53 protein-coding genes (2 of these 53 cut by a window edge) are annotated in these 55,404 nt (G+C 71.3%); 28 read left to right on the forward strand and 25 right to left on the reverse strand.

Features of this window, described 5'->3' with window-relative positions:
• The 4 genes from LXM90_RS06680 to LXM90_RS06695 form a co-directional block, all read left to right on the forward strand.
• Positions 1-1,635: the final stretch of an ATP-binding protein gene (locus LXM90_RS06680; protein ID WP_234082143.1), read on the forward strand. 1,746 nt of this gene lie to the left of the window's left edge; 1,635 of the gene's 3,381 nt are visible here — the last part of the coding sequence; its start codon lies beyond the left edge, outside the window; its stop codon occupies positions 1,633-1,635.
• Positions 1,628-2,545: a DNA-binding response regulator gene (locus LXM90_RS06685; RefSeq protein ID WP_020092962.1), complete on the forward strand. Its 918-nt coding sequence runs from the start codon at positions 1,628-1,630 to the stop codon at positions 2,543-2,545. The genes LXM90_RS06680 and LXM90_RS06685 overlap by 8 nt, the downstream gene beginning before the upstream one ends.
• A gap of 143 nt (positions 2,546-2,688) precedes the next feature.
• Positions 2,689-2,925: a hypothetical protein gene (locus tag LXM90_RS06690; RefSeq protein WP_020092961.1), complete on the forward strand. Its 237-nt coding sequence runs from the start codon at positions 2,689-2,691 to the stop codon at positions 2,923-2,925.
• 47 nt (positions 2,926-2,972) lie between these two features.
• Entirely contained in the window at positions 2,973-3,359 is a 387-nt protein-coding gene (locus LXM90_RS06695; RefSeq protein WP_020092960.1) for a hypothetical protein, read from the forward strand.
• A 6-nt stretch (positions 3,360-3,365) separates the two neighbouring features.
• Here the strand turns inward: LXM90_RS06695 and LXM90_RS06700 are convergent, their stop codons facing one another.
• Entirely contained in the window at positions 3,366-3,809 is a 444-nt protein-coding gene (locus LXM90_RS06700; protein ID WP_020092959.1) for a DUF488 family protein, read from the reverse strand.
• A 202-nt stretch (positions 3,810-4,011) separates the two neighbouring features.
• On the opposite strand from LXM90_RS06700, the gene LXM90_RS06705 reads away from it, so the two are divergent.
• Positions 4,012-4,896, forward strand: a complete 885-nt coding sequence (locus LXM90_RS06705; protein ID WP_020092958.1) for a GH25 family lysozyme — start codon at positions 4,012-4,014, stop codon at positions 4,894-4,896.
• A gap of 134 nt (positions 4,897-5,030) precedes the next feature.
• The gene (locus LXM90_RS06710; RefSeq protein WP_020092957.1) at positions 5,031-5,804 is read left to right on the forward strand and encodes a Crp/Fnr family transcriptional regulator; all 774 of its coding nucleotides are present in this window, start codon (positions 5,031-5,033) and stop codon (positions 5,802-5,804) included.
• Between the two features lie 28 nt (positions 5,805-5,832).
• Here the strand turns inward: LXM90_RS06710 and LXM90_RS06715 are convergent, their stop codons facing one another.
• From LXM90_RS06715 to LXM90_RS06730, 4 genes are read right to left on the reverse strand one after another with little or no spacing between them, the layout of a single operon-like run.
• Positions 5,833-6,606, reverse strand: coding sequence for an ABC transporter ATP-binding protein (locus LXM90_RS06715; protein WP_020092956.1), 774 nt, complete (start codon positions 6,604-6,606; stop codon positions 5,833-5,835).
• Positions 6,606-7,658: a FecCD family ABC transporter permease gene (locus LXM90_RS06720; protein WP_020092955.1), complete on the reverse strand. Its 1,053-nt coding sequence runs from the start codon at positions 7,656-7,658 to the stop codon at positions 6,606-6,608. The genes LXM90_RS06715 and LXM90_RS06720 overlap by 1 nt, the downstream gene beginning before the upstream one ends.
• Positions 7,655-8,719, reverse strand: a complete 1,065-nt coding sequence (locus LXM90_RS06725; protein WP_020092954.1) for an iron ABC transporter substrate-binding protein — start codon at positions 8,717-8,719, stop codon at positions 7,655-7,657. Before LXM90_RS06725 ends, LXM90_RS06720 begins: the two co-directional genes overlap by 4 nt.
• On the reverse strand, positions 8,719-9,102 hold the full coding sequence (locus LXM90_RS06730) for a VOC family protein (RefSeq protein WP_020092953.1): 384 nt from the start codon (positions 9,100-9,102) through the stop codon (positions 8,719-8,721). The genes LXM90_RS06725 and LXM90_RS06730 overlap by 1 nt, the downstream gene beginning before the upstream one ends.
• Before the next feature lie 231 nt (positions 9,103-9,333).
• Between LXM90_RS06730 and LXM90_RS06735 the strand changes: the two genes are divergently transcribed.
• Together LXM90_RS06735 and fabI are read left to right on the forward strand one after the other, a co-directional pair.
• On the forward strand, positions 9,334-10,254 hold the full coding sequence (locus LXM90_RS06735; RefSeq protein ID WP_205833813.1) for a DnaJ C-terminal domain-containing protein: 921 nt from the start codon (positions 9,334-9,336) through the stop codon (positions 10,252-10,254).
• A gap of 127 nt (positions 10,255-10,381) precedes the next feature.
• Positions 10,382-11,206: an enoyl-ACP reductase FabI gene (fabI, locus tag LXM90_RS06740; RefSeq protein ID WP_020092951.1), complete on the forward strand. Its 825-nt coding sequence runs from the start codon at positions 10,382-10,384 to the stop codon at positions 11,204-11,206.
• A gap of 55 nt (positions 11,207-11,261) precedes the next feature.
• Here the strand turns inward: fabI and LXM90_RS06745 are convergent, their stop codons facing one another.
• Complete coding sequence (locus tag LXM90_RS06745; protein ID WP_234082146.1) at positions 11,262-12,416, reverse strand: AAA family ATPase; 1,155 nt, start codon at positions 12,414-12,416, stop codon at positions 11,262-11,264.
• 16 nt (positions 12,417-12,432) lie between these two features.
• Entirely contained in the window at positions 12,433-13,425 is a 993-nt protein-coding gene (locus LXM90_RS06750) for a polyphosphate kinase 2 family protein (RefSeq protein WP_020092949.1), read from the reverse strand.
• Between the two features lie 96 nt (positions 13,426-13,521).
• On the opposite strand from LXM90_RS06750, the gene LXM90_RS06755 reads away from it, so the two are divergent.
• The 3 genes from LXM90_RS06755 (at position 13,522) to LXM90_RS06765 (ending at position 19,741) form a co-directional block, all read left to right on the forward strand.
• A complete protein-coding gene (locus LXM90_RS06755) occupies positions 13,522-14,109 on the forward strand; it encodes a histidine phosphatase family protein (RefSeq protein ID WP_020092948.1) in 588 nt (195 codons plus the stop codon).
• 111 nt (positions 14,110-14,220) lie between these two features.
• A complete protein-coding gene (locus LXM90_RS06760; RefSeq protein ID WP_020092947.1) occupies positions 14,221-18,291 on the forward strand; it encodes a Pls/PosA family non-ribosomal peptide synthetase in 4,071 nt (1,356 codons plus the stop codon).
• A gap of 295 nt (positions 18,292-18,586) precedes the next feature.
• A complete protein-coding gene (locus tag LXM90_RS06765) occupies positions 18,587-19,741 on the forward strand; it encodes a sensor domain-containing diguanylate cyclase (protein ID WP_234082149.1) in 1,155 nt (384 codons plus the stop codon).
• 17 nt (positions 19,742-19,758) lie between these two features.
• Here the strand turns inward: LXM90_RS06765 and LXM90_RS06770 are convergent, their stop codons facing one another.
• Positions 19,759-21,234: a methyl-accepting chemotaxis protein gene (locus tag LXM90_RS06770; protein ID WP_020092945.1), complete on the reverse strand. Its 1,476-nt coding sequence runs from the start codon at positions 21,232-21,234 to the stop codon at positions 19,759-19,761.
• A gap of 372 nt (positions 21,235-21,606) precedes the next feature.
• Between LXM90_RS06770 and LXM90_RS06775 the strand changes: the two genes are divergently transcribed.
• Positions 21,607-21,813 (forward strand): SlyX family protein, encoded by a 207-nt coding sequence (locus LXM90_RS06775; protein ID WP_020092944.1) that lies wholly within the window; start codon positions 21,607-21,609, stop codon positions 21,811-21,813.
• 39 nt (positions 21,814-21,852) lie between these two features.
• On the opposite strand, the gene LXM90_RS06780 is transcribed toward LXM90_RS06775, so the two are convergent.
• Entirely contained in the window at positions 21,853-23,286 is a 1,434-nt protein-coding gene (locus LXM90_RS06780; RefSeq protein WP_020092943.1) for an NAD-dependent succinate-semialdehyde dehydrogenase, read from the reverse strand.
• A 101-nt stretch (positions 23,287-23,387) separates the two neighbouring features.
• Complete coding sequence (locus LXM90_RS06785; protein WP_020092942.1) at positions 23,388-24,173, reverse strand: class II glutamine amidotransferase; 786 nt, start codon at positions 24,171-24,173, stop codon at positions 23,388-23,390.
• Between the two features lie 320 nt (positions 24,174-24,493).
• Here LXM90_RS06785 and LXM90_RS06790 point away from each other — a divergent pair, with 320 nt between their 5' ends.
• The gene (locus tag LXM90_RS06790) at positions 24,494-24,886 is read left to right on the forward strand and encodes a response regulator (RefSeq protein ID WP_026604893.1); all 393 of its coding nucleotides are present in this window, start codon (positions 24,494-24,496) and stop codon (positions 24,884-24,886) included.
• A 285-nt stretch (positions 24,887-25,171) separates the two neighbouring features.
• Here LXM90_RS06790 and rpsU read toward each other — a convergent pair whose 3' ends face one another.
• Complete coding sequence (gene rpsU / locus LXM90_RS06795) at positions 25,172-25,507, reverse strand: 30S ribosomal protein S21 (protein ID WP_012322424.1); 336 nt, start codon at positions 25,505-25,507, stop codon at positions 25,172-25,174.
• A 222-nt stretch (positions 25,508-25,729) separates the two neighbouring features.
• Here rpsU and LXM90_RS06800 point away from each other — a divergent pair, with 222 nt between their 5' ends.
• A complete protein-coding gene (locus tag LXM90_RS06800) occupies positions 25,730-26,776 on the forward strand; it encodes a threonine aldolase family protein (protein WP_020092940.1) in 1,047 nt (348 codons plus the stop codon).
• A 259-nt stretch (positions 26,777-27,035) separates the two neighbouring features.
• Here LXM90_RS06800 and LXM90_RS06805 read toward each other — a convergent pair whose 3' ends face one another.
• Positions 27,036-28,223, reverse strand: coding sequence for a DUF1501 domain-containing protein (locus tag LXM90_RS06805; RefSeq protein WP_020092939.1), 1,188 nt, complete (start codon positions 28,221-28,223; stop codon positions 27,036-27,038).
• A complete protein-coding gene (locus LXM90_RS06810) occupies positions 28,220-29,749 on the reverse strand; it encodes a DUF1800 domain-containing protein (RefSeq protein ID WP_020092938.1) in 1,530 nt (509 codons plus the stop codon). The genes LXM90_RS06805 and LXM90_RS06810 overlap by 4 nt, the downstream gene beginning before the upstream one ends.
• 185 nt (positions 29,750-29,934) lie before the next feature.
• On the opposite strand from LXM90_RS06810, the gene LXM90_RS06815 reads away from it, so the two are divergent.
• Positions 29,935-31,548 (forward strand): peptide chain release factor 3, encoded by a 1,614-nt coding sequence (locus LXM90_RS06815; protein WP_020092937.1) that lies wholly within the window; start codon positions 29,935-29,937, stop codon positions 31,546-31,548.
• Positions 31,549-31,599: 51 nt separating this feature from the next.
• Here the strand turns inward: LXM90_RS06815 and LXM90_RS06820 are convergent, their stop codons facing one another.
• Positions 31,600-32,058 carry a response regulator gene (locus tag LXM90_RS06820; RefSeq protein ID WP_020092936.1) on the reverse strand — a complete coding sequence of 153 codons (459 nt, stop codon included), beginning with the start codon at positions 32,056-32,058 and terminating at the stop codon, positions 31,600-31,602.
• 7 nt (positions 32,059-32,065) lie between these two features.
• Positions 32,066-32,533 carry a BLUF domain-containing protein gene (locus LXM90_RS06825; RefSeq protein ID WP_020092935.1) on the reverse strand — a complete coding sequence of 156 codons (468 nt, stop codon included), beginning with the start codon at positions 32,531-32,533 and terminating at the stop codon, positions 32,066-32,068.
• A 310-nt stretch (positions 32,534-32,843) separates the two neighbouring features.
• On the opposite strand from LXM90_RS06825, the gene LXM90_RS06830 reads away from it, so the two are divergent.
• The 5 genes from LXM90_RS06830 (at position 32,844) to LXM90_RS06850 (ending at position 38,502) form a co-directional block, all read left to right on the forward strand.
• Positions 32,844-34,229, forward strand: a complete 1,386-nt coding sequence (locus tag LXM90_RS06830; protein WP_020092934.1) for a flagellar hook protein FlgE — start codon at positions 32,844-32,846, stop codon at positions 34,227-34,229.
• Between the two features lie 34 nt (positions 34,230-34,263).
• A complete protein-coding gene (flgK, locus tag LXM90_RS06835) occupies positions 34,264-36,147 on the forward strand; it encodes a flagellar hook-associated protein FlgK (RefSeq protein WP_042672917.1) in 1,884 nt (627 codons plus the stop codon).
• A 2-nt stretch (positions 36,148-36,149) separates the two neighbouring features.
• Positions 36,150-37,757 carry a hypothetical protein gene (locus LXM90_RS06840; protein WP_020092932.1) on the forward strand — a complete coding sequence of 536 codons (1,608 nt, stop codon included), beginning with the start codon at positions 36,150-36,152 and terminating at the stop codon, positions 37,755-37,757.
• A 147-nt stretch (positions 37,758-37,904) separates the two neighbouring features.
• Positions 37,905-38,165, forward strand: coding sequence for a hypothetical protein (locus LXM90_RS06845; protein ID WP_020092931.1), 261 nt, complete (start codon positions 37,905-37,907; stop codon positions 38,163-38,165).
• 1 nt (position 38,166) lies between these two features.
• The gene (locus LXM90_RS06850) at positions 38,167-38,502 is read left to right on the forward strand and encodes a hypothetical protein (protein WP_020092930.1); all 336 of its coding nucleotides are present in this window, start codon (positions 38,167-38,169) and stop codon (positions 38,500-38,502) included.
• On the opposite strand, the gene LXM90_RS06855 is transcribed toward LXM90_RS06850, so the two are convergent.
• From LXM90_RS06855 to LXM90_RS06865, 3 genes are read right to left on the reverse strand one after another with little or no spacing between them, the layout of a single operon-like run.
• Positions 38,499-38,972, reverse strand: coding sequence for a hypothetical protein (locus LXM90_RS06855; RefSeq protein ID WP_020092929.1), 474 nt, complete (start codon positions 38,970-38,972; stop codon positions 38,499-38,501). The genes LXM90_RS06850 and LXM90_RS06855 overlap by 4 nt on opposite strands.
• Positions 38,959-39,318, reverse strand: coding sequence for a rod-binding protein (locus LXM90_RS06860; RefSeq protein WP_020092928.1), 360 nt, complete (start codon positions 39,316-39,318; stop codon positions 38,959-38,961). The genes LXM90_RS06855 and LXM90_RS06860 overlap by 14 nt, the downstream gene beginning before the upstream one ends.
• Positions 39,319-39,343: 25 nt before the next feature.
• The gene (locus tag LXM90_RS06865; protein WP_042672916.1) at positions 39,344-40,480 is read right to left on the reverse strand and encodes a flagellar basal body P-ring protein FlgI; all 1,137 of its coding nucleotides are present in this window, start codon (positions 40,478-40,480) and stop codon (positions 39,344-39,346) included.
• Positions 40,481-40,720: 240 nt separating this feature from the next.
• Between LXM90_RS06865 and LXM90_RS06870 the strand changes: the two genes are divergently transcribed.
• A complete protein-coding gene (locus LXM90_RS06870) occupies positions 40,721-41,149 on the forward strand; it encodes a flagellar assembly protein FliX (RefSeq protein WP_020092926.1) in 429 nt (142 codons plus the stop codon).
• 63 nt (positions 41,150-41,212) lie between these two features.
• Here LXM90_RS06870 and LXM90_RS06875 read toward each other — a convergent pair whose 3' ends face one another.
• Positions 41,213-42,709, reverse strand: coding sequence for an ATP-binding protein (locus LXM90_RS06875; RefSeq protein ID WP_103984877.1), 1,497 nt, complete (start codon positions 42,707-42,709; stop codon positions 41,213-41,215).
• 244 nt (positions 42,710-42,953) lie between these two features.
• Between LXM90_RS06875 and LXM90_RS06880 the strand changes: the two genes are divergently transcribed.
• From LXM90_RS06880 to dksA, 4 genes are all read left to right on the forward strand, one after another.
• Complete coding sequence (locus LXM90_RS06880) at positions 42,954-44,201, forward strand: Hsp70 family protein (protein WP_020092924.1); 1,248 nt, start codon at positions 42,954-42,956, stop codon at positions 44,199-44,201.
• Between the two features lie 127 nt (positions 44,202-44,328).
• On the forward strand, positions 44,329-45,702 hold the full coding sequence (locus tag LXM90_RS06885; RefSeq protein ID WP_020092923.1) for an MBOAT family O-acyltransferase: 1,374 nt from the start codon (positions 44,329-44,331) through the stop codon (positions 45,700-45,702).
• Between the two features lie 2 nt (positions 45,703-45,704).
• The gene (locus LXM90_RS06890; RefSeq protein ID WP_020092922.1) at positions 45,705-46,712 is read left to right on the forward strand and encodes a hypothetical protein; all 1,008 of its coding nucleotides are present in this window, start codon (positions 45,705-45,707) and stop codon (positions 46,710-46,712) included.
• A gap of 182 nt (positions 46,713-46,894) precedes the next feature.
• Entirely contained in the window at positions 46,895-47,314 is a 420-nt protein-coding gene (gene dksA / locus LXM90_RS06895; protein WP_012322444.1) for an RNA polymerase-binding protein DksA, read from the forward strand.
• Between the two features lie 47 nt (positions 47,315-47,361).
• On the opposite strand, the gene LXM90_RS06900 is transcribed toward dksA, so the two are convergent.
• From LXM90_RS06900 to LXM90_RS06910, 3 genes are read right to left on the reverse strand one after another with little or no spacing between them, the layout of a single operon-like run.
• Positions 47,362-49,086 carry a pilus assembly protein TadG-related protein gene (locus LXM90_RS06900; protein ID WP_081636474.1) on the reverse strand — a complete coding sequence of 575 codons (1,725 nt, stop codon included), beginning with the start codon at positions 49,084-49,086 and terminating at the stop codon, positions 47,362-47,364.
• The gene (locus LXM90_RS06905; RefSeq protein WP_020092920.1) at positions 49,058-49,723 is read right to left on the reverse strand and encodes a TadE/TadG family type IV pilus assembly protein; all 666 of its coding nucleotides are present in this window, start codon (positions 49,721-49,723) and stop codon (positions 49,058-49,060) included. Before LXM90_RS06905 ends, LXM90_RS06900 begins: the two co-directional genes overlap by 29 nt.
• The gene (locus LXM90_RS06910; RefSeq protein ID WP_234082153.1) at positions 49,702-50,313 is read right to left on the reverse strand and encodes a TadE/TadG family type IV pilus assembly protein; all 612 of its coding nucleotides are present in this window, start codon (positions 50,311-50,313) and stop codon (positions 49,702-49,704) included. The genes LXM90_RS06905 and LXM90_RS06910 overlap by 22 nt, the downstream gene beginning before the upstream one ends.
• Before the next feature lie 237 nt (positions 50,314-50,550).
• Here LXM90_RS06910 and LXM90_RS06915 point away from each other — a divergent pair, with 237 nt between their 5' ends.
• Together LXM90_RS06915 and LXM90_RS06920 are read left to right on the forward strand one after the other, a co-directional pair.
• Positions 50,551-50,961 (forward strand): hypothetical protein, encoded by a 411-nt coding sequence (locus LXM90_RS06915; RefSeq protein WP_020092918.1) that lies wholly within the window; start codon positions 50,551-50,553, stop codon positions 50,959-50,961.
• Positions 50,958-51,428 carry a hypothetical protein gene (locus LXM90_RS06920; RefSeq protein WP_234082156.1) on the forward strand — a complete coding sequence of 157 codons (471 nt, stop codon included), beginning with the start codon at positions 50,958-50,960 and terminating at the stop codon, positions 51,426-51,428. The genes LXM90_RS06915 and LXM90_RS06920 overlap by 4 nt, the downstream gene beginning before the upstream one ends.
• Before the next feature lie 12 nt (positions 51,429-51,440).
• Here the strand turns inward: LXM90_RS06920 and LXM90_RS06925 are convergent, their stop codons facing one another.
• A complete protein-coding gene (locus tag LXM90_RS06925) occupies positions 51,441-52,718 on the reverse strand; it encodes an NAD(P)/FAD-dependent oxidoreductase (protein ID WP_020092916.1) in 1,278 nt (425 codons plus the stop codon).
• A 147-nt stretch (positions 52,719-52,865) separates the two neighbouring features.
• On the opposite strand from LXM90_RS06925, the gene LXM90_RS06930 reads away from it, so the two are divergent.
• Complete coding sequence (locus LXM90_RS06930) at positions 52,866-54,206, forward strand: glutamate--tRNA ligase (protein WP_020092915.1); 1,341 nt, start codon at positions 52,866-52,868, stop codon at positions 54,204-54,206.
• Between the two features lie 4 nt (positions 54,207-54,210).
• Here the strand turns inward: LXM90_RS06930 and LXM90_RS06935 are convergent, their stop codons facing one another.
• Positions 54,211-54,987 (reverse strand): class I SAM-dependent methyltransferase, encoded by a 777-nt coding sequence (locus LXM90_RS06935; RefSeq protein WP_103984872.1) that lies wholly within the window; start codon positions 54,985-54,987, stop codon positions 54,211-54,213.
• 16 nt (positions 54,988-55,003) lie between these two features.
• Positions 55,004-55,404, reverse strand: the final stretch of a protein-coding gene (locus LXM90_RS06940) for an MFS transporter (protein WP_103984871.1). The gene runs 808 nt beyond the window's last position; 401 of the gene's 1,209 nt are visible here — the last part of the coding sequence; its start codon lies beyond the right edge, outside the window; it ends in the stop codon at positions 55,004-55,006.

Genomic DNA, 55,404 nt, shown 5'->3' on the forward strand with positions numbered 1-55,404 from the left:
CTCGGCATCGTGCACGCGGGCGCGACGATCGCCCACCCGGAGAATCGCGAGTTCCTGCGCACGGCGCTGACCAGCGTGTTCTTCACCCTGGTGGTGATCCTCGGCGTCGTGGCGTGGCTGTTCGTGCTCGCCCAGGAGAGCCGGCGCGTCGCCCAGGCCGAGACGATGCGCCAGACCGCGCTCTACCAGGCCGAGATCGCCGCCCATAAGATCACCGACGCCAAGCTGCAGGAGGCCAAGGAGCGGGCCGAGGCCGCCAATCAGGCCAAGAGCCGCTACGTGGTCGGGATCAGCCACGAGCTGCGAACGCCGCTCTCCACGGTGCTCGGCTACGCCCAGCTCCTCGAATCCGACCCCGCGATCCCGGCCCACCGGGTCAACGGCCTGCGGGTGATCCGGCGCAGCGCCCAGCACCTGTCGGGCCTGATCGACGGCCTCCTCGACATCTCGCGCATGGAGGCCGGGCGCCTCCAGATCCACCGCGACGAGGTCCGGCTGACCGACTTCCTCGACCAGCTGGTCGACATGGTCCGCCTCCAGGCGCGGGAGGCCGGGCTCGAGTTCCGCTTCGCGCGGCCCGAGATCCTGCCCGCGGTGGTCGCCACCGACGAGAAGCGCCTGCGGCAGGTGCTGCTCAATCTCCTGTCGAACGCCATCAAGTTCACGGAAGCCGGCACCGTCTCGCTGGACCTCAGCTACCGGAGCCAGATCGCGGTGTTCACTATCCGCGATACCGGGCCGGGCATCCCGGAGGCGGACCTCGCGCGGATCTTCGAGCCGTTCGAGCGCGGCTCGACCCCGGCCGCCCGCAGCACGCCGGGGACCGGGCTCGGGCTCACCATCGCCAACCTGCTGGCGCAGCTCCTGGGCGGCGAGATCACCGTGACCGCCGCCCCCGGCGGCGGCACGCAGGCGCGGCTGCGCCTGATGCTGGCCTCCGTGGCCCAGCCCGCGCCGATCGTCGCGCCCGCGCCGGCCGCACCCCCGGAGCGGGCCTACGCGGGCGCGCGCCGCACCGTCCTGGTCGCCGACGACGACAGCGCTCACCGCGCGCTGATGCGGGCGATCCTGGAGCCGCAGGGCATCTCCGTGCGGGAGGCCGGCTCCGGATCCGAGTGCCTCGCGACGGTCGCACAAGGCGGCGTCGACCTCGTCCTCCTCGACATCGCGATGCCCGGGATGAGCGGCTGGGCGGCGGCGGCGGCCCTGCGGCAGGCCGGGCATACCGGCCCGATCGCCATGATGTCCGCCAACGTCCACGAGATCAGCCCGACCCGGGGCGACGACGCCCCGCACGACGCGATCTTCGCCAAGCCCTTCGACCTGCGCGACGTGATGGAGCGGATCGGCAAGCTCCTGCACCTCGAATGGACCGAGGGCGCCGCGCCGGGGCGGTCCGGGGCGGCCGCGGCCGCGGCCGCGGCGGACGTCCCGGGGCCGGGGCCCGAGCATGTCGGCGAGCTCCTGCGCCTCGGCCGGATCGGGCATATCCGCGCCATCGAGGCCAAGCTGACCCAGATGGAGCAGGACCCGACCGTGCCGCCCGCTTTCGTCACCCGGATGCGCGGGCTCGTCGAGGGATACGACCTTCGCCGCTACCTCGCGGTCCTGCAGGAACTCGCCCGCCATGACTGAGGCGCCGAAGGTCCAGCCGCACCGGGACATCGTCCTGGTGATCGACGATTCGCCCGACACGCTGAGCTTCCTCACCGAGGCGATCGAGCGGTCCGGCGCCACCGTGCTGGTCGCCGTCGGCGGCGACCTCGCCCTGACCCTGGTGGACGAGATCACCCCCGACGTGATCCTCCTCGACGCGGTGATGCCGGGCCTCGACGGGTTCGAGACCTGCCGGCGGCTCAAGGCCAAGCCGCAGCTCGCCGGCGTGCCGGTGATCTTCATGACCGGGCTGAGCGAGACCGAGCACATCGTGAAGGGGCTCTCCGCCGGCGGGATCGACTACGTCACGAAGCCCATCGCCCCCGACGAGATCCTGGCCCGGATCCGCGTGCATCTCGCGAGCGCCCGCGCCGCGCAGAGCGCCCGGACCGCCCTCGACACGGCCGGGCGGACCCTGTTCGCGGTCGCCGAGGATGGCACGATCCTGTGGTCGACCCCGCAGGCCGGACGCCTGCTCGCCGGGCTCGGCGCGGTACCCTCCGGCACCCCCGCGCTGCCCGCCGGCGCCCGCGAGTGGCTGCGCGGTTGCCTCGCCGGCGCCGCCCAGCCCCTCGCGCTGACCGATCGCGACGGCGTCGCCTACGCCCTGACCTTCATCGGCCGCACCCCAGACGAGATCCTGCTCCGCCTGTCGCGCGACGCGCTGTCGGCGGGGGTCGAGCGGCTGCGGGTGCGCCTGCCGGTCACCGGGCGCGAGGCGGAGGTCCTCCTCTGGCTGTCCCGGGGCAAGTCGAGCCGCGACATCGGCGAGATCCTCGGGCTGAGCCACCGGACCGTGACGAAGCACCTCGAGAGCATCTACGCGAAGCTCGGCGTGGAGAACCGCACGGCCGCCTCGATCATCGCGGCGCGGCACCTGCAGGATTGAGCCCGCGCGGAAGCCGGTCGGCAGGGTTGCGCCGGCCGCGGATCCCCAAGCTTGTCCACAGGCGTCGATCCCCGGCGAAACGCCTTGGTAAGCCCCGCCGCCCCACGGTCCCGGCTCAGCCCGACAAGCCGAGTCCGGATGCGATGATGACCAGCCAGCAGCTCGCCGACGAACTGAAGCGGATCGCCACCACCCAGGTCAGCGACATCACGCGGGCAGTGAAGGAAGGCCAGAAGTCGATCGCCCTCAATGAGGTGCGGGACATGGCGCGGCGCCTCGGCCTGCTCGCGGACGCCTTCGATCCGAAATCCGCGGCCGAGAGATCCGAGGCCGACGGTGCGAGCGTCGCCGAAGCGGTCGACGACGCCCAGGCCGCCTGACACCCGTTGCCGGCGGCGTCCCGCCGGTCCCCTCCCAGGAGCGCTCCATGGTCCGCGCGCACTTCACCATCCGCCTCGGCAACGCCTCGCTCCCGGCCTCGGCGGCCCAGTGGGTCGAGGATGTCGAGGCCGCCCGGTCGACCGCGCGCACGATCGTGCAGGGGCTGATGCGTCAGCACGGCGGCGACCCACGCCTCATCGAGGCCGCGATGGTGATCACCGGCGACGACGGCGCCGTGCTGCTCGAGATGTCCTTCTTCGACACGCTGTACCTGCCGGTCGAGCCGGTGCCCGACGCCGACCGGCGCCGGCCGCGCGCGCCCCGCGGGGCCGCGCCGCGGGGACTGACGGCCGCCCTCGGCCCGGTCCGGCGCCTCGCCGGCGCGCTGGGCATGCGCGCGCAGCCGCAGCCGCGACCGCTGCCCGGGCGCTGAGACGCTTCAGCCGTAGAGATCGCTGACCACGAAGCCCCGCGGCGCGAGGCGCTCGGCCAGTACGCGCCGGTGGCAGCCGGCCGGATCGCGCTCGAAGCAGAGCAGGCAGATCGGCGACGCCTCGGCGAGCGCGGCGAGTTCGTCGAGCGCCGCGATCCCGGCAGCGGTGTCCAGCACTTCCTCGCAGTAGATCCGGCGCATCAGCGCCGCGTCCCCGGCCCGCGCCGCCTGCCGGCCGGATTTCGGGGTGCCGAGGCTGCGCAGATGCGCGTAGCCGAGCCCGGCTTCGCGCAGGGAGGTGCCGAGCGCGCCCTTCGAGAAGCCGCGCTTGCGCGAGTTCGCCACCGCCCGGACATCCGCCAGCACCGCGACCCCGGCCGAGCGCAGGACGCCGACGAGGCGCTCCGAGTCGAGGCCTTCGTAGCCTATGGTAAAGAGTTGCTTACTCACGGTGCCCCGTCCGGACTCGCGTTGCGGGACCGCGACTTAGCCGTATGCGGCCCTGTGAACCAGCCGGGGATCGACGCCGTATGTCGCGGGGATGCAACGCGTCCCGGAATTCCGCCGCAATGATCGCAAAGCTCCGTTAACCGCGCCAGGGCCATCGAATACGCCTGTCTGTGGCGCATCTTCGGTGGCGGGCTAAACACTGATGTCGCGGATCTACACGCCTTCGCGGTCACCGATCGAAGATCTCGCTCGGGGCCTGATCAGTCGCCTCAAGCCGGCCCGGCGTCTCGCCGGGCGCTTCGCCGCCGCCGCGATCCTGGCCGGCCTCGCCGCCTGCGCGTCGAACAACGACTTCTATCCGACGAAGGGCGACGCCAAGCCCCATCCGGGCGTGGCCAAGGCCAAGCTTCACCCGATCCAGGGCATCGATATCTCGAAGTGGCAGGGCAACGTCGACTGGGCCTCGGTCCGCGCCGCCGGCACCCAGTTCGCCTTCATCAAGGCCACCGAGGGCGGCGACCACGTCGACGAGCGCTTCCGGACCAACTGGGACGGCGCGGCCCGGGCCGGCGTGCCGCGCGGGGCCTACCACTTCGTGTTCTGGTGCCGCTCCGCCCGGGAGCAGATGGACTGGTTCAAGAAGAACGTCCCCAACGACCCCACCGCCCTGCCGCCTGTCCTCGACGTCGAGTGGAACGGCCACTCGCAGACCTGCCCGAAGAAGCTGCCCAAGGCCCAGGCCCTGGCGATGGTCACCGAGATGCTGGAGGAGATGGAGCGCTACACCGGCAAGCGCCCGATCATCTACACCGACATCACGTTCCACAAGGACGTCCTGGAGGGCGAGCTCCCCGATTACCCGCACTGGCTGCGCTCCACCGCGGCCGAGCCGGAGCAGCGCTTCGTCAACCGCAAGTGGATGCTGTGGCAGTTCACGTCCACGGGCCGGGTTCCGGGCGTGCGCGGCGACGTCGACCGCAACGCCTTCTACGGCACCCCGTCCGAATGGGCCTCGTTCCTGACGACCGACTGCGACCCGCGCGAGCACAAGCGGCTCTCCGAGCAGGGGCTCTGCACGGACAAGTAGATGAAAGGCGTCGGCGAAACCTAGGTTAGTTCAAGGACGTAGAGCGCGGGGTATGGCTGACGGGCCCGCGCACCGGCGGGCGAGCCCGAGAGGATCCTGACGGGAGACTCTCCTCCCGCACCTCTCCGTCCCCTATGCCGATCGACTCTGCCGCCTCCACCGGCAACCTGCTCCTCGACGCGCTGCCGGGTTCGGATCGCGCCCTGATCGCCCCCCACTTGGAGCCGGTGACCTTCGCCAAGGGGGATACGGCGCTGGCGGCGGGCGCCGCGGCGAGCCACGTCATCTTCCCCCGCGACCAGACCGTCGTGGCGCTGATCGTCGCCACGCGGGACGGCCGGACGGCCGAGATCGCGAGCGTCGGGCACGAGGGCGCGATCGGCGGGATCATCGGCGAGGGGCGGCTGCCGCCCGCGGTCAGCGGGCTGGCGCAGATCGGCGGCGCGGCTTTGCGCCTCGACGCGGCGCGGCTCCGGCAGGCCGAGCTCGAGTCATCGACGCTCCGCGACCTGTTCGCGCGCTACGCCGACTGCTTCCTGGCTCAGCTGTTCCAGATCGCGGCCTGCAACGCCCTGCACCCGATCGAGCAGCGCTGCCTGCGCTGGCTGCTGTCGCTGCAGGACCGGACGGGCGGCGACACCCTCCCGATCACGCACGAGGTCCTGGCCTCCATGCTGGGGGTCCAGCGGACCTACCTCACGCGGATCCTGCGGGTGCTGCAGGAGCAGGGCCTCATCCGGGTCGGCCGCGGGCGCATCACGATCCTCGACCGCCGGGCGGTCTCGAACGCCGCCTGCGAGTGCCACGCCCGCGTGCGGATGCAGTGCGAGGCGGTGCTCGGCGCGGTTTTCCGGGCCGAGGAGCCCCGCCGGACCGAGCCGGTCGAGACGCTGTCGCGCGCCGGGTGAGGGACCGGCCCGCGATCCGTCGACCACGTCAGGCAACGACCGGCACGCAGACCGGCGCCGCGAGGCCCGGCACCGGCGCCACCACCACGTCGATCCCGTAGATCAGGCGCAGCAGCTCCGGCGTGACCGTCGCGGCGGCGGGTCCGTCGGCGACGAGGCGGCCCGCGTGCAGGGCGATGAGGCGGTCGGCGCAGAGCAGGGCGTGCCCGGGATCGTGCGTCGAGAACAGCACGGCGATGCCGGCCTCGGCGAGGCGGCGGACCTGCCCGAGGACGCGGGCCTGGTTGCCGAAATCGAGGCTCGCGGTCGGCTCGTCCATGACGAGGAGCCGCGGCTCGCCGCTGAGCGCCCGCGCGATCAGCGCGAGCTGGCGCTCGCCGCCGCTGATCTCGGTGTAGACCTGATCGGCGAGATGGCCGATCCCGAGCGCCGCCAGCGCCCGCTCGGCGGCCGCGACGTCCGACGGCCCGGGGGCGGCGAACGGGCCGAGCCGGCTCGCCCGGCCCATCACGACGACCTCGCGCACCGTGAACGGGAAGTACGCCGCGTGCGCCTGCGGCACGGCGGCGATGGTGCGGGCGACGGCTTTCCGCGACAGGCGCGACAGGTCGGTGCCGTCGAGGATCACCCGCCCGGCGCGGGCGGACAGCAGGCCGAGCAGCGTCTGGAACAGCGTGGTCTTGCCGCCGCCGTTCGGCCCGACGAGGCACAGCACCTCGCCGGCGGCGAGGTCGAACGACACGTCGTGGCCGACGATCCGGCTGCTGTAGCCGAAGGCGAGGTCCCGGACCCGGAGCAGCATCAGCTGAAGCCCCGGCGCCCGGACGCCAGCAGCCAGAGGAAGAACGGCGCCCCGACCAGGGCCGTCAGGATGCCGAGGGGCACCTCGACGGTGCCGAGATTGCGGGCGATCAGGTCGACCAGCACGAGGTAGCCCGCCCCGAGGACGAGCGAGGCGGGCAGCAGGCGGCGGTAATCCGGCCCGACCAGCAGCCGGGCGACGTGCGGCACGATCAGCCCGATCCAGCCGATGACCCCGGTCATCGCCACGGCCGCCGCCGTGATCAGGGTCGCGCCGGCGATCAGGACGGGGCGCAGCACCCGCGTCTCCACGCCGAGGGCCCGCGCCTCCGCGTCGCCGAGGCTCATCAGGTTCATGCGCCAGCGCAGCAGCACCAGCGGCACGAGGCCGAGCAGCAGCATCGGCAGGGTGGCGGCGACGTCGCCGAGGGTGACCGAGGACAGGCTCCCGAGGAGCCAGAAGGTGATCGCCGGCAGCTGGTTGTAGGGATCGGCCAGCACCTTGAGGAGCGAGATGCCCGCCCCGAGGACCGCCCCCACCGCGACGCCGGCGAGGACCAGCGTCAGGACCGGGTCGTGCCGCCGCACGGCGAGGCCGACGCCGTACACCGCCGCGACGGCGCCGAGCCCGCCCAGGAAGGCCAGGGCCTGGATCGGCGCCACCGGCAGGCCGAGATAGATCCCCAGGACGGCGCCGAGCCCGGCGCCGGCCGAGACGCCGAGGATGTCGGGCGAGACCAGCGGGTTGCGGAACAGGCCCTGGTAGGTCGCCCCCGCGGCCGACAGGGCCGCGCCGACGACCAGCGCGGCGATCACCCGGGGCAGGCGCACCTGCATCACGACCGTCTCCGCCGTCGCCGGAACCCGGAGGGGCAGCCCGAGCAGGCGGTGGCCGAGGATCGCGGCGAGGTCGGCGGGCGCGACCGGGTACTTGCCGACCGCCAGCGCCACGGCGGTCAGCGCCAGCAGGGCGAGACCGGTCAGCAGCGCCGCGGGCAGGCGGAGGCGGCTGCGCGCCCGGATCGTCTCGGCGGCGGCCGGGACGCGACTCACCGCGCCGGGCCCGGGGGGCCGCCAGGCGGCGTCGGGCCGACGAGGGCGTCGGCCTGACCGAAATCGAGGTCGACATGGTAGAAGCGGCCGTAGAAGGCGCGCACCACCTCGGGCATCGGCTGCGGGAACAGGTCCGGATGAAGCCGGGCCGCCAGCCAGCGCAGGCCGATCAGCCGGTTGACCCCCGGCGGGGCGTCGAACCACGGGAAGGGCTGGAGCGGCGCCACGTAGACCCGCCCGGTCCGCACGGCCCGGACGTCCCGCCACAGCGGGTCGGCGCGCAGCCCGGCCGCGAAGGCCGGGTCGAGGGTGACGATCACGTCGGGGTTCCAGGCGAGCACCTGCTCGGGCGAGACGTTGCCGAGGCGGCCGCCCCCGTCCTGCGCGACGTTGCGGCCGCCGGCGGCCTCGACCAGCTCGGTGTTGATCGAGCCGGCGAACCCCGTCTCCAGCCCGCGCGGCCCGCGCGCGTAGTAGACCCGGGGCCGCTTGTCCTCCGGGACCGTCGCGACGGCGCGGTCCACCGTGTCGGCGAGGCTCTGGGCCTCCGCCGCCAGGGCGTCCGCGTCGGACTGACGGCCCAGGGCCGCGCCGAGCTGCCGATACGCCTCCGGGGTCTTCGCGAAGCTGCCGTCGAGCAGGATGTAGGGGATCCCGGTCTGCGCCTGGACCCGGTCGGCGAGCGACGCGTAGGTCGGCCCGAGGCTGCCCGAATCCACGATCAGGTCCGGTTTGGCGGTCAGCACCGCCTCGACGTTCGCCGTGCCGCCGCGCCCGGTCAGGCGGCCGTAGGCGGGGAGGGCCCGGGTCCGGGGCGCGAGGAAGGGCAGCGCCTCGGGATGCGGGGCGCTCACCCAGCCGGCCATGAGGTCGGGCGCCAGCGTGTAGAGGAGCACCGCGGCCGGCGGTCCCGCGGCGAGCACCCGCCCAACCCGTTCGGAGAGTTCGACCGTGCGGCCGGCCGCGTCCGTGAACGGGCGTGCCGCCGCCCCGCCGGACGCCGCCAGCAGCAGGATCAGCGCCGCGGTGAGGGCGCGGCGGCGCGCGGGTCGCGGCGCCATCAGGCGGATTTCCGCTCCAGGATCTCGATCAGCGCCCCGTCGGGGCCCTCCACGAAGGCGATCCGGAGGCCGGGGCCGCGCTCCGTGATGCCGGTCCGCACGGGCACGCCCCGGGCGGTGAGATCGGCCATCGCGGCCTCGATGTCGGCGACGCGCAGCCCGAAATGCTCGATCCCGAGGCAGGGCGTGGCGGTCGCCGGCGCGATCTCGTCCGGGGCCTGCTCGATGAAGACGGCGAGGCCGCCGAGGTCGAGCACGACGCGCTGCACCGGGTCCGCGCCGACGCGCTTCACCTCCCGGGCCCCGAAGGTCTCGACGTAGAAGGAGGCGGCCGCGACGGCGTCGCGGCTGCGCAGGTGGAGGTGGTCGCAGGCGTAGTGCATCGGCTCTCCGGTTTCAGGTGATCCAGACGGGCGCGGCCCCCGGCCCGGAGGCGCCGTTCCGCGCCGTGTCCGACGATAGGGCCGGCGCGGAGCCGCGGCGAGATCGGCCGCTTGACGTTCGGCCCGAACCCGCAGACTTTCGCCGCCAGAACCGTTGCAGGGATGCAACATCCATCCCACATCCCGGTTGCGTACCCACATCGCACAGCCAACCGCACAGCCAAGAGATCCATGCGCAATCCCTACGACGTGCTGGGCGTGGCCAAGGGGGCGAGCGAGGCCGAGATCAAGAAGGCCTATCGCAAGCTCGCCAAGGACTTCCACCCCGATCGCAACAAGAACGACGCCAAGGCCAAGGACCGGTTCGCCGAGGCGAATTCGGCCTACGAGATCCTGGGCGATTCCGAGAAGCGCAAGCAGTTCGACCGCGGCGAGATCGACGCCGAGGGCAAGCCGCGCGCGACCGGCTTCGAGGGGTTCGGCGGCTTCGGCGGCGGGCGCGGGGGCAATTTCGATTTCGAGAACATGGCGCGCGCGCAGCGCGGCGGCGGCGGCGGGATGGGCGAGGACATCTTCTCGCACATCTTCGGGGAGGCTTTCCGCGCCGGCGGCGCCGGTCCGGGCGGCCAGCGCCAGGCGGCCAGGGGCGAGGACGTCGCCGCGGAACTGCTGGTGACGCTGGAGCAGGTCGCCAGCGAGGAGAAGCTGCGCCTCGCCCTGCCCACGGGCCGCGAGGTCGACGTCGTGATTCCCCGCGGCGTGGTCGACGGCCAGACCATCCGACTGCGCGGCCTCGGCCAGAGCGGCGGCCTCCGGGCCGAGCCGGGCGACGCCCTCCTCACCATCCGGATCCGGCAGCACCCGCGCTTCACCGTCGAGGGGGCCGACCTGCGCACCAGCGTCGACGTCCCGCTGGAGGATGCCGTGCTCGGCGGCACGATCCGCGTGCCGACGCTCACCGGCGCCGTCGAGATGAAGATCCCGGCGATGACGAGTTCCGGCCGCACATTCCGCCTGCGCGGCAAGGGGCTTCCGAAGAAGGACGGCACCCGCGGCGACCTGTTCGCCACGACGGCGATCGTCCTGCCGGAGGGCGAGGACGCGGCACTGACCGAATTCGCCCGCGGCCGCCGGGCGGCCAACGCGGCCTGACGCGCCGGCGTAGCCACCGGGGCGCGCATGAAGGCGCTCGGCGGCGTCCCGGACTTCCGTCGCCGGGCCGCCTCCGCTAAGGAGGCCCCCCGGCCCCGAGAGGGGTCGCGCGGCTTCGGGATCGATCATGGCGGAACACGGGCAGGGCCTTCTGGCGGGCAAGCGGGGCATCGTCCTCGGGGTCGCCAACAACCGCTCGATCGCCTGGGGCATCGCCCGCAGCGCCCGCGCCCACGGGGCCGAACTGGCCTTCACCTACCAGGGCGACGCCCTGCGCAAGCGTGTCGAGCCCCTGGCCAAGGAACTCGACGCCCACGTGATCGGGCACTGCGACGTCACCGAGGCGGCCACGATCGACGCGGTCTTCGCGGAGGCCGCCAGGGTCTTCCCGGACGGCATCGACTTCGTCGTCCACTGCGTCGCCTTCTCCGACAAGGACGAGCTGACCGGCCGCTACATCGAGACCTCCGAGGACAATTTCACCAAGTCGCTCCTGGTCTCCTGCTACTCGTTCACCGCCGTGGCCCAGCGCGCCGAGAAGATCATGCGCCCGGGCGGCTCGCTGGTGACGCTGACCTATTACGGCGCCGAGAAGTGGATGCCCCACTACAACGTGATGGGCGTCGCCAAGGCGGCCCTGGAGGCGTCGGTGCGCTACCTCGCGGCCGATCTCGGCCCGAAGAACATCCGGGTCAACGCCATCTCGGCCGGCCCGATCAAGACCCTCGCGGCCTCCGGGATCGGCGATTTCCGCTACATCCTGAAGTGGAATGAGTACAACGCGCCCCTGCGCCGGACCGTGACGATCGGGGAGGTGGGGGAGACCGCGTCCTACCTCGTCTCCGACATGGCGGCCGGCATGACCGGTGAGATCCTCCACGTGGATGCCGGCTACCACGTCGTCGGCATGAAAAATCCCGAGGCGCCGGATCTCACCCTCGACAAGGACTGAGGCGGGTCGGTCGTCGCGGCCGCCCGGACCTGAGGCGTGAGCGGCCCGGCATGGCTCACGCGTCCTCCGCCTCGTCGAACTCCCCCGAGAGCGTGAGCCCGTCGATCCAGGTCTCGCCGTCGCGCTTGATGACGGTGCGCGGCCGGACCTTCCCGTGCTCCGCGATGCCGGCCGCCAGCCGCTCCGAGTGCGTGACGAGCCAGACCTGCGTGCGCTCCGCGGCCCGCGCGATCAGCCGAGCCAGCGGATCCATGAGATCGGGATGCAGGCTGGTTTCGGGCTCGTTCAGCGCGATGAACGGCGGCAGCCGGTAGCCGAGCAGCGCGCCGGCCAGGTCGAGGTAGCGCAGGGTGCCGTCCGACAGTTCCGGAGGATCGAAGGTCCGGCCCGGGAAGTCGGGGAAGCGCAGGCCGAAGCGCGCGTGACGGCCCGGCTCCGGCAGCACGAGCGCCGCGCCCGGGAAGGCGCCGTCGACGGCCTCGTCGATCTCGGTCGTGTCCTCCCGGATATGCGCCAGGGTGGCGAAGACGGCGGCGAGGTCCGCGCCGTCGGACGCGAGGGTCGGCGTCGTCACCGCGAGGCAGGGCCGGCGCAGGGGCGACTCGGCATCCGTCCGGAAATCGTGGTGGAAGCGCCACCCCGCCAGGGCGAGGCGGACCACGGCGATCTCGGGATGGCCGGTGGCGTCGAGGAGGCTGCCGAGGGCGGTCTCGGTCGGCAGCAGGTCACCGCCGAGGGTGCGCTTGCGGCCCTCCGCGTCCCGGACGAAGCCGCTCCGCCCGTCGCGATCGAGGATCACGGCCGCGCGGCCGCGGGTGCGGACCGTCAGGCGCTCGGCCTTGACCTGCGGCTCCTTCCGGAAGGCGGCGCCGAAGGTCGTCCCGCCGACCTGCTGCACCAGCCCGATCTCGACGGCGTAGACGAATTCCTGCCCGATCGTGTCGTGGCGCAGGGTGGCCGACAGGCGGATCCGCGCCGCCTCGCCCTGCCGCCGGCGGCCGGCCCAGAGGGCGGAGTCCATGCCGCCCTCGGCGGCGAGGTCGCGGGTGAGGGTGCCCCGGGCGGCGGCCTGCAGCAACTCCAAAGACCGGTAGAGGTTGGTCTTGCCGGTGCCGTTGCCGCCGACGAAGACCGACAGCGCGTCGACCGGGAAGCCGATCCGCCGCAGCGAGCGGTAGCCCGAGATCGCGACCTCTCGAACCACCAGCATCCCGGATTCTCCCGCGTCAGTCGGGGACCGTCAGATCCGCGATGCCTTTGGCGGCCTCGGGGAATCGCGGGTCCATGGCCTCCAGCGTATCCGCCACGGTCCGGGCAATCACGTAGTTGCGGAACCACTTGTGGTTGGCCGGCACTACCAGCCAGGGCGCCTCGGGCGTCGAGCAGCGGCCGAGGGCGTCCGCGAAGGCCTGCTGGTAGGCGTCCCAGGATTTCCGCTCGACCAGGTCGGCCGGGTCGAACTTCCAGTGCTTCTCGGGGTCGGCGATCCGGGCCTCCAGGCGCCGCTTCTGCTCCGCCTTGGAGATGTGCAGGAAGAACTTCACGACCGTCGTGCCCGACTCGGTGAGCAGGCGCTCGAAATCGTTGATCCGGCCGTAGCGGCTCTGCCAGACCGCATCCGGCACGAGGCCTTTCACCCGCACGACGAGCACGTCCTCGTAGTGGCTGCGGTTGAACACACCGATCATGCCGCGCCCCGGCACCCGGGCGTGGTAGCGCCACAGGAAGTCGTGATCGAGCTCCTCGCTCGAGGGCACCTTGAACGAGGCCACCGCGCAGCCCTGGGGGTTCACCCCCTTGAGCACCGACCGGATCGTGCCGTCCTTGCCGCCCGTGTCGATCGCCTGGAACACCAGCAGGAGGCTCCTGGCGCGCTCCGCGTAGAGGCGCTCCTGGAGGGCGACGATGCGCGCCCGCTCCTGGGCGAGGGCGTCCTTCGCCCAGTCCTTGTCGAGACCGCCGACGTCGTCGGGATCGACCGTGCCGAGATCGAAGGGCGCCCCCGGTTCGACCGCCACGATGCCGGGCGCCGGGCGGATCGGTACCGGCCCGTGCCGGCCGAGCGCCGCCGGGACGGATTCGGCCACGCTGTCGACGCTGCCGGCCCAGCGGGCCGTCGACGGGCGGTGATCCACGGTGGCGCCATGCAGATCGGCCTCACCTGTCATGCCGTCACCGCGTTTGTGGCCGCGATGATGCTTGCCGTGCTTCTTGGACATGGGGCAGGACCTAGTTCCGGATATTGCCGACCGCCGGCGAGAACGGCCGGTAGTCCAGGCTGTTCCGGACGCCTGTGCAGGACGGGGTTGAGACGGTTGGGTACGATCTACTTCATCCGGCACGGCCAGACCGCCTGGAACGCCGAGGGGCGCCTCCAGGGCGGGCGCGACACCGACCTCAATGCCCAGGGGGAGGCACAGGCCGCGGCCGTGGCGGAGCGCCTCGCCGCCGCGGCGGGGCCGGCCCTGGCAGAGGCCGATTTCGTCGCGAGCCCGCTCAAGCGCACCCGGCGCACCATGGAGATCCTGCGGGGCGCACTCGGCCTGCCGCCCGAGGCGTACCGCGTCGACCCGCGCCTGCGGGAGATCGGTTTCGGCAGCTGGGAAGGCTCCACCTGGGCGGAGATCCGCCGCCGCGACCCGGCCGGGGCCGCCGGCCGCGACCGAGACCGCTGGCACTACCGCCCGCCCGGTCTCGGCGCGGAGAGCTATGCCGGCCTCGTCGAGCGCGTCGGGCCGATGATCGCGGGGCTGGAGCGGGACACGGTCATCGTCGCCCATGGCGGCGTCGCGCGGGCCGCGCTGGTCGCCCTCGGCCACCTCGACGTCTACGCGGCGCCCCGCCTGGGCATCCGCCAGGGCGAGGTCCTGATCCTCGAGCCCGGTGGCTGGCGCTGGGCTTGATCCCGTGCGCCGGCGCAGTGCAAAGCCGCCTCGATAACGGCATGATCGGCAGGCTATAGGGCGGCGGCCAGGACAGGCGCCGGCCCGAGCGGGCGGCCAGCGGAGCAGCGGATGAGCGACGTCGCCGAGAAGACCCGGCCCGGACCGACGGCCGGGGAGCCCGCGCCTCTCGGAGCCGCGGCGGCGATCCTGCGCGGCGACCACCGGCCCGACCTCATCCGCGACGAGGTCCTGGCCGAGATCTTCCTGCACGCGGCCGAGACCCGGCCCGATCATCCCTGCCTGGTCGACGGCGCCGGCGTCGGCGCCGGGGGCGTTCACCCGCACCTGACCTACGCGGAGGTCGCCGCCCGGGCCGGCCGGATCGCCGCCGGCCTCGCCCATCGCGGCATCGGGCCGGGTGACATCGTCGGCCTCTGGATGGCCCGTGGCCCGGACCTCCTCGTGGCGCAGATCGGCATCACGATGGCGGGCGCGGCCTGGCTGCCCTTCGACGCCGAGGCGCCGGCGGACCGGGTGGGCGTGTGCCTCGCCGACGCGGGCGCGAAGGCGCTGCTGGTCTCCCCGGCGCTCGCCGCGGCGGCGCCCGACGTCGCCCCGGCCCTGACGCCCGCCGATCTCGACTCCGGGACGCCCGCCGGTGCGCCGCTGCCCGATCCGCGCGCGGCCGGGCTGACGCCCGAGCACCCCGCCTACCTGATCTACACCTCGGGCTCGACCGGCGTGCCCAAGGGCATCGTCATCAGCCACGCCAACATCTGCCACTTCCTGCGGTCCGGGAACGCCCTCTACGGGATGCGCGCCGACGACGTGGTCTTCCAGGGCGCCTCGGTGGCCTTCGATCTCTCGATGGAGGAGATCTGGGTGCCGTATCTCGTGGGCGCGACCCTGTTCGTGGCGAGCCCCGCCATGATGGGCGACCTGGAATCGCTCCCCGGCATCCTGGAGGCCGAGGGGATCACGGTGCTCGACACCGTCCCGACGCTCCTGGCGATGATCTCCGGCGACCTGCCGCGAGTGCGCCTCGTCCTGCTCGGCGGCGAGGCGCTGCCCGAGCCGCTGATCGCCCGCTGGGCGACCGGCGGCCGCCAGCTGTTCAACACCTACGGCCCGACGGAGGCCACCGTGGTGGCCACCGCGGCCGAGATGCGGCCCGGCGAGCCGGTGACCATCGGCGGCCCGATCCCGAACTACTCCGTCTACGTCGCCGGCGAGGATCTGACCCTGCTCGGCCGAGACCAGCAGGGCGAGCTGCTGATCGGCGGTCCCGGCGTGGCGCGCGGCTACCTCGCCCGTCCCGAGCTGACGGCGGAGAAGTTCATCGCCAACCCGTTCGCGTCGGACGGGACCGACCCGGTGCTCTACCGCTCGGGCGACGCGGTCTCCCTCGACGCCGCCGGCCGGATCGTGTTCCACGGCCGGATCGACGACCAGGTGAAGATCCGCGGCTTCCGCGTGGAACTCGGCGAGATCGAGTCCCGGATCCGGGCGGCGCCCGACGTCAACCAGGCCGCCGTCGTGCTGCGGAACGACGACGGCGTCGACCGCCTCGTCGCCTTCCTGATCCCGGAGCGCGGCCGGTCCATCGACGCCGCCGCCCTCCGCCGGACCCTCGCCGGGCAGATGCCGCCCTACATGGTGCCCGGCCATTTCGAGGTGGCCGAGACTTTGCCTCGGCTCACGTCCGGCAAGGTCGACCGCAAGGCGCTCAAGGTCGCCCCGCTCACGGTGGTCGCCGCCGACGGCGAGCAGGAGACGCCCGCCAACGAGACCGAGGCGGCCCTGGTCGCCGCCGCCAAGCAGATCTTCGGCAACCAGCCGATCGCCCTCGAGGGCGACTTCTTCGCCGATCTCGGCGGCCATTCGCTGCTCGCCGCGCGCTTCGTCTCGGCGGTGCGCGAGAACCCGCCGCTGGCCGGGATCACGCTGCCGGACGTCTACGCCCTGCGCACCGTGCGGGCGATGGCCGACGCGCTCATCGCCCGGACGGGCGGCATGGGCGCCGGGGCCGCGACCCGCGACCTGAGCTTCGCGCCGCCGCCGCTGCTGCGCCGGGCGCTGTGCGGCCTCGGGCAGCTGGTCGCGCTGCCCTTCGTGATCGCGCTGGCCACCGCGCAGTGGCTCGGCATGTTCGTGACCTACCTGCTGCTCACCGGCGGAGGCCTGAGCTTCTTCGCCGAACTCGGCGTACTGCTCCTCGTCTACGTGGCGATCAACGGCGTGACCGCGGTCGCGGCGGTCGCCGGCAAGTGGCTGATCCTCGGCCGGACCAAGCCGGGCCGGTACCCGCTCTGGGGCACCTACTATTATCGCTGGTGGCTCGCGCAGCGGCTGGCGCCCCTCGTCCACGTGAAGTGGCTCCAGGGCTCGCCCGCGATCGCCGTCTACCTCCGGCTGATGGGTGCGAAGGTCGGACGCGACACGCTCATCTCCGACATCGAGATCGGCGCGGCCGACCTCCTGACCATCGGGGACGGCGCGTCCCTGGGCGGCCGCCTCGTCATCGCCAACGCGGAGATCGTCGGCAACGAGCTGGTCATCGGCAGGGTCGAGATCGGCGCGGACGCGGCGGTGGGCACCTCCTGCGTGATCAGCCACGACGCGGTGATCGGGCCGCAGGCGGAGATCGCCGACCTCACCACGATCCCCACGGGCTCGCGGGTGGGCGCGGCCGAGCGGTGGGACGGCTCGCCCGGCCGCAAGGTCGGGATGGCCGACCCCACGGAGCTGCCCGCCCCCGCCGAGGCCTCCTTCGCGCGCCGCGCGGCGTTCATGGCGGCCTACGTGGTGCTGCTCGGCGCGATCCCCGCGGTGGGTCTGCTGCCGATCTTCCCGGCCTTCTTCATCTTCGACCAGATCTCGGACTCGCTCTCCGACATCACCGACATCGACTACCACTGGTACCTGCCGATCCTCACCTGGCCGACCGCCATGCTGATGACCGCCGGCACGGTGCTGCTGATCGCCGGCATCCGCTGGGTGGTGCTGCCGCGGACCCGCTCCGGCACCTACTCGGTCCACTCGCTGTTCTACCTGCGGAAATGGTCGCTGGCGCTCGCCGTCGAGGTCACCCTGGAGACGCTCTCGTCGCTGTTCGCGACCGTCTACATGCGGGCCTGGTACCGGCTGATGGGCGCCAATATGGGCCACGGCGCCGAGATCTCGACCAACCTCGCGGGCCGCTACGACCTCGCCGAGGTCGGCGCGAAGAACTTCATCGCCGACGAGGTGGTGTACGGCGAGGAGGAGATCCGGCGCGGCTGGATGCACCTGGAGCCGGTGCGCACCGGCGCCCGGGTCTTCGTCGGCAACGACGCCGTTGTGCCGCCCGGCGCCGTCATCCCCGACGACGTTCTCATCGGCATCAAGTCGAAGCCGCCCGAGAACGCCGCGATGAGCCCCGGCGAGACGTGGTTCGGCTCGCCGCCGATCCGGCTGCCGGCCCGCCAGAAGGTCGATCTCGGCTCGACCGCCCAGACCTACGAGCCCGGCGCGTGGCCGAAGATCCGGCGCGGCGTCTTCGAGGCCTTCGCGACCTCGTTCTCGCCGATGCTCTACATTACCCTCGCGATCACGGCGATCGACTGGTACTTCTACCCGGCCATCCTGGAGCAGGACTGGTGGGGTCTGGCTTACAGCTTCGTCGGTGCGAGCGTCGCCATCGCGCTGATCCAGTCCTCGGCGGTCATCGCGATGAAGTGGCTGCTGATGGGCGTCTACAAGCCCGGCATGCAGCCGATGTGGTCGTGGTGGGCGATGCGCACCGAGGCGATCGCGGTGGCCTACTGGGGGCTCGCCGGCAAGGTGCTGCTCGAGCACCTCCAGGGCACGCCCTTCCTGCCCTGGGTGCTCCGGCTGTTCGGCGTGAAGGTCGGCAAGGGCGTCTGCATGCTCACCACCGACATCACCGAGTTCGACTGCGTCACCATCGGCGACTACGCCACGATCAACCGCGTCTCGGCACTGCAGACGCACCTCTACGAGGACCGGATCATGAAGATCGGCCGCGTCGTCGTCGGGCGCGGCGTCTCGGTGGGTGCGTTCTCGACCGTGCTCTACGACACCAAGGTGGGCGATTTCGCCCGGCTGCGCCCGCTCACCATCGTCATGAAGGGCGAGTCGATCCCCGCCAACACCGAGTGGGAGGGCGCGCCCGCGGTCCCGGTGATCCACCGCGCCTGACGGGCGGGCCGCACCGCGCGTTCCGGCCCCGGCGTTCCGGGGCCGTGCGGGGGCGGGCCCGCGCCGAGGTCAGAGTCGGCGACCCTGCGGCACTCAGCACGGGAGACCCGGCAAGCTCCGGGACGAATATGCCGGTGTACTAGCACCCTCGTCCCGGTTGGCCGTTCTAATCTAGCTTACAGTGGCTTCCGGCAAGATAGAGCGATATACTCTGCCGGCGCGTATCGTTGCTCGGCCATAGTGCGACACGGGGGCGGGGGCGGCTAACGTCCGGGTCGAGGATAGACAGGCGTCCGTGCAACTCGATCCCGCCACCCTGCTGGTCGTCAGCGCGGCGACGACCTTCCTGGTCGGCACGCTCTTCATGGCCTCGTGGCGGCAGGCGCCCGAATCCCGGGTGCTCGCCTACTGGGGCGCGGCGCATCTCGTGGGCGCGGCCGGATCGGCCGGCCTCGCGCTGCGCAACCAGATCCCCGACCTGATCTCGGTGGGCTTGGCCAACGCCGTGGTGCTCGCCGCCTACGGCCTCATCTGGAGCGGCGTCCGCTCCTTCGAGCTTCGGGAGCCGCGGGTGGGCATCGCCATGGCCGGCGCCCTCGGCTGGTGCGTCCTGTGCCTGATCCCGACCTTCTACGCGTCGATCGAGGCCCGCATCATCTACGCTTCGGGGACCGCGGCGCTCTATTGCTGCGCCGCGGCCGCGGAGATCTGGCGCGGTCGCGCCGAGCGGCTCGCCTCCCGGATCGCCGCCGCCACCATCCTGGGACTGCACGGCAGCTTCTACATCGTGCGGATCCCCGCGACGCTGGTGGCGCCCCCGCAGCCGGGTCTCAGCCCGCTCGCGTCGCACTGGGTGGCGATCCTGTGCTTCGTCACCCTGATGTTCTCGATCGCCTCGGCCTTCACCTTCATGGCGCTGGTCAAGGAGCGGGCGGAGCGGGAGCAGCGCATCGCCGCCTCCACCGACGCGCTGACGGGCGTGCGCAACCGCCGGGCCTTCGCCGGGGCCGCCGCGGACGCGATGGCGCGGCACGGCGACGCCGCCCTGCTGCTGTTCGACCTCGACCGGTTCAAGGCCGTCAACGACCGCTTCGGCCACGGGGTCGGCGACGCGGTGCTCATCGGCTTCTGCACCATGGCGTCGACCCTGCTGCCGCGGGAGGCCCTGCTGGGCCGCCTCGGCGGTGAGGAGTTCGCGTGCCTCCTGCCGGACGTCTCGCCCGCCGAGGCTCTGGCCCGAGCCGAGGAGCTCCGCCAGACCTTCGCGCAACTCGCGGTTCCCGAGCTTCCGGCCCTGCGCGTCAGCGTCAGTATCGGGATCGCGCAGGCGCGCCCCGGCATCGCGTTCGACCTGCTGATGCAGCGGGCCGACGCCGCGCTCTACGCCGCCAAGAATGGCGGACGGGACCGGATCTCCGTGGCCGATCCGGTCGCCACTCGCGCGGCCTGAGGCCCTGCCGGGCCGGCTCACGCGAGGGCGCGCGCCGCCTCCGAGACCTTGCGCACCGAGGCGTCCACGACGCTCGCCGAGGAGGCGATCTCCGCCATGGCGGTATGGATCGCCGCGACGCCCTGCGCCGCCGACTGCATGTTCTCCGTCATGTCGCGGGTCACCGCGGCCTGCTCGGTCACGGCCGACGAGACGCTGAGCGAGATCGCGCTGAGCTGCTCGATCGTGGCGCCGATCCCGTCGATCGCCGAGACGGCTCGGGAGGTCTCGGCCTGCACGGCGGCGATCTGGGTTCCGATCTCGCCGGTGGCCTTGGCGGTCTGCTCGGCGAGCGCCTTCACCTCGGCGGCGACGACCGCGAAACCCTTGCCGGCCGCTCCGGCCCGGGCGGCCTCGATCGTGGCGTTCAGCGCCAGCAGGTTCGTCTGGTCGGCGATGGACCGGATCAGGCTCACCGCCGCCCCGATCCGGTCCGCGGCGCCGGTCAGCCCCACGACGATCGCCCCCGCCTCCTCGGCGCGGGAAACGACCAGATCGACGGAGGATTTCGCCTGCATCGCGTGACGGCTGAGTTCCTCGATCGAGGCGGCGAACTCCTCCGAACCCGCAGCGACCGCATCGACGTTGCGGCTTGTCCGGCTCGAGGCCTCCGCGGTCTCGTCCGCCTGCCGGACCACCCGGCTCATCGAATCGCGGATCGCCGCGATGTCGGCGTCGATCGCGCGCTGCCCCTCGGCCCGGCGCTGGCGGTCTTCGACCTGCCGGGTCACGTCGGTAGCGAACTTCACCACCGCGCAGGGCTTGCCGTCGGCGTCGAGGATCGGGTTGTAGGCGCCGAAGATCCAGACGGTGCGGCCGTCCTTCCCGATCCGCCGGAACTCGCCCGCCTGGTACTGGCCGTTGCCGAGCGCGGCCCAGAACGCCGTGTAGTCCGGGCTGGCCGCCTCCGCCGGCGCCATGAACATGCGGTGATGCCGCCCGCGGATCTCCTCCAGCGTGTAGCCCATCGTGGACAGGAAGTTGCTGTTCGCGTCCGTGATCGTCCCGTCGAGGGCGAAGCAGATCACCGCCTGCGAACGGTTGAGCGCTTCGACCTGACCGGCGTGGAGCGCGTTGCGGGCGCGTTCCGCGGTGATGTCGGTGGCGAGCTTGACCACCTTGGTGGGCTTGCCGCGGCGGTCGAGGATCGGGTTGTAGGAGCCCTGGATCCACACGGTGTGGCCGGCTTTCGTCACCCGCGGAAAGGCACGCGCCTCGTGCTGACCGGCGCGCAACCGGTCCCAGAAGGCGCTGTAGTTCGGACCGGACCTGTCGGCCTCAGGCACGAACATTCTGTGATGCTGGCCCCGGACTTCGTCGAGCGTGTAGCCGACGAGGTCGAGGAACACGGCGTTCGCGTCGGTGACGGTGCCGTCGAGGTCGAATTCCACCCGCGCCATCGTCCGGTCGATCGCCGCGAGGAGGGCATCGTCGCGTGAACCAAACATCGCCATCGGAGCCCGTGCCCGCCTGATCTGTAAAGTGCGGACGATCATGAGGAGACGCGCTTAAAAATCCGTCAATGGCGTACTCTCGTCATGAAACGGGCTCAATGAGAGTTCGAGAAAGTTGTAGGAGCGCAGTCGATCGTCGCAAAATGCATTTATACAAACGACAAAGATAACCGAGATATAAATCACTTTTGCGCCATTATCGGTCTTCGAGCCTATGCATCGACTGATGGACGTTCTCGACTGGTCATGGCTGGAGGCGGTCCGTCGGGTTGTTCGGCGCGCGGCCTGCGTTAGGAGGAGCGTCGAGCGCCGGCGGTCCGAGACGATCGGGGCGGGGACAGCTCGCGACACGGCACTGCCTGGAGACCCGACATGGACGAGGCGACACGGATCGATCGCCTGGAGATGCGCCTGACCGAGCAGGATGCGACGATCGAGGATCTGAACCGGACCGTGACCGAGCAGTGGCGGGTGATCGACCGGCTCGTCCGGCAGCTCGACGCGCTGCGGGAGCAGGTGGAGGAGGCGGCCGCCCGCGCGGCGCCGCGCGGGCCGGAACCGCCGCCGCCGCATTACTGAGGGGAGGGGCCGGCGCGCCGCGGCGCGCCGGCCGGTGCGTCAGAAATTCGCCTGCGTGACGAACTTGGTGACCAGGTAGGCGTCGAGGGCCTCCGGGCCGCCCTCGCTGCCGTAGCCCGAATCCTTGACGCCGCCGAACGGCGTCTCGGGCAGGGCGAGGCCATGGTGGTTGATCGAGATCATGCCGCTCTCGACCGCATTCGACACCCGCGCCGCGCGCTCGGCGGAGCGGGTGTAGGCGTAGGCCGCGAGCCCGTAGGGCAGGCGGTTGGCCTCGGTGAGCGCCTCCTCGTCGTCGGAGAACCGGTTGATCATCGCCAGGGGGCCGAAGGGCTCCTCGTTCATGATCCGGGCGGTCAGCGGCACCTCGGTGAAGACCGTCGGCTCGAAGAAGTTGCCCTGGTTGCCGATGCGCTTGCCGCCAGCCCGCAGCGTCGCGCCGCTCGACTCGGCGTCCGCCGCCAGCGCCGTGACGGCGTCGAGGCGCCGCCCGTGGACCAGCGGTCCCATCTTGGTCTCGGGATCGAGCCCGTCGCCGACCTTCACCGACTTGGCGAAGGTCGTGAAGCCCTCGACGAAGCGATCGAAGACCGAATCGTGCACGAGGAAGCGGGTCGGCGAGACGCAGACCTGGCCGGCATTGCGGAACTTCGAGGGGGCCAGGACGGCCACCGCCTTCTCCACGTCGGCGTCGCCGAACACGATCGCGGGGGCGTGGCCGCCGAGTTCCATCGTGGCGCGCTTCATGTGCTCGCCCGCGAGCGCCGCGAGCTTCTTGCCGACCACGGTCGAGCCGGTGAACGAGATCTTCCGGATGACCGGGTGCGGGATCAGGTAGGCCGAGATGGCTTCGGGATCGCCGTAGACCAGCGAGAGCGCGTCGCCCGGGATGCCCGCATCCAGGAAGGCGCGGACCAGGGCGGCGCAACTCGCCGGCGTGTCCTCCGGGCCCTTCAGGATCACCGTGCAGCCGGTGCAGAGCGCCGCCGAGATCTTGCGGACCGCCTGATTGATCGGGAAGTTCCAGGGCGTGAAGCAGGCCACCGGCCCGACCGCCTCGCGGACCACCGCCTGCAGCACGCCGTCGGCGCGGCCCGGGATGACGCGGCCGTAGGCGCGCTTACCCTCCTCGGCGAACCAGTCGATGATGTCGGCCGCCGCCAGGGTCTCGACACGCGACTCGGCGAGCGGCTTGCCCTGCTCCAGCGTCATGATCCGGGCGATCTCGTCGACCCGGGCGCGCAGCAGGTCGGCCGCCTTGCGCATCATCTTGGCGCGCTCGAAGGGCGCGACTTTGCGCCAGGTCGGGAAGGCGCGGGCGGCAGCCGCCAGGGCCTCGTCGAGATCCGCCGTGGTGGCGACCGCGCACTGGCCGATCGTCTCGCCCGTGGCGGGGTTCAGGACCCCCAGGGTGTCCCGGTCGGCACCCGCGCGCCAGCGCCCGGCGATGTGAAGCTCGGTATCCGGATACATCGGTCGATTCCCGCTCGGCCGCACCATCGGCCGCAGGCGGAATGTGGCGATGTGGCGCGCCCCGGCAATCCCCGCGGCGGCATGGCTGGGGCCGTCTGTATTCAGGCGGCGGCGCGGGCGGGCTCCGGCGCCTCGACGAGCGTCGCGGTCCCGTGGCGGGCGCGCAGGGTCGCGCCCTTCGGGACCACCCGCCAGCCCTCGCGGCAGCCGTCGATCGGCTCCGACACCACCACGATGCCGCCCGGCCCCTCGCGGTAGTACAGGCTCGGCGGCCGGCCGTCGCAGGCCCAGCGATAGGCGGTCAGCGTCTCGCCGTCCGTGAGCAGCGCGGTGAAGCGCAGCGGCTCGCAGACATTCGCCGACTCCATCAACTCGCGGACGGTCTTCAGCGTCCGCGCCATCGCGCCGACGGGGTCCGCCTCAAGGCCGTTGGCGAGCGCCAGGAGGAAGATCGCCTCCGAGTCGGTGCTGCCGCGGCGATGGTCGTAGTAGGAATCCGGGATCAGCGCCTCGAGGCGCCGCTTGATCCGGTGGTAGCCGCCGATCTGGCCGTTGTGCATGAACAGGTGGCGGCCGAACACGAAGGGGTGGCAGTTGGCCCGGGCGGTGGCCGTCCCGGTCGAGGCGCGCACGTGCGCGAAGAACGTCCGCGCCCGCACCTGCCCGCAGAGGTTCACGAGGTTCTCGTCCGACCACGCCGGGGAGATGTCGCGGTAGACACCCGGCTCGGGCCGCTCGGCGTACCAGCCGATGCCGAAACCGTCGCCGTTGGTCTCGGTCTTCCCCTCGTCGGCGTGCAGCGACTGGTGCACCAGCGAGTGGGTCGGCGCGCAGACGAGGTCGGAGAGGAAGACCGGCTCACCGCTGTAGGCGAGGAAACGGCACATGTCGGACGATGATCCTTCAGCTCTGGGCCGCGTTCGATCCGGCGAAACGCCCCGCGCGGGTGGAGACGTTCCGCCGCAGGACGTTAACAGTCGGTCCACTCCAGTGAACAGTTTCTTAACCGCCCGGAAACTGCGCCATTTTCGTGCGTTCCGCATGAAAATGGTGCCGCCTGTCCGCAGGGCAGGCATTCGCCTCCGGAGCGACGCGACTCTTGTGAGCCGCCTCATGAAGGATCAGCATGGCCGAATCGGGGAATCAGAAGCTCGCCGTACAGGCGGCCACCCGACGCGGGGCAAGGCACCGGCAGCAGGAGACTTTGATGGATCGCGCAACGCCCGATAGTTCCGCCCCCGTGGCGCTCGTCGTGGAGGACGATGCGGCTGTGCGCGATCTCGCGACGGCGGTGCTCGAGGAGACCGATCTCGGCGTGATCGCCTGCGAGAGCGCCGAGGCGGCCCTCTCGGTGCTGGAGCGGTCCGACGTGACCGTGGCGCTGCTCTTCGCGGACGTGCGCCTTCCGGGCGCCATGGACGGCGTGTCGCTGGCGCAGGCGGTCAAGCGGCGGTGGCCGGACGTGCGCGTGGTCGTCACCTCGGGCGCGAGCCGGGATGCGCGGCTCCCCGATCAGGCGGTCTACATGCAGAAGCCCTGGCGGGCCCTCGACGTGCTGGTCCAGGCCGAGCACGCCACCATGGCCGCCAAGGCGGCCTGAGCTGGCGGCCTGAGCGCTTAGCGCTCGAAGCTCTTCACGTCATCGCGAGCGCAGGGCCCCGGCTCGGCGCTACAGGCGCGACCTTCCCCCTCTCCAGACGGATCTCGGGCCTGCCCGAGATCCGTCCCGAGAAGCCCGACTCGGGGCAAGCTCGACTCGGGTGGAGAGGGGACCCGCGCCACGTGCGGCTCGCGTGCCCGGGCGCCTTCATCCGGACGCGACGCAAAGAAAAAGCCCGGCCCTGCGCGCGCAGGCCGGGCTCTCTCATGACTGACGTGGTGTCGCTCAGGCGGCGGGAGCCGGGCTGACCGGGGTCTGACCGGCGGCGTTGCCGCCCTGGCCCTGCGCGGCGGACGGCGACGGGAAGCCGGGACGACGGCCGCCGGCGGGGAAGCGGGGCTTCGGCTTCGGCGCGGCGATCAGGCCCTCGCGGATCGCGGTCTTGCGGGCCTGCTTGCGGGCGCGGCGGACGGCCTCGGCCTTCTCGCGAGCCTTGCGCACGGACGGCTTCTCATAAGCCTTGCGCTGCTTCATCTCGCGGAAGATGCCCTCGCGCTGCATCTTCTTCTTGAGGACGCGGAGCGCTTGATCGACGTTGTTGTCGCGAACGAGTACCTGCAACGGACTTGATCCTCTGGACCTGAAGTTCTGGGTTCACGCGGCCCGCCGCCGATCTGGAAACCGGCAACGTCCCTCGCCCGGTTTGAACCCGGGAGGGACGGGAACGTCGGTTTCCGAATCGGCGTGGAGCTCACGCCTTGACGGGGCTATTACACCAAGCGCGCACCAGTTCCAACCTGTCCGCGCGATCCATCCGCGCCTGCGCCGTGCTAGGTTGCGCGGATGAGACACGACGACTCGCAGCAATTCGCCAGCGACAACTATTCCGGCATCTGCCCGGAGGCCTGGGCTGCGATGGAGGCGGCCAATCGCGGCCACGCCCCGGCCTACGGCGAGGACGCTTGGACCGCCCGGGCGGCCGACGCCTTCCGGGACCTGTTCGAGACCCCGTGCGAGGTGTTCTTCGCCTTCAACGGCACGGCCGCCAACGCGCTGGCGCTGGCCGCGCTGTGCCAGTCCTACCACAGCGTGATCTGCGCCGACTCGGCCCATGTCGAGACCGACGAGTGCGGCGCGCCGGAATTCTTCTCGAACGGCTCGAAGCTGCTGACCGTCCGGACCGAGGGCGGCAAGCTCACGCCGGAGGCGATCCGCGGGCTGGCGCAGAACCGCAGCGACATCCACTTCCCGCGGCCGCGCGTGGTGACGATCACGCAGCCCACCGAGACCGGGCAGGTCTACAGCCTCGCCGAGCTGCGGGCCCTGTCGGCGACTTGCCGCGAGCTGGGCCTCGCCCTGCACATGGACGGGTCGCGCTTCGCCAACGCCTGCGCGAGCCTCGGGTGCAGCCCCGCCGACATGACGTGGCGCTCGGGCATCGACGTCCTGTGCTTCGGCGGCACCAAGAACGGCATGCATGCCGGCGAGGCGGTGGTGTTCTTCGACGCCACGCTCGCGGAGGATTTCGGCTACCGCTGCAAGCAGGCCGGCCAGCTCGCCTCGAAGATGCGCTTCCTCGCGGCCCCCTGGGTCGGCATGCTGGAGAGCGGCGCGTGGCTGCGGAACGCGGCCCACGGCAACGCCTGCGCCCGCCGCTTCGCCGAGGCGGTCGGCGGGCTGCCGGGGGTGCGAGCGCTGTTTCCCGTCGAGGCGAACGCGGTCTTCTTGACGATGCCGGCGGCCACGATGGAGGGCCTGCGCGCCCGGGGCTGGCGGTTCTACACTTTCATCGGCGGCGGGGCGCGCTTCATGTTCGCCTGGGATGCCCGGACGGAGCGGGTCGACGAGCTGGTCGGCGACCTGCGCGCCCTGGCGGCCGCCGCGGCCTGAGCGCGCGGACAGAGGGGCGCGGAGCCAACCCGTTGAAGGTGTTTCGCGCGCTGATGTCGAGATCCGCTGAGGAGCATCGATACGTCGGCACGACATGCGCTTGGTCGTCCTTGCGAGCGCAGCGAAGCGACCCAGCGTCGCGCGACGCCTGCCGAACTCGTGCGGCCCTGGGTCGCTTCGCTGCGCTCGCGATGACGGAGGGGCTGAGAGCCCGGGCTCGCGAGTGCTGGGACGGCGCGACGCTGCGACGGCTCGCTCCCTACAGCAGCGCGAGATCCGCCGGGTCCGCGCTGGGGAAGATCCGCCGCAGGCTCGCCTGGTCGAGCCCGTAGAGCCGCCGGAACAGGCCGCCCAGCAGGCCGCGATAGTCGGTGAGCACCGGATAGTCCCGGTTCTGGAACAGGTGCGCCTCGTCGGCCCGCACCTGCGGTCCCGCGATCCGGCCGCCCCGGACGCCGCCGCCGAGGATCCAGTAGACGCTGCCGTGGCCGTGATCGGTGCCGCGGCTCCCGTTCTCCCGGAAGGTGCGTCCGAACTCCGACAGCACCACCACCACCGTGTCGGACCAGCCCGGCCCGATCTCCTCGACGAAGCCCGAGAGTCCGCGCCCCAGCTCGCCGAGTCGGTCGGCGAGGTAGCCGGTGCCCGCGCCCTGGTTCACGTGCGTGTCCCAGCCGCCGACATCGACGAAGCCGAGGTTGAAGTTCTCGCGCATCAGGCGGCCGATGCGCCGGGCCGACAGCTCGAAGCCCTTGGGCGAGACCGCCCCGCGGTCGGCCTGCCCGGCATGATCGGAGATCGTGTGGTAGACCGCGTCGCGCACCCGGAACCCCTCGGTCACGGCGGCGGCCAGCTTGGTGTCGCTGTACATCGCCGCGATGAGGCGGGCCTGCCGGTCGTCGATGCCGGGCTTGCCGACCCCGTTGATGGCGATGTTGGGCACCGTCTCGCCGCCCCGGAAGATGAGCGGCATCTGGTCGGTGAAGGCGATCGGCCGGACCCGGGTCAGCTCCGCGGCGAGCCGGGCCATGAAGCCGGAATTGTAGTCGCGGGCCGCGCCGACCGTCTGGCCCATCTCGATCGTGTCCTGGGTCTCGAAATGGCTCCGGGTCAGGTCGTCGGTGCCGGCGAACGGCACGAAGGCGGCCTGACCCTTGGCGTAGAGCGGCAGGAGCGTGTCGCGCAGAGCCGGGTGCAGGCTCCAGTCGGCGTCGAGCGCCAGCGCCGCCTTCGGGTCCGACGCGTCGGGCTTCGGGATCGCGAGGTTTGGCCGCGACCGGTAATAGAAGTCGCTGCCGGTCGGGATCACCACGTTGGCGGCGTCGTAGGCGCCGCGTAGGAACACCACGAGGAGGCGCGCGTCGGCCTTCGGGGCGGCCCAGACGCGGCCGGCCACCGTGGACAGGCCGAGCGCCGCCGAGGCGCGGATCAGGTCGCGACGGTTCATCGCATGAACTCCGGCGAGGCGAGGTAGAGGGTGTTCCAGTCCTGCGGCGAGACCGCCTGGGCGAGGGCCGCGCGCGTCGCCGCCGACAGGGTGCCGGACAGCGCCGAGAAATAGAGCCCGTTGGCGAGCACCGGAAAGGCCGGCTCCTCGGCCTGATCGGGCAGCGCCGGCTTGAACAGGCCGGCCGAGCCGGACCCGATCTGCCGGGCGATCTCGAACCGCGTCGCGAGCTGCCCGGGCCCGCTCCAGGCGGCCGCGTCGAGGGGGTAGCCGTCGGGCGTCGAGCGGTTGAACAGGCCCTCGCCGAGGCGGTTCAGCCAGCCGAGCACCGGGCCGGCGTTGCGGATCACGCGCCCGTCGTAGGCCATGCGCAGGGCCGAGAACACGTAGCGCACCGGGTCCTTGAAGGTGCCGCCGCGCTCGGCCGTGAAGGCCGGCTCGCGCACCAGCGCCTCCATCACCGCGGCGATGTCGCCGTCGGTCCGCGTGAAGACGGCGGCGAGTCGGGCGATGAGGGCGTCGTCGGATGCCTGCCCGAGGAAATAGGTCGCCAGCGCCCGGGAGACGTTGGTCGCGGTGGCGGGGTTGCGGGCGATCAGGTCCACCGCCTCCTCGACCTCGGGCCAGCCGCGCCCCCGGATGCGCGTGCCGAGGAAGACCTTGTCGCCGTAATCGTGCCGGTTCGGGTTGAACGCGAACAGGCCGTCCCGGCGGAAGTCGGCGGCGCGCTCGGGGCGGAGCTTCGGGTTCTCGGGCTTCAGGTCGATGCCGACCCCGCTCAGGATCCGGGCCAGCGCCTCGACGTCGCCCTGCGTGTAGCCGGAGCCGACACCCATCGTGTGCAGCTCCATGATCTCCCGGGCGTAGTTCTCGTTCGGGCGGCCGGCGGCGTTGGCGTCGTTGTCGAGGTAGCGCAGCATCGCCGGGTGGCGCAGGCTCGCCATCAGCAGGTCGCGGAAGCGCCCGAGCACGTGCGGGCGGATCGCCGTCTCGACGTAGTCGCCCACGGCGGCGCGCAGCGTCGACTTTCCCTGGTGGACGTTGAGCCGGTTGAACCAGAACCACGTCAGCCGCTCGCGCAGCTGGTCGGGGCTGTAGAGCGCCCGCAGTACCCAGACGGAGGCGGCGTTCCGCGCGGCCGTGTTGAGCGTCGCCTGGAAAGCCTGCTGCGCAACCTTCCTGGCCTCGGGATCGGCGATGTCCTTCGCCGCCTTGGCCTGCGCGTCCAGGGCCTGGGCTCGCTCGAACAGGCTGCCCGGCGGGGTCAGCGCGTCGACCTGCGCCTGGGCGTCGGGGGGCAGGCGCATTTCGGCGGGCGGGTGAAGCTGATCGTGTAGCCAGCGCGTCCGCCCCTCCGCGGTGAGCTGCGCGAAGGCCGAGGGCGTGGCGCCCCAGGTCAGGGCATCGAGGAAGGCGGCGTCGGCCGCTGCGGCGCGCTGCGGCGCCTCGGCCGCGCGGGGCCCGGGGCCCGCGGAGGCGAACAGCAGAGCGGTGACCAGACAGCAGCGTGCTGCGGCGCGCGACATCGGGGCCTCGCGAAGCGTGGATCGACCGGGGAAGCGTGGTGTCGCGCCCCTGTACGGTGCCTGAAAGGAGGCCCCATTCTGCCGCCGTCTTTGCCAATATCGGGGCTTGCCGCTACACGATCCCGAGACCGCGCGAGTGCCGCGCCGCGCACCACCACGTTCCGCCGACCCAGAGCGTTCGCTCCATGCTGATGCAGACCAAGACCGAGGCGAGGCCGGCCGATCCGGTGTCGCGGCGGCGCACCTTCGCGATCATCTCCCACCCCGACGCGGGCAAGACCACGCTCACCGAGAAGCTTCTGCTGTTCGGAGGCGCGATCCAGCTCGCCGGCGAGGTGAAGGCCAAGCGCAACCGGGTCTCGACCCGCTCCGACTGGATGGGCATCGAGAAGGAGCGCGGCATCTCGGTGGTCACCTCGGTGATGACCTTCGAGTACGGCGACTGCGTCTTCAACCTCCTCGACACGCCCGGCCACGAGGATTTCTCGGAGGACACCTACCGGACGCTGACGGCGGTCGATTCGGCCGTCATGGTGATCGACGCCGCGAAGGGCATCGAGGCGCGCACGCGCAAGCTGTTCGAGGTCTGCCGCCTGCGCGACATCCCGATCGTCACGTTCGTCAACAAGCTCGACCGCGAGGCGCGCGACCCGTTCGAGCTTCTGGACGAGATCGAGAAGACGCTGGCCCTCGACGTCGCCCCGGTCACGTGGCCGATCGGCACCGGCCGCAACTTCTCCGGGACTTACGAGCTCGGCGGCAACCGTGTCCGCCGCCTCGACGCCGCCGAGGATGCCGGGATGGTCGCGGTGTCCGGCCCGGACGACAAGCTGTTCGACGAATTGCTCACCGAGGACGGCGCCGCCGACGCGTGGCGCGAGGAGGTCGAACTCGCCGAGGGCGGCCTGAAGCCGTTCGACCTCGACGCGTTCCGCGAGGGTCACCTGACGCCGGTCTTCTTCGGCTCGGCGCTGCGCAATTTCGGCGTGCGCGACCTCATCGACGGCTTGGCCAAGGTGGCGCCGCCGCCGCGGGGCCAGGACGCCGACAAGCGCCTCGTCGAGCCGACCGAGCCGCGGATGACCGGCTTCGTGTTCAAGATCCAGGCGAACATGGACCCGAATCACCGGGACCGGATCGCGTTCATGCGGGTCTGCTCGGGCAAGCTCAACAGAGGCATGAAGGCCCGGCTGGTGCGCACCGGCAAGCCGATCTCGCTCTCGGCGCCGCAATTCTTCTTCGCCCAGGACCGTGCCATCGCCGACGAGGCCTATGCCGGCGACGTGGTCGGCATCCCGAACCACGGCACGCTGCGGATCGGCGACACGCTCACCGAGGGCGAGGATATCGTGTTCCGGGGTGTCCCGAGCTTCGCGCCGGAGATCCTGCGCCGGATCAAGCTCACCGACGCCATGAAGGCCAAGAAGCTGCGCGAGGCGCTCCAGCAGATGGGCGAGGAGGGGGTCGTCCAGGTGTTCGTGCCGCAGGACGGAAGCCAGGCGATCGTCGGCGTGGTCGGCGCGCTGCAGCTCGACGTGCTGAAGGAGCGGCTCCAGGCCGAGTACGGCCTGCCGGTGGATTACGAGACCTCGCGATTCTCGGTCTGCCGCTGGGTGTCGTCCGATTCGGAGGCCGAGCTCGACAAGTTCATCGACTCGCACGGCTCGGCCATGGCCAAGGACCTCGACGGTGCCCCGGTCTTCATGGCGACCACGGCCTTCTCGCTCCGCTACGAGGAGGAGCGCTACCCGGCCGTGCGCTTCACCGACGTGAAGGATTACCAGAAGCGGGCGGCGTGACGCGCTTCGGCGGCGCCTCCGCGTCGCCGGGCCCGCGAGGGGTGCGCGGCGTCAGAACTTGCCGAGCATCGGGAATTCGACGCTCAGGGTCGATTCGGACGCGATCGGCGCCTCGCGCTTGCGCGGCTTGCGGTTGAGGACCTGCTTCAGCTTGGTCTTCAGCACCGCCATGTCGAACGGCTTGAGGATGAAGGCGTCCGCGCCCGCCTGGTGGGCGAGGTTGATGTCCTCGAAGTCGAAGGACGACTCGGTGAGCATGAAGGGCGTGTTCATCAGCGCGTCGTCGGCGCGGATCTCGCGCAGCAGGGTGAGCCCGTCCATGGGCTCCATGTCGAGATCGGAGATCACCAGGGCGTAGCGGCGCTGCCGCATCCGCTCCAGCGCCTCGGGCGCGTTGGTGACGCCCTCGACGTCCGGGAAGCCGATGCGGGTCATCAGCATCACGATCAGCCGCAGGAGCTTCTCCTGATCGTCGACGATGAGAATCGGGGGCGTATCGCTCTCGGACATCGGCGGCTCAGATGAAGAGGTGGTCGATGCCCTGACGGGACATCGCGTCGGACTGCAGCGACAGGCACAGCCCGTGTATCGCGGACGCCTTCGGCGTTCCGCGCTGGAGCATCGGGAGCAGGTTGGCCTTGGCGAACAGCGTGTCGTTCCCGGCCGTGCGCTGCGCGCTCTTGAACGAGTGGACGAACTCGCGCTTGGTGATCTCCCGCCACTCGCTGATCTGGACCTCGCGGTGCCGGCTGTCGGCACTCACCCGGTCGAAGGTCTCGTGCACGGATGTGCGCTCGCCCTCGATGACCTGGCAGGCGAAGTTCCCCTCGATGACCAGAAAGCTCGTGATCACCGCGAACTCGTTCTTCTTCTGAGCGATGCGACCGATATCGCTGATCTGCTCGGACCTCTTCGCCGCGTCCGACGACAGGTTGAGACGCGAGAAGTAGATGATGTGGACGAGGCTTGTCCGTTTCGCCCGCATGATCCCGAGATCCGCAATCCGTACCCGTTCAGCGCTTCCGGACAGGACGCACCGCGCGTGGCCCCGGCCCGGCGGCATCTTCGCGCGTGTCGAATAACACCGCGTAAACGCGGCGGACGGGACTTCCGGTCCGGATCTCCGCGCCCGCGGGACCGACCCGGCAGGATCTGCCGGGCGCGCGGCCATGACCGGTCAACCCTGCCGGGTCGTCGACAATCCGGTCCAGGATTATCAAGGACTTAGCCCTGGCATGCCGGTTGCGGCCGGACCGGCCTGCGGGCCAGTGCGGCGCGCATCGGGATCGTTCGCCATGGATCTTTTCACCGCCCTGCAGACCTCGGTCTCCGGACTCCAGGCGCAGTCCTACGCCATCAGCAACATCTCCGGGAACATCGCGAACTCGCAGACGACCGGCTACAAGCGCATCGACACCAGCTTCGTCGACCTGATGTCCGAGAAGACGCCGGGCCGCGAGGTCGCGGGTTCGGTGCTGCCCCAGTCGCAGCTCACCAACACCCTGGCCGGCAACGTGGTCTCGTCGAGCGTGCCCACCAACATGGCCATCAACGGCCAGGGCTTCTTCACCGTCGTGCAGAAGACCGGCGACGCGAACGGCGCCACATCCTTCGGCGGCACGAGCCTGTACACGCGCCGGGGCGATTTCGCCCAGGACAAGGACGGCTATCTCGTCAACGGCGCCGGCGGATACCTGACCGGATCGAACCTCGATCCGATCACCGGTCAGACGACCAGCATCGGTCCGATCAAGATCGGCAACTCGGCGCTGCCGGCGCAGGCCACCACGACGATCACCTACGCCGCCAACCTGCCCTCGACGCCGAGCACGTCGGCCTCGGCGACGTCGGGATCCGATCTCTACAATCAGAATACCGCGGCCGTCGTGACCTCCGGATCGGGGCAGACCGGCGTCAAGGTCGATTCGACCCAGACCGGTGCCGTCTCGACCTTCATGAGCAACAGCATCGCCGGCCCGTCGCTGCCGGTCTACACGTCGACCGGCGCGCCGCTCACACTGACGACCCGCTGGGCCAAGGTCCAGGACGCGACGACCACGCCGGCTCAGCCGGCCGTGTGGAACTTGTACTACTCCACCAACCCGAGCGCGCTCACGACGTCCGACTGGAACAACGTGGGCACGGCCTTCACCTTCGATTCCACCGGGAAGCTCACCTCGCCCTCGACGAACCCGATCCCGCTGGGGCCGATCACCATGGGTGACTACACATTCCCCAGCCTCAACATGAATCTCAGCGCCTCAGGCCTGACGCAGTATGCCGACACGACCGGTGCGGCGACGACCAACGCGCTGACGCAGAACGGCAACAGCTCCGGGACGCTCACAAGCGTGGCCGTCGGTCCGGACGGCAAGGTCAACGGCACCTTCTCCAACGGTTCGGTCGTGGCTCTCGCCTCGGTCGGCGTCGTCCAGTTCGCCAATGCCGACGGCCTGAAGGCCGATACGAACGGGAACTATCTCCAGACGGTCGATTCGGGGCCTCCGCTCGCGGGCCTCAACGGCAGCACGATCTCGGGCGCGAGCAACGAGCAATCGAACACCGACATTGCGACCGAATTCTCTAAGATGATCGTAACCCAGCAGGCTTACTCTGCGAACACGCGCGTCATGTCGACGGCCCAGACGATGATGTCTGATCTGCTCAACGTGATCCGCTGAGTGAGGGTGCGATTCGAGCCGCGGAGGCCGTGACATGTCGCTGAATGCGATCTCCACCTCGAGCGCAGGCCTCGCCGCCACCCAGGCGGCGATCAACATCGTCTCGCAGAACGTCGCCAATGCCGGGACGGCGGGCTACGTCAAGCGCACGCTCTCGACGGTCGCCACCGGGACGAACAATTCCGGCGTGGCCGCCGGCACGATCACCCGCAGCTTCGATGCCGCGGCGCTGAACCAGCTCCGGCTGGAGACCTCGGGGGCCGCCTACACGGGCACCAAGTCCGGCATCGCCGCCCAGCTCGACGCCCTCTACGGCGTGCCCGGCAGCGCTACCTCCCTCGACGGGACGCTGAACACCTTCACCCAATCGCTCCAGGAACTCGCCGCGAACCCGACCTCGGCGGCCGCCCGCACGACGGTGCTGGGCAATGCCGCGGCCGTCGCGAGCCTCATCAACAGCGCCGCCGGAACGGTGCAGAACCTGCGCACCGGCCTCGAGTCGCAGCTCGGCACCGACACGAGCGCGGCGAGCACGATCCTGTCCAACATCGCGACGCTCAACGGCAAGATCCAGAACACCACTGACAGCACCTCGCTGACCGATCTTCAGGACCAGCGCGACCAGGCGATCAACAGCCTGTCGAGCTACATGGACGTGCAGACGGTCCAGCAGCGCGACGGCACGGTCTCGGTCATGACCCAGTCGGGCGTGACGCTGGTCGACCGCGGGAACGCCGCGACCCTGACCTTCGACGGACGCGGCGTGCTCAGCCCCACCGCGAGCTACGCGACCGACCCCGCCCAGCGGACGGTCGGAACCATCACGGCGACGCTGCCGGGCGGCGGCAAGATCGACCTCGGCGCCCCCGGCGTGCTGCGGTCCGGCAGCCTGGCCGCCGAGATCGAGATGCGCGACCAGACCCTGCCGCAGGCGCAGCGGCAGCTCGACGATCTCGCGGCCGGCCTCTCGAAGGCGCTCACGAATACCGCGACCACCGGGACGTACAGCGGGACCGACACGCAGATCAGCGTCTCGACGATGCAGCCCGGGAACACGATCACCTTCCCGGTCACCGACAACACCGGGGCCGTGCGCAACGTGACGCTGGTGGCGTCCGCGACCTCCAGCGGCGCGGTCGTGCCCGCCGCGCAGACCACGGATGCCAGCGGCCTCACGCTGACCTTCAATGCCAGCGGCGGGCCCGGCACCTACGCGGCGGCGATCCAGTCCGCCTTCGCCACGTTCAACGCCTCCGGCAGCACCTACAAGCTGCCGACACTGTCGGCGAGTCCGGTCTCCTCGACCGCCACCAGCGCGACGCTGACGCTGGGGGCGGCCGGCAAGGTCGCCGGCGCGGCGAGCGCCAGCGTCACGGCCGTCTCGGCGTCGGACCTGAACACCGGCAACCCGTCGCTCGCGATGTTCGTCGACGGTACGGGCAACAAGCTCTACACCGGCACGTTCGACGGCGGCTCGCAGCTCACTGGTTTCGCCCAGCGCATCACGGTCAACGGCGCGCTGGCGGGCAACACCGCCGCGCTGACGGCGACGAGCGCCACGGACACGAGCACGTCGGGCGCCCGCGCCCAGAAGCTGTTCACGGCGCTCACCGCGAACCAGCAGACCTTCTCGTCGTCGAGCGGCATCGGCGGCGTCTCGGCCCCCTACAGCGCCACCGTGATCGGTTTCGCGCAGGACATCGTGTCCACGCAGGGGGCCAACGCGTCGAACGCCGCCGCTCTCGACGCCACCCAGCAGACGGCGCTCTCCACCGCGCAGAGCCGGTTCTCCGCCGGGGCGGGCGTCAACATCGACCAAGAGATGTCGAACCTGATCGCCCTGCAGACCGCGTACGGCGCCAACGCCCGGGTGCTCACCGCGGCCCGCGACATGCTCAACCAGCTGCTGCAGATCTGATCATGACGACGATCACGCCCTTCGCGGCCGGCTCCTACATCACCAACCGCAACGCCTCTCAGCTCCAGGCGCTGAAGAGCCAGCTCAACGACCTGACCAACCAGCTCTCGAGCGGTCAGGTCTCGCAGACCTATGGCGGCCTCGGCTCCGGGCGGTCGACGGCTCTGTCCGCGCAGGCCACCCTGAGCGCGCTCTCCGGCTACGCCGCCGGAATCACCGCCGCGCAGACCCGGACCGACCTCGCGGTCACGAGCCTGACGCAGGTTGCGACCCTCGGCACCTCCACCGGGACGATGCTCCAGAACGGCCTGCAGAGCGTGGCGGCGAACTCGGTCTCCGGCCGGTCGACGGCGCTGGCCAACCTGCAGACGGCGCTCGACACGCTCAACGAATCGGCGGCGGGCAACTACCTGTTCGGCGGCACCGACACCACGACCCAGCCGGTGGTCGATTCGAGCAAGATCCTCAACGGCACGACCGACGCGAGCGGCAACACGCTCGACGGCCTCTCGACCCTGATCTCGCAGCGGGTCACCGCCGAGCTCGGCGCGGGGGGCAACGGCCGCCTGACGCAGACTCTGGCCAGCCCGGCCACGAGCGTGCGGGTCACCGAAGAGTCGAACAACCTGACCCGAGGGCAATTCGGCTTCACCCTGGCGGGCGCGCCGACCACGACCGGCTCGGCGATCGGCGCGACCTACACGGCGGGCACGGCCACGAGCCCGGGCAGCTTCAGCCTCAGCATGACGACGCAGCCGAGCGCCGGCGACACCGTGTCGTTCGCGCTGAAGATGGCCGACGGCACCTCCACGACGATCACGCTCACGGCCGCGACGAGCGCGGACCCGAAATCGATCACCAACTTCGCCATCGGCTCGACGCCCGCCCAGACGATGGCCAACCTGTCGGCGACACTGAGCAACGCGCTGACCGGTGCGGCCAACAGCACGCTGGCGGTGAACGCCACCGCGGCGACCGCGTCGAACTTCTTCTCCGGCGCGGCGGAAGGCGGCCCGTCGGGGTCGGGCGTGATGCCGCAGCGCATCCTGTACGATGGCACCACCCCGGTCGGCTACAGGGCGGCCACGCCTCAGGACACGGTGCTGTGGTACCAGGGCGAGAACACCTACACGCAGCCCGCGCCGCCGGCAGTCCCGCAGCCGACCTCGGCGATCGACACGCAGTCGGTCCAGGTGAGCGCGACCGGGAGCGTCGGGACAGGCGCCCGCGCCAACGATCCCGCGGTCCAGAACGTGCTCGCCGGCCTGGCGACCATGGCCTTCGGCCTGCCCACCACGAACGACGCCAACACCTACAACACCTACCAGACGGTGGCGACGAAGGCCGGCAGCCTGCTCTCGTCCGCCAACCAGACCCCGAGCGTCCAGGACACGGTCACGCAGCTCACCGTCGCGTCGACGCGGCTCTCGAATGCCGGCACGACCAACAAGGCGCTCCAGAACACCGTCCAGAATACCCTGGACGGGATCGAGCAGATCTCCCCCGAGGAGGTCATCACCAAGCTGCTCGACGTGCAGAACCGGCTCCAGGCCAGCTATCAGGTGACCGCGACGCTCTCGAAGCTCTCCCTCGTGAACTACATCAGCTGAGCTGATCGCCGAGACCGGTCAACGCGCGCCTGACGCTCGAAAAATCTCGCGACGTGTCGGGTTCACCATAGTCTTGCCGCTTTCCGGGAATGAAGCGCAGCGTGCGGTCGCGCCCACGCGCCGTCATTCGATTGAGGAGAGGTCGGCATGGCGCTGTCCGGACCCATCGAACTCGTCCTCCGCCTGGGAGCCGTCCCGCGTAGCGGCGCGATCGTCCTGGTCGAGCAGGCCGTCGACACCTACCTCGCGGGCTACGTGCATCCCGAAGAGCGCGCCATCGCCCTCGACATCCTGCTGCGGGACCTCGCCCGCCTGCGCATCCACGAGCCCGACCTCGACGGGTTCGTCGGCGAGGTCGAGCACTACATCGACCTGCTTCACCGGGATCTCGCCCGCCAGGCCGCCTGAGATGCGCGGCCGGATCCCGGTCTGCGCTGCCCTCGCGGCGATCGTGGCCGGCGCTGGCCCGGCCGAGGCCCTCGACCTGCGGGATCTGCCCGTGATCCCGGGGCCGGTGCCGTGCCCGTCCAAGGGCCAGGGCTTCGTGCGGCTGCCGGGGAGCGGCAGCTGCCTCCGCGTCTCGGGCCGCGTCGTCGCGGGGGCGGATCTGGCCGCGGGGAGCGGCGTCGCGGCAGCGCCAGTTGTCGCCGGCCGCATCGCGGTCGACAACCGCGTCGACACCGATCTCGGCGAGGTGCGGACCTACGTCCGGATCGGCGCCGGCCGCCGTCCGGGCGGGCCCTAGAGGTTGCGCGAGAGGACCAGCGGCCCGCTGCGCACGCCGCGGCCGTACGGGGACGGCGCTGGCGTCTGCCGCCCGTAGCCGGAGGGGAGCTGTGCCCGGCCGATCTCCTCCGCCAAGGTCTTGATCAGCCCTTCCGAGACGGTCTTGGCGCTGGCGAGCACCGTCTGGTTCGCCTCCACGGCCGCGGTGAACCGCCGGTGGGCGGTGCGCAGGGCCTCGACCCCGTCGGGATGGAAGCGCTTCAGTGCGACGGCGTTCGCCTTCGCGACCTCGAGACCCTGCATGTAGGCGGCGGCCAGCGCGGCCTTCGGCTCGGCCGCGGCGACGCCCTCCTGCAGTCGCCCTTCCCGGACGTAGGCCGCCTCTTCGGCGAGCACGGCTTCCAGCGCGGCCATGTTGCCGAGCACGCCCGCCACCAGGGCCTCGGCGGTGATCCGGTCCCCGACGCGCAGCGGTTCAGCCCTTTGCATGGATCGCTCCCTCGCTCGCCGCGCCCTGCATCTTCATGATCTCACGGAAAACCGAATCGGCGATGCCGACTCCGCCGCTCTTCACGATCTGCTTCGCGTATTCCTTGGTCAGCATCGAGCGGTAGACACCGCCGCCGGTCCCGTTCTCGCCGAGCGGCCCGTCGGTGCCCTCCGACTGGGTCAGCCGGTCGAGGCTGTTCTCCAGGAACATCGATTCGAACTCGGTCGCCGTCTTCAAGGCCTTGGCCTTGTTGGCGGTCTTGATGATCCCGTCGACGGCGCTCCCGGCCACCGAGGTTCCGACGCTGGCGGCGGCGCTGGCCGCGAGACTGGCGAGTTGCAGCATGGATCGTCCCTTCGCGTCCGTTCGGTCACATCAGCTCGATATCGGCCTGGAGCGCGCCCGCGGCCTTGATCGCCTGGAGGATCGAGATGAGATCCCGCGGGCCGACGCCCAGGGCGTTGAGACCGTCGACCAGCTCGCGCAGGCTAACACCCTCCTTCACCAGGGCGAGCTTGTTTCCGTCCCCGGTATCGACCTTCACCCCCGTGCGCGGCACCACGACGGTGCGTCCGTCGGAGAACGGCGCCGGCTGGCTGACCTGCGGCTGCTCGGTGATGGTGACGGTGAGGTTGCCCTGGGCGATGGCCACCGTCGACACGCGCACGTCCCGGCCCATGACGATGATGCCGGAACGCTCGTCGACCACGACCCGGGCGGTCTGGTCAGGCTCGACCTTCAGCTGCTCCACCTCGGTGATGAGGCGGATCATGTTGCCGTTGTAGCGGGACGGGATCTGGATCGTGACGGTGGCCGGGTCGGTGGGCTCGGCGGTGTCGGCGCCCATGAAGTCGTTGATCGCCGCGGCGATCCGCTTCGAGGTGGTGAAATCCGGGTTGCGCAGCGACAGACGCAGCGAGCGGGCGTCGTTCAGCTTGAAGGCGATCTCGCGCTCGATATTGGCGCCGTTGGAAATCCGGCCGTTGGTCGGCACGCCCCGGGTGATCTTCGCGGCATCGCCCTCGGCGGCGAAGCCGGCGATCGCCACCGAGCCCTGCGCCAGGGCGTAGACCTCGCCGTCGGCGCCGAGCAGCGGCGTCACCAGCAGGGTGCCGCCCTGGAGGGACTTGGCGTCGCCCAGCGACGAGACCGTCACGTCGATCCGGGTGCCCTGCGCGGCGAAGGGCGGCAGGCTCGCGGTCACCATCACGGCGGCGAGGTTCTGCGTGCGCATCGTGGCGCCGCGGGTGTTGACGCCGAGGCGCTCCAGCATGGCCTGAAGCGACTGCTTGGTGAACGGGATGTTGTTCAGCGTGTCGCCGGTTCCGTTGAGGCCGACCACGATGCCGTAGCCGACGAGCTGGTTCTGGCGAACGCCCTCGATGGAGGCGAGATCCTTGACGCGCGACAGGGCGAGCGCCGGCACGGACAGCGCGGCGAGAAGCAGGGCGCCCGCGAGGGCGACCGAGAGAGACCGGAGAGGACTGAACGCGTGACGCGGGCGCATGCCGTGTTTCGACCGTGACGGACCTGCCCCCATCCTGCCAGGGTCGTGCCAGCCGCCAGATCTGTGCAAGCCATTGAAGAAAACAAAGTTTTTCCGGGCCAGGTCTGGCCTCGCGCCTCGCGGTGCCGGCACCGAACCTGCCGACCCGGCAGCTTCTGCCGGCTTGTTTACCCGCGCTTAACCCTGGCGGCCGAATTTCCGGTTCTGCGCGGGGGCGCTTGGAGCAACGCGAACCGGATCATGCGTGTCGAGACTCGCCAGCCGATCCAGAGCGCCGGCGGTGTCGCGTCCGCCCGGAAGCCCGAGGGCGGCGCAGCCTTCAGCCTCGGCGCGGCCCCGTCGTCGACGACGTCTGCCGGCGCGCCGGCCGCCGCCGCGACGCTCGCCGGGCTCGACGCGGTCCTGCTTCTCCAGGCCGAGGCCGACACGCCCCAGGAGCGGCGGCGGCGCTCCGCCCAGCGCGGCCAGGACCTCCTCGACGGCCTCGACCGGCTGAAGGCGGCACTGCTCGGCGGCCGCGTCGCGCCGCAGGATCTGCGCGCCATCGCCGGCCGCCTGAACGAGCGTGCCGGCCTCTCGGGGGATCCCCGGCTCGACGGCCTGATGGCCGAGATCGAACTGCGCGCCGCGGTGGAACTCGCCAAGTTGGAGATGGCCCGGCGCGTCTGACCGGGCTTCCGCCCCTGACCCTGGGCGCATCCCGGTACCGCGCCCGGCGAGCGCCCGATCCCGCTACCCCGCCCGCCGCTTCGGGCCCGTCGGCAGCATCTGCGGCTCGCCCGGTCCGGTCTCGACGCCGAGATCCGGCACCGCGATGATCGGTGCGCCGCGCAGGTCCTTGCGGGTGACGATGGCGCCGCGCTCCTCGAGATAGGCCAGCATCCGCCGCGCCCGGCCGCCCGAGCTGGTGCCGTAGGCCTCGGCCAGCACGGTGTCGGTGGGGCAGGGGGCGCCCTCGATGGCGGCCCGCGCGACCACGAGGAACAGGCCGGCGAGGTCGTCCGGCAGGCCGGCCGCGATCGCCTGGGCCTGCTCCCAGCCGGAATTGTCCGCGACCGCGCCGCCGGCCTCGGCCCGCGCGACCGCGAGGCGCCGCTTGAACTCGGGCAGACCCATCGTGTCGCCGCGCAGGCGCCGGATCCGGCAGCGGACCGTGAAGTCCTGGTAGAGCGTGGCGGGAGTGCAGGCGGCGGCGTCGGCATCCGCCAGCACGGAGGCCAGCACCTCGGCGAGCGCCGCCTCGCGGGCCTCCGGGTCCATGGGTTCCTCCTCCGGCTCCTCCGCCGGAGCCGGCGGACGGTAATTGGCGAGCTGGACGAGCACGTCTGGCGCCGGCGCGGGGCGCGGCTTCGGCCGCGGCGCCAGCGGCGCGACGGTCTCGGCGGGGCTCGCTGTGAGGATCAGCGCGCGGGCATCCTCCAGGGCGTCGGGCAGCGGCACGAGGACCGGCGAGGAACTCCGGCTCACGGTCTGGGTCGGCCCGACCGCGATGGTGAGCGGGCGCCGGGACAGGGCCGGTCCCAGGGCCACGAAATGCCCGCGCGGTAGGTCACGGAACGTCTCGGCCTGCCGGCGCTCCAGCCCGAGGAGGTCGGCGGCGCGTGCCATGTCGATGTCGAGGAAGGTCCGGCCCATCAGGAAGTTCGAGGCCTCGGCCGCGACGTTCTTGGCGAGCTTGGCGAGGCGCTGCGTGGCGATGATGCCGGCGAGCCCGCGCTTGCGGCCGCGGCACATGAGGTTGGTCATCGCGCCGAGCGACAGGCGCCTGGCCTCGTCTGAGACCTCGCCGGCGGCCGCGGGCGCGAAGAGCTGCGCCTCGTCCACGGCCACCAGCATCGGGTACCAATGGTCGCGGTCGGCGTCGAACAGGCCGCCCAGGAAGGCGGCGGCGGCCCGCATCTGGCCGTCGGCGTCGAGATTCTCCAGCGACAGCACCACCGAGACCCGGTGGGTCCGCACCCGGGCGGCGATCCGCTGCAGGGCGACGTCGTCGCCGTCGGCCTCCACCACGACGTGGCCGTAGCGGTCGGCGAGGCTGGCGAAGTCGCCCTCCGGATCGATGATCGCCTGCTGCACGAGGCCGGCGCTCTGCTCGAGCAGCCGCCGCAGCAGGTGCGATTTGCCGGACCCGGAATTGCCCTGAACCAGGAGCCGCGTGGCGAGCAGTTCGGTGAGGTCGAGGAGCGCGGGGCGCTCGCCGGTCAGGCCGAGATCGATGTCGGAACGCATGGGGCCTCATAGCACGGCCCGGCGGGTCCGGGTGTGCCGCCGCGGCACTGTCCACGCTTCCCGCATGTGGGCCGCGTGTGGGCCGCATGCGGGCGTCGGTCCGCGGCGTGGCTCCGCCGCCGGTGCGCGATCGGGCCGTCAACCCCCTTGCGGGAGCCCCAGGCTCCGCTCTTCCGCCCTGGACCCCGACATGGCGGCCCTGTAGGCCCACGGCCCTTCTCTCCAGTCCCGGATCCACAACACGATGGCGGCCTGCGGCCTCGATTTCGGCACGTCGAACACCACGCTCGGGCATCTTGGCCCGGACGGCCCGACGCTGCTGCCCTTGGAGGGCGCGCACCGGACAATCCCGAGCGCGATCTTCTTCGAGCTCGGACGGGAGCCGATCATCGGCCGGGCCGCCACGGCGGCCTATGTCGAGGGCCGGTCCGGCCGGCTGATGCGCGGGCTGAAATCCGTGCTCGGCACGCCGCTCATGGATGAGGCGACCCCGGTCGGCCGCCAGCGGTTGCGCCTGCGCGACGTCATCGCCCGCTACCTCACCGCCGTGAAGGCGCGGGCGGAGGCCGCCAGCGGCCAGAGCCTCGACACGGTGGTCCACGGCCGCCCGGTCCACTTCGTCGACGGCGACCCGGAGGCGGATCGCCGCGCGGAGGACACGCTGCGCGACATCGCCCGCGACGTCGGCTTCCGGGAGGTCTCGTTCCAGTACGAGCCAATCGCCGCGGCACTCGACTACGAGCGCCAGGTCCGCGCGGAGGAGATCGCCCTCGTCGCCGACATCGGCGGCGGCACCTCGGACTTCTCCATCGTGCGCCTCGCGCCGGAGCGGCGGGGGCGGCCGGACCGGGCCGGCGACATCCTGGCCAACGACGGGGTGCGGATCGGCGGCACCGATTTCGACCGACAGCTCAGCCTCGGAACGGTGATGCCGCTCCTGGGCCTCGGAAGCCCGATGCGCCGCGGCGACCTCGCGGTGCCGAACGCCTACTACCACGACCTCGCCACGTGGTCGGCGATCAACCGCCTCTACAATCAGAAGACCCTGCGCGAGATCGACGAGGTCATCCGCGACGGCGCCCGGCCCGACCTGCTCGCGCGGCTGCGCGAGGCGGTGGAGGGCGAGCGCGGTCACGCCCTGGCCGGGGCAGTGGAGAGCGCCAAGATCGCGGCGTCCGAACAGGACGCGACCCTGCTCGACCTCGGCCTCCTGGAGCCCGGGCTCGCGGTCCCGGTGGATCGCGCGACCCTGTCCGCCCAGACGGGGGACCTCGCCCGCGCCGTCGCGGCCCGGATCGCGCGCTGCCTCGCGCAGGCGGAGCTGACGGCCGACCGGGTCGACGCCCTGTTCCTCACCGGCGGCTCCACCGGCCTGCCGCACCTGCGCGCCGCGCTGAGGGCCGCGCTGCCGGCCGCCCGGGTGGTGGAGGGCGACACGTTCGGCTCGGTGGGACTGGGCCTGACCATCGAGGCGGCCAGCCGCGGAGCGTGAGGCCGCGCCCGGCCGGGCGCGCCGCCTCTGCGGCGATTGACGGGCCGGCCTTGATCCTCGACAAGGCGGTCCCTCCCGCTCGGAGACAACGGCGGCCCATCCGGGCTCCTCCGCGCCGCCTCGCCCGATGCTGTTCAACTCCTTCGTCTTCCTCCTCGCCTTCCTGCCGGCCGCGCTGATCCTGCACGGGCTGGTGGCGCGCGCCGCGCCCGCGTGGCGGCTGCCGCTCCTCGTCGCCCTGTCCTTCGTGTTCTATGGCTGGTGGGACGTCCGGTTCGTGCCGCTGCTGGCCGGCTCGATCCTGGCGAACTGGTGCGTGGCGCGCGCCTATCGCCGGTGGCCCGGCCGCTGGCTGATCCCGGCGGCGATCGCCGCCAACCTCGCGCTGCTCGGCGTGTTCAAGTACCTCGACTTCGCGGCCGACCTCGCCAACCTGATCCCCGGCCTGGAAGCGCAGCGGCTCGGTCTCGCCCTGCCGCTCGGCATCTCGTTCTTCACCTTCCACCACATCATGTATCTCGCCGACCTGCGGGCCGGCCGGGCGCCGGGCTTCGGGCTCGTGAAATACGCCCTCTACATCGCGTTCTTCCCGCAGGTTCTCGCCGGCCCGCTCGTGCGCTGGAGCGAGATCATGCACCAGTTCGACGAGGCGCCCTACGCGCGGCCCGACGCCGCCGAGCGCTTCGCCCGCGGGTTGATGCTGCTGACCGTCGGCCTCGCCAAGAAGGTGTTTCTCGGCGATCCGCTCGCGGAATACGTGAACCCGGTGTTCCAGGCCGCCGCTGCCGGCAAGGCCGTCACGGTGGTCGAGGCGTGGCAGGCGACGCTCGGCTTCATGTTCCAGATCTACTTCGACTTCTCCGGCTACACCGACATGGCGCTGGGCATCGCGCTGCTGTTCGGCCTCGTCCTGCCGCAGAACTTCGACGCGCCCTACCGGGCCACGTCGCTCCGCGACTTCTGGCGGCGCTGGCACATGACCCTGTCGCGCTTCCTGCGCGACTACCTCTACATCCCGATGGGCGGGAACCGCCGCGGGCTGCCGCGGCAGGTCGGGGCGCTCGTCGCCACGATGACGCTCGGCGGCCTCTGGCACGGGGCCGGCCTGACCTTCCTCGCCTGGGGGGCGCTGCACGGGATCGGCCTCGGGGCCGGTGTCCTGGCGCGCCGGGCCCGGATCGCGATCCCCGCGCCGCTCGGCTGGGCGCTCACCAGCCTGTTCGTCGTGCTGACCTGGGTTCTTTTCCGCGCGACGAGCTTCGAAGCGGCCCTCGCGATTTTCAAAGGACTCTTCGGGCTCGCGCCGAGGGGCTCCGGCTTCAAGTGGCGCACCATCGCCATCGCCGCCCTGGTCGCGACGGTCGGGCCCACCGCCTGGAACGCGGTGCACCGGCTGCCGCCGCGCCGGCTCCTCGCCTTCGGCTTCGCGCTGCTGTTCGTGCTCGTCCTGCTGAAGATCGGCGACGATGCGAACTACGAGTTCATCTACTTCCAGTTCTGAGGATGGCGCCCGCACCCCCCACGACCGACAGGGACTGGCGCGGCTTCGCCCGCGCCCTGGCCCTGTCGATGGTCGGCCTCTTCGCGGGCTACCTGGCCCTCGCGGTGCTGGTCGACCCCTACGATACCGGCCGCTCGACGCTGCTGTCCCGGGGGGCCGTGCGGCCGCAGGGGCCCCGCACGGCCTCGGCCGTCCGCGGCCGCGATCCGGCCTACGCGGGCGTGGTGATCGGCAACTCGCACATCCAGCTCATCGAGCCGGCGGCACTGACCCGGCTCACCGGCATCCCGTTCCTCCAGCTCTCGGTGCCGGCCACCGGCCCGTCCGAGCAGTTCGCCTTGCTGGGATGGTACCTGCAGCACCACGCCCGCCCCGCCGCGATCGTGCTCTCGGCTGACGCGTTCTGGTGCGCGGACGACCCGTCCTTCCCGAGCGAGCACGGCTTTCCCTACTGGCTCGTGGGGGACTGGCCCGCCTACCTGCGCGGGCTGATCCGCTTCTCGGCCGCGCAGGAGACGGTCAACCGCATCGGCTGGCTCCTGAACCCGCGCCGCAAGACCGCCGCGGCCGACGGCTGGTGGGATTACGAGCGCAACTACCTGAGCCAGGGCTTCGGCGTCGATCCCGCCAAGAAGGCGGCGCTGGAGAAGCCGGTCGGGCCCGAGCCGGAGCCGCGGCACGGCGGCCCGTTTCCGATCGCGGCGCGCCTGCGCGCCGAACTGACCCGGATCCCGGCGGAGACGCCGGTCGTGGTGGTGTTCCCGCCGGTCTACGCCCGCGGCGAGCCGCCGCCCGGCAGCCCTCGGGCGCGGGCCGAGGCGGCCTGCCGGGCCGAGGTGCACACGGTGCTGGCGACCCACGCGCTCAGCACGGTGGTCGACTGGCGCGACGGCCGCCCCGCGGCGGCCGATCCCGACCAGTTCTTCGACCAGACCCATTACAGGCTGCCGATCGCCCGGAGCCTGACGACCGAGATCGCCGAGGCGATCGTACGGTTGCGGACCAGATGACAGCGTAAAACATCTGTACCGTGGCCTGTTTGCCGCACGCGGCGATGCAGTGACAGCCAGTTACAGCCCCTGCATCCGTGTGCGTTGTGGCGATGAGGCACCTCGACTATACGGCACCTCACGTTATCGCCGCACACCGGCCATCCCCTGGTGGGCGGTTTACCATCCAGCGAGGGTGACGCATGGCGAAGGTGCAGCTGGAGGACGGCTACGTCCCGTCCGACGACGAGCCCTTCATGAACGACCGGCAGCGCGAATATTTTCGGCGCAAGCTGCTGAGCTGGAAGAACGACATCCTGCGCGAGGCGCAGGATACGCTGGTGGCTCTGCAGAGCGAGAACGAGAACCACCCCGACCTCGCCGACCGCGCGTCCTCCGAGACGGACCGGGCGATCGAGCTGCGGGCCCGGGACCGCCAGCGCAAGCTCACCGGCAAGATCGACGCGGCGCTGGCCCGAATCGAGGACGGATCCTACGGGTTCTGCGAGGAGACCGGCGAGCCGATCTCCCTGCGCCGCCTCGACGCGCGCCCGATCGCCACCCTGTCCCTCGAGGCGCAGGAGCGGCACGAGCGCCGCGAGCGGGTCTACCGCGACGACTGACCGGGTCCGGCCCGCGCGCCGGATCCCGCGCAGCGCCGGCGCGGCGCCTACTGAGTCAGCCTCAGCGCGCCGATGCTGGCCTGGATCGACTTGAAGGCCTTGATCAGGTCGTCGGACGAGTTGGCGAGGTAGAACTGGTCCGGTGACGAGGCGCAGTTCCGCAGCAGCGTCTGGCCGGCCGAGTCGATCGGATCCGCCGGGACGCTGAAGCCGATCGTGTAGATCGAGATATTATTTGTCTTCGCGTTGCTGCACGCGAGGGCTGTCAGTTTGTCGAGCGCATCCCGCGCTGTGCGGGCATTCGAAATATTTTGATTGCTGGGCGGAAGCCGCGAATTCGGGTTCGATCCATCGGCGTTCGTAAAATATCCGAAGGGAAAGTACATGGATTTATTGTAGGACGGGTTCGAATTTACGGGCCAGGTATTTTCCCCGTCTGTCATGAGGATCATGATCTTGTTGATCGTGCTGAGGTCGGAATTGGCGCTGTTCGAGGAGTAGCGCGCGCCGTCTGCGAACACGCTGTTCGGGGAAAGCGTGCGCCATCCCCACATGAAACCTTCATGAATATTGGTCGAGCCTGAGGCTACCATCAGGTTGATCAGGTTCTTGAGCGTCGTGGTATCACTGGTCAGTCGCTGAAGCGGCTGGGTCGTGCAGCCGAAATTCGGCCCGTTGGGAATACCCGTGTAGCGGTTTCGCGAGGTGGGCGACGGATCGCGGGGGCTGAGATACTTGCATGCACGCGCCTCGGCCGTCGAGAATGACGTGTCCCGGGTCGGCTTGGGGCAATCGGGGCTGTTCGTATAATCGTCGATATAGCTGTTGAAGCTGATACTCGATGAGTTTTTGGTCGAGTATTCGCTATATTCCGACGAGCCGTCACCCGGCTCGTCGGGGGCGAAGAGCGGGAGATAATAAGAATCTTTGTTGCTCGCGGTCGGTGCGCCATCTTGAACGTTCAGGGGATAGGGCAGTGTTTCGAGGCATCCCGCCCAGGCCCAGCCGGAGTTGGCCGCCTGCAACTTCGAGAAGATGTCGAAGCGATTGGTGATGCCCGTGCCCTGAAGGCCGTTGACGTTGAGCCAGTGATAGCTGGATTGCGCAGCTTGATCGATCCAGGTCGCGTAACGATAGGTGGCTGGATTGACAGCCACAGACGCGGCGAACGGCACGATGGAGATCTTGCTCGCGCTGGAGAAGGCTGGGCTGGTGTAGACGTAGTTGACGAAGTCGGTCGCGGCCGTCTGGACGGCCTGAAGCTTCGACTGTCCCCCGCTCGAGGCGGCCATCGAGCCCGTGTTGTCGAGCACGAGCGCGATCTCGAAAGTCTTCGGCAGCGGCGTGGCGCATTGCGAGACGGCGCCCGGGTTGATGCGCTGGGTCCCGGTCAGGCCGCCGAAGAAGGTCGTCGACTGCTTGTGAGCGGTCAGCGTGATCTTGCGCGGGCTGCTGGTGATGGCCAGCCGGTCGACCACGAGGCTCGCCGCCCCCATGGCACCGGTCATTGTCGTCTGCGCCAGGGCGTTGAGTTCGGTCTCGGACGTCGTCAGCGGCGTCTGGCAGAGCAGCAGCGCCGTGGCGTCGGCCGCGGCCTGGAGCTTCGTCTCCAGCCGCGTGGCGAAGCCGTAATCGATCGCCGCGCCGCCGACCATTACCATCGGCACGCTCAGGAACGCGAACAGCAGGGCGACGTTGCCGCCGCGGTCGCGCAGGATGTCGCGGCGCCGCTCGGGGCGGCCGTCAGGTTTTGCGAACGATCTTCGTGCCATCGCAGTTCGATTGTTTGTCGTCCGGCAGGACGACTTCCGTGTAGGTGCTGGTGCCGTAGGCCTGGCCGCCGCGGGTCGGCCACGGCGCGCTGCTGGTGAACGTGATCGTGTTGCTCACGCCCTTGGCGAGCTTGACCAGCGCGCTCCCGATCATCGGCGTGTAGCTGATGCTGACCTCAGCCAGGACGTAGCGCATGCCCGGCATCCGGTAGCCGTCCGGCACGGTCAGGCTGGGCGCGGGGCCCGGGCTCCGCGCGGTCCCATTGGTGTTGGCGACGCTGGAGCAGACCACCGGAGGACCGCTCGGGTCCTTCGCGTCGGTGCCCATCGCGCTGACCACGATCTTGACCTTCGACGTGTCGAACGGGCGCATCACCGCCGTGGCGGAGGCGAGGATGTCGTTCATCACGGTGGTGCTGATCGGGTTCTGTGTGTCGCCCTGCGCCGTCAGGTCCGCCACGGTGCGGCCGAGCTGCGTCAGCTTGCGCCACTCGTCGATGGCGTGCGTCACCTCGGTCATGCCCGCCCAGATCGCGAGCAGGATCGGCAGGATGACGGCGAACTCGACGGCCGCGCCGCCGCGCCTGTCGTGCCGGAGCCGTGCCGCCCGCCGGGTCAGGACGGTGAGGACGGGCACGGGCTCGCTCCGACGATCTGGTAGGGCTCGGTGCGGAACACCGCCGTGGAGGTCAGCAGGCTCGATCCCTCCGCGGATCCGCTGGTGAACTGCTTCGTGTTGAGGCCCATCAGGTTGAAGAAGGTCGGGAACGGCACCGCCGCGGTGACGATCACGATCGTCCCGGGCGAAGCGCATTTGTAGTTGGAGCCGAAACTCGTGCTCCACGTGCCCGTGGCGGTGTCGATCGGCTTGTTCGCGGTCGCGCTCGCGAAGCTGCTCGAGGTCGCGACGTCGATCTTGACGTTCTGGCAGTTGAACACGGTGGGCACGGGGCTGACGGCCGATCCGCACATCCTAGCCTTCAGGGTCGCGAGCACGGTCGCCGGATTGGTCTGGCCCGCTGTGTCGAGCTGGAACTGGCCGGTGAAGATCGTCCGGACCGCGTTCTGGAGCGCGCGATCGAAATTCTGCGTCGCCCACATCTGGAACACGATCTGGATGATCGCGCCGCACAGCGCCAGCAAGGGCAGGGCCACGAGGGCGAACTCCACCGCGGCCGCGCCCCCGGTGTCGCGCCCGAGGCGCGCCAGAAGGCAACCTGGCGTCACTCTGACCTGCGTTCCTACAAGTCCTCGGCTGTTCATATGCGAGCAGATCACTCGGAAGTAGACATCTCATCCGATGTGACGCCAAGCTTTTGCGAAACTCTTAATCCGATCGACTAGACCAGGGTTATCAAAGGGCCACTACTTTTGGTTGTAATAGGGCCGGCGTGTCGGCGACGCGCTGTTGACGCACCGCCTGCGCGCGCCAGTTCCCCGCGCGCAGGCCTGCCGGAGAACCCCATGAGATCCCCCCTGATCGCGCTCGTGGTCGGCGCGGTGGCGCTCGCGCTCGCCGCCTGCGATGCCCCGAAGCCGGGACCGGCCGGACCTCCCGGTGCGAAGGGTGATCGGGGACCGGCGGGGCCGGCCGGGCCGGCGGGGGTGAACGGCGCCACCGGCGCCCGCGGCCCCGCGGGCGACCCGGGCCCGGCCGGACCGGCCGGGCCGCCGGGACCGTCCCTGAACAGCCAGGTGCGCCTCGACGTGGCGTGCCGCCGTGACGAGGAATTGATTGGCGCTTACTGCCGAGGCATGGCGGTTGTGCCGTCGGTGACCGTCACGGACGGCGTGTCCACGGTCGGCTGCCTCGACATGACCGCCAAGGCCGCCAAGGATGCCCAGCCCGTCGCGGTCTGCATGAAGAAGCCATGAGACTCGCCGTCCCTGCACTCTTGGTCGCGCTGGTGTCCGGCCCGGCCTGCGCGCAATCCTTCGTGCCCACGGAACGGGCGGCGATCGACCTCGTGCGCGACCGGCGCACCGCCGGCTTCACCACGGTGGCGCGGACGCTGGCCTATGCCGAGCGCGCGACCGGCGGCGCCTTCCGTCTCGGCGGCTACCGGGTCGATTACCGCCCGGACGTCCCCTTCGCCCGGGTGCGGATCTGCTATCGCCTGGGGATCGACCCGCCGACCTGCGGCCTCGCTTACCGCGTCGCGGTCAATCCCGCCCATGTCGAGCCGGCCGACCGCTACAGCGGCCTGACGCGCGACCTGGAGCACGGCCCGCAGGCCTTCCTCCGGGCACTCGTCCGGGAGGCCGACCTCCAGCGCCAGCCGGATATCCTGCGGAAGGTCGAGGCCGCGCTCGAGCCCTACAACCCCTACGACTGGCGCTGAGGGACGCGGCTCTCAGAGCAGCCGCGGCCAGCGCAGGAGCCGCTCCGGCGCGAAGGCCGCGACCGGCACGGCCGGTTCCCGGCCGGTGGCGAGGTCGGCGACGATCTCGCCGGTGATCGGGCCGGTGGACAGGCCGATATGGCCGTGGCCGAAGGCGAAGAGCAGGCCGTCGTGCCGGGGGGCGCGGCCGATCACCGGCATCCCGTCGGGGGTCGACGGCCGGGAGCCGAGCCACGGCGCGTTGTCCAGCGGGCCGCCGAGCCGAAGGGTGGAGGCCGCCTCCCGGGACGCCGCATCGATCTGGGTGTGGTCGGGAGCGGCGGCGCGCGCGTTGAGCTCGACACCGGACAGGACCCGGACCCGGTGCTCGCCCATCGGCGACAGGATCGAGCCCGCGCCCGTGTCGAGGATCGGCCGGGTCAGCGGCGGGCTGTCCGGATGCAGGGCGTAGTGGCGGTGGTAGCCGCGTTCGGCCGCAACGGCGAAACGGTAGCCCAGGGTCCGGGCGATCGCCCCGGACGCGGCGCCGGCCGCGAGGACCACCTGTCGGCCCCGCACCGCGCCGCCGTCGTGATCGACGCGCCAGCCGTCCGCCTGGGGCTCCAGCCGGGCGACGCTGCCCCGCAGGCGGCGGCCGCCGAAACCGGTGAACAGGGCCTCGCACGCCTCGATGAGCCGGCCGGGCTCGCGGACCGACCCCGTCTCGGTGAGCAGCATGGCCCGCGCGTAGGGCCGCACCAGCGCCGGCTCGAGCGCGCGCAGCGCCGCGGTGTCGAGGATGTCGAAGGCGACCCCGTGCCCGGCCAGGATCTCGCGCTCGAGGGCGGCGGACGCGAAGGCCGCTTCGGTGCGGTAGGCCTTGATCCAACCCGTCCGCTGTAGCCGGTCGCCGGTCCCGGCCCGGGCCGCCAGCCGCTCGTGGGCCGGATAGGCGGCGCTGGTCAGCGGCAGCAGCGCCTCCGCGGCGCGGCGCCAGCGCGAGGCGCGCGCGGCGGCGAGGAAGTGCGCCGTGTAGGGCACGATCCGCGGGAGATGCCCGTAGTGCAGCCGCAGGCCGCGATCGGCGTTGCGCAGGTAGGCCGGGAGCTTGCCCCACAGGGCCGGGCTCGACATCGGCAGGATCGAGCCGCGGCTGACCACGCCGGCATTGCCGTAGGAGGTCCGGGCCCGCGCCTCGCCGGGATCCAGCAGCACCACGTCGAGCCCGCGGTCCCTCAGCGCGATGGCGCTGGCGAGGCCGACCATCCCACCGCCGACCACCACGATGTCGGCCGTCTCGTCCGTCGCCATGCCGCTCACATCCTGCACCGCACCACGCGCGCCCTTCTGCCGGGTTTCCCGCGTCCTGGGTAGCGGGCGCCGCGGGGCGGCGCATCCGGCCGGTGTGATCGCGAAGTCCCGCGCACATTCCCGCGCAGATCGGCTAGAGAGCGGGCCATGACTCTCGTCCGCTTCGCACCCTCGCCGACCGGGTATCTCCATATCGGCAATGCCCGGCCGGCCCTGCTCAACGCCCTGTTCGCCCGCCGGACCGGCGGCCGCTTCCTGCTGCGCCTCGACGATACCGACGCGGAGCGCTCCACGGAGGCCTTCGCCCAGGCGATCGGCGAGGATCTCGCGTGGCTCGGCATCGTGCCCGACCTGTTCGCCCGGCAGAGCGACCGCACGGCGCAGCACGACGCCGCCGCCGACCGCCTGCGCGCAGCGGGGAGGCTCTACCCCTGCTACGAGACGCCGGAGGAGCTGGAGCGCCGCCGCAGGCGCCAGCTCGGCCGCGGCCAGCCGCCGATCTACGACCGGGCGGCGCTGCGGCTGACCGCCGAGGAGCGGGCGGCGCTGGAGGCCGAGGGCCGCCGGCCGCACTGGCGGTTCCTGCTCGAGGCGCGGACCGTCGGCTGGGACGACCTCGTCCGCGGGCCGGCCCATGTCGACTGCGCGTCCCTGTCGGACCCGGTGCTGATCCGCGCCGACGGCAGCTACCTCTACACGCTGCCGTCGGTGGTGGACGACGCCGATCTCGGGATCACCCACGTCATCCGCGGCGAGGACCACGTCACCAACACCGGCGTGCAGGTGCAGATCTTCGAGGCCCTGGGCGCGCCCATCCCGGTCTTCGGCCACCACAACCTGCTGACGACGGCCGACGGGGAGGGGCTGTCGAAGCGCCTCGGCCACCTGTCGCTGCGCGGCCTGCGCGAGGCCGGCTACGAGCCCGCGGCGGTGCGCTCGCTGGCGGTCCTCACCGGCTCGGCCGAATCGGTGCGGGCGGTGCCCGACCTCGACACCCTCGCGAGCCTCGTCGATCTCGGCGAGATCTCGCGGGCGCCGGCCCGGTTCGACCCGGCGGAGCTCGACGGCCTTAACGCCCGCCTGGTCCACGTCATGCCGTACCCGGAGGCGGCCGCGCGCCTCGCGGCTCTGGGGATCCCGGAGGATCGGGCCGAGGCGTTCTGGGTCGCGGTGCGGGCCAATCTCGGGCGCGTCGCGGAGGCGGCCGACTGGTGGCGGGTCGTGGCCGGTCCCGTCGAGCCGGTGCTCACCGAGCCCGCCGTGATCGCGGCCGCCCGCGAGACCCTGCCGCCCGAGCCGTTCGGCCCGGAGACCTGGAAGGCGTGGACGACCGAGATCCGGACCCGCACCGGGGCCAAGGGCCGCGGCCTGTTCATGCCGCTCCGGCTCGCCCTCACCGGCCTGGAGCACGGGCCGGACCTCGCCGGCCTGCTGCCGCTGATCGGGCGGGAGCGGGCGGCGTGCCGGCTCTCCGGCGCGACCGCCTGAGCGATCAGCGGCCGGGCTTCGGGCGCGCCTCGATCAGCGCGGCGTCGAGCAGGAAGCTGCCGTCGGCCTCGATGGCGAAATGCGCCGCGACTTCCGCGGGCGCGGTGACCTGCAGCGCCCGGATCGCCGCGACGTGGGTCTCCGGCGTCCGCATCCGGGCGATCCAGCTCGCGAACTCCATGCGCGGCCGGCTCGGCGTCGCGTCGCCGGGCGCGAATCCGGCCGCCTCCAGCAGGGCCCGCCATTCCGACGCCCGGTAGTCGCGCACGTGCGAGGGGTCGCGCAGCAGCTCCAGCGCCTGCAGGTGCGTGTCCAGCAGCGGATCCTCGGGCGCGACGATGTCGCTGACGATGAGGAACCCGTCCGCCCGCAGCACCCGTCGCGCCTCCGCCAGGGCCGCCGGCACGTCGCGCCAGTGGTGGGCGCTGTAGCGGGTCAGGACGGCGTCGAAGCTCGCGTCGGGGAATGGCAGGGCCTCGGCGCCGCCCTGCCGGGTCTCGATCCGGTCGAGCCCCCGCCGGGCCGCCTCGGCCGCGACCGCCGCCAGCATCTCGGCCGACAGGTCGTAGGCCGTGACGGCGGCGCCAGCGGCGGCCGCCGCGAAGGCGACGTGGCCGCCGCCGCAGCCGAGGTCGAGCACCCGCAGGCCCGGTCGCGCGCGGACCCGCTCGCCGATCCGGTCGAGATCGGCGCCGGCGGCGTGCACGGCGCTGGTCACGTAGGCGGAGGCCTGCGCGCCGAACTGGTCGACGACGTGTCGGGCGTGGCTGCGGGCGTTCATCGGCGGATCTCCCGGATCAGGTCGCGAGCGGCTTCAGGCGGGACAGCCGCAGGGCGATCATCAGCGCCAGACCGTACAGCCCGCCCACGAACAGCACCACGCCGTTCCACCCGGAATGGGCGAAGAACCAGCCGCCCGCGGTCCCGAGGACCGACGAGCCCAGATAGTAGAGGCCGAGATAGATCGCCGAGGCCTGGGCCCTGTCGCGCAGCGCCCGCCGCCCGACCCAGCTGCTCGCGACCGCGTGGGCGCCGAAGAAACCTACCGTCGTCACTACGATGCCGGCCAGGATCAGCAGCAGGCGGTCCGAGAGCGTCATCACGATGCCGGCCAGGCCGACGGCTGTGGCGACCCAGAGGACACGGCGGCGGCCGAAGCGGCTCGCCAGCTCGCCGGTGACAGGGCTGCTGACCATAC

The organism is Methylobacterium oryzae (genome assembly GCF_021398735.1).
In the GTDB taxonomy this organism is placed as follows: Bacteria; Pseudomonadota; Alphaproteobacteria; order Rhizobiales; family Beijerinckiaceae; genus Methylobacterium.

Bases quoted from the DNA above. Each gene is read 5' to 3' on its own strand.
- LXM90_RS06685 (WP_020092962.1), top strand. From the start codon at position 1,628: ATGACTGAGGCGCCGAAGGTCCAGCCGCACCGGGACATCGTCCTGGTG.
- LXM90_RS06690 (WP_020092961.1), top strand. From the start codon at position 2,689: ATGATGACCAGCCAGCAGCTCGCCGACGAACTGAAGCGGATCGCCACC.
- LXM90_RS06695 (WP_020092960.1), top strand. From the start codon at position 2,973: ATGGTCCGCGCGCACTTCACCATCCGCCTCGGCAACGCCTCGCTCCCG.
- LXM90_RS06705 (WP_020092958.1), top strand. From the start codon at position 4,012: ATGTCGCGGATCTACACGCCTTCGCGGTCACCGATCGAAGATCTCGCT.
- LXM90_RS06710 (WP_020092957.1), top strand. From the start codon at position 5,031: ATGCCGATCGACTCTGCCGCCTCCACCGGCAACCTGCTCCTCGACGCG.
- LXM90_RS06715 (WP_020092956.1), bottom strand. From the start codon at position 6,606: ATGCTGCTCCGGGTCCGGGACCTCGCCTTCGGCTACAGCAGCCGGATC.
- LXM90_RS06725 (WP_020092954.1), bottom strand. From the start codon at position 8,719: ATGGCGCCGCGACCCGCGCGCCGCCGCGCCCTCACCGCGGCGCTGATC.
- LXM90_RS06730 (WP_020092953.1), bottom strand. From the start codon at position 9,102: ATGCACTACGCCTGCGACCACCTCCACCTGCGCAGCCGCGACGCCGTC.
- LXM90_RS06735 (WP_205833813.1), top strand. From the start codon at position 9,334: ATGCGCAATCCCTACGACGTGCTGGGCGTGGCCAAGGGGGCGAGCGAG.
- fabI (WP_020092951.1), top strand. From the start codon at position 10,382: ATGGCGGAACACGGGCAGGGCCTTCTGGCGGGCAAGCGGGGCATCGTC.
- LXM90_RS06745 (WP_234082146.1), bottom strand. From the start codon at position 12,416: ATGCTGGTGGTTCGAGAGGTCGCGATCTCGGGCTACCGCTCGCTGCGG.
- LXM90_RS06750 (WP_020092949.1), bottom strand. From the start codon at position 13,425: ATGTCCAAGAAGCACGGCAAGCATCATCGCGGCCACAAACGCGGTGAC.
- LXM90_RS06760 (WP_020092947.1), top strand. From the start codon at position 14,221: ATGAGCGACGTCGCCGAGAAGACCCGGCCCGGACCGACGGCCGGGGAG.
- LXM90_RS06770 (WP_020092945.1), bottom strand. From the start codon at position 21,234: ATGGCGATGTTTGGTTCACGCGACGATGCCCTCCTCGCGGCGATCGAC.
- LXM90_RS06775 (WP_020092944.1), top strand. From the start codon at position 21,607: ATGGACGAGGCGACACGGATCGATCGCCTGGAGATGCGCCTGACCGAG.
- LXM90_RS06780 (WP_020092943.1), bottom strand. From the start codon at position 23,286: ATGTATCCGGATACCGAGCTTCACATCGCCGGGCGCTGGCGCGCGGGT.
- LXM90_RS06785 (WP_020092942.1), bottom strand. From the start codon at position 24,173: ATGTGCCGTTTCCTCGCCTACAGCGGTGAGCCGGTCTTCCTCTCCGAC.
- LXM90_RS06790 (WP_026604893.1), top strand. From the start codon at position 24,494: ATGGATCGCGCAACGCCCGATAGTTCCGCCCCCGTGGCGCTCGTCGTG.
- LXM90_RS06800 (WP_020092940.1), top strand. From the start codon at position 25,730: ATGAGACACGACGACTCGCAGCAATTCGCCAGCGACAACTATTCCGGC.
- LXM90_RS06805 (WP_020092939.1), bottom strand. From the start codon at position 28,223: ATGAACCGTCGCGACCTGATCCGCGCCTCGGCGGCGCTCGGCCTGTCC.
- LXM90_RS06810 (WP_020092938.1), bottom strand. From the start codon at position 29,749: ATGTCGCGCGCCGCAGCACGCTGCTGTCTGGTCACCGCTCTGCTGTTC.
- LXM90_RS06815 (WP_020092937.1), top strand. From the start codon at position 29,935: ATGCTGATGCAGACCAAGACCGAGGCGAGGCCGGCCGATCCGGTGTCG.
- LXM90_RS06820 (WP_020092936.1), bottom strand. From the start codon at position 32,058: ATGTCCGAGAGCGATACGCCCCCGATTCTCATCGTCGACGATCAGGAG.
- LXM90_RS06825 (WP_020092935.1), bottom strand. From the start codon at position 32,533: ATGCGGGCGAAACGGACAAGCCTCGTCCACATCATCTACTTCTCGCGT.
- LXM90_RS06830 (WP_020092934.1), top strand. From the start codon at position 32,844: ATGGATCTTTTCACCGCCCTGCAGACCTCGGTCTCCGGACTCCAGGCG.
- flgK (WP_042672917.1), top strand. From the start codon at position 34,264: ATGTCGCTGAATGCGATCTCCACCTCGAGCGCAGGCCTCGCCGCCACC.
- LXM90_RS06840 (WP_020092932.1), top strand. From the start codon at position 36,150: ATGACGACGATCACGCCCTTCGCGGCCGGCTCCTACATCACCAACCGC.
- LXM90_RS06845 (WP_020092931.1), top strand. From the start codon at position 37,905: ATGGCGCTGTCCGGACCCATCGAACTCGTCCTCCGCCTGGGAGCCGTC.
- LXM90_RS06850 (WP_020092930.1), top strand. From the start codon at position 38,167: ATGCGCGGCCGGATCCCGGTCTGCGCTGCCCTCGCGGCGATCGTGGCC.
- LXM90_RS06855 (WP_020092929.1), bottom strand. From the start codon at position 38,972: ATGCAAAGGGCTGAACCGCTGCGCGTCGGGGACCGGATCACCGCCGAG.
- LXM90_RS06860 (WP_020092928.1), bottom strand. From the start codon at position 39,318: ATGCTGCAACTCGCCAGTCTCGCGGCCAGCGCCGCCGCCAGCGTCGGA.
- LXM90_RS06865 (WP_042672916.1), bottom strand. From the start codon at position 40,480: ATGCGCCCGCGTCACGCGTTCAGTCCTCTCCGGTCTCTCTCGGTCGCC.
- LXM90_RS06870 (WP_020092926.1), top strand. From the start codon at position 40,721: ATGCGTGTCGAGACTCGCCAGCCGATCCAGAGCGCCGGCGGTGTCGCG.
- LXM90_RS06875 (WP_103984877.1), bottom strand. From the start codon at position 42,709: ATGCGTTCCGACATCGATCTCGGCCTGACCGGCGAGCGCCCCGCGCTC.
- LXM90_RS06880 (WP_020092924.1), top strand. From the start codon at position 42,954: ATGGCGGCCTGCGGCCTCGATTTCGGCACGTCGAACACCACGCTCGGG.
- LXM90_RS06885 (WP_020092923.1), top strand. From the start codon at position 44,329: ATGCTGTTCAACTCCTTCGTCTTCCTCCTCGCCTTCCTGCCGGCCGCG.
- LXM90_RS06890 (WP_020092922.1), top strand. From the start codon at position 45,705: ATGGCGCCCGCACCCCCCACGACCGACAGGGACTGGCGCGGCTTCGCC.
- dksA (WP_012322444.1), top strand. From the start codon at position 46,895: ATGGCGAAGGTGCAGCTGGAGGACGGCTACGTCCCGTCCGACGACGAG.
- LXM90_RS06900 (WP_081636474.1), bottom strand. From the start codon at position 49,086: ATGGCACGAAGATCGTTCGCAAAACCTGACGGCCGCCCCGAGCGGCGC.
- LXM90_RS06915 (WP_020092918.1), top strand. From the start codon at position 50,551: ATGAGATCCCCCCTGATCGCGCTCGTGGTCGGCGCGGTGGCGCTCGCG.
- LXM90_RS06920 (WP_234082156.1), top strand. From the start codon at position 50,958: ATGAGACTCGCCGTCCCTGCACTCTTGGTCGCGCTGGTGTCCGGCCCG.
- LXM90_RS06925 (WP_020092916.1), bottom strand. From the start codon at position 52,718: ATGGCGACGGACGAGACGGCCGACATCGTGGTGGTCGGCGGTGGGATG.
- LXM90_RS06930 (WP_020092915.1), top strand. From the start codon at position 52,866: ATGACTCTCGTCCGCTTCGCACCCTCGCCGACCGGGTATCTCCATATC.
- LXM90_RS06935 (WP_103984872.1), bottom strand. From the start codon at position 54,987: ATGAACGCCCGCAGCCACGCCCGACACGTCGTCGACCAGTTCGGCGCG.